This is a genomic window from Paenibacillus sp. CCS19, assembly GCF_033239625.1.
Taxonomy (GTDB): Bacteria; Bacillota; Bacilli; order Paenibacillales; family Paenibacillaceae; genus Paenibacillus_T.
This window is the reverse complement of record NZ_BTCK01000019.1, coordinates 57,672-113,967: the sequence shown is the minus strand read 5'-3', so window position 1 is coordinate 113,967 and position 56,296 is coordinate 57,672. Positions and strand designations below refer to the sequence as shown.

37 protein-coding genes (1 of these 37 running past the window's edge) are annotated in these 56,296 nt (G+C 51.7%); 30 read left to right on the top strand and 7 right to left on the bottom strand.

The features are described from left to right. On the top strand, positions 1–1,409 hold a 1,409-nt coding region (locus tag SBI19_RS14980; protein WP_317969518.1), incomplete at its 5' end, for a PDZ domain-containing protein. A 186-nt stretch (positions 1,410–1,595) separates the two neighbouring features. Further along, complete coding sequence (locus SBI19_RS14975) at positions 1,596–2,621, top strand: peptidoglycan-binding domain-containing protein (RefSeq protein WP_317969516.1); 1,026 nt, start codon at positions 1,596–1,598, stop codon at positions 2,619–2,621. A gap of 68 nt (positions 2,622–2,689) precedes the next feature. Here SBI19_RS14975 and SBI19_RS14970 read toward each other — a convergent pair whose 3' ends face one another. Continuing rightward, complete coding sequence (locus SBI19_RS14970) at positions 2,690–3,598, bottom strand: ArsR/SmtB family transcription factor (RefSeq protein ID WP_317969514.1); 909 nt, start codon at positions 3,596–3,598, stop codon at positions 2,690–2,692. A gap of 284 nt (positions 3,599–3,882) precedes the next feature. On the opposite strand from SBI19_RS14970, the gene SBI19_RS14965 reads away from it, so the two are divergent. The 9 genes from SBI19_RS14965 to SBI19_RS14925 all read left to right on the top strand — a co-directional run bounded on the left by SBI19_RS14965 (position 3,883) and on the right by SBI19_RS14925 (position 14,866). Beyond that, positions 3,883–6,435: an alpha-L-arabinofuranosidase C-terminal domain-containing protein gene (locus SBI19_RS14965; RefSeq protein ID WP_317969513.1), complete on the top strand. Its 2,553-nt coding sequence runs from the start codon at positions 3,883–3,885 to the stop codon at positions 6,433–6,435. A 300-nt stretch (positions 6,436–6,735) separates the two neighbouring features. After that, positions 6,736–7,725, top strand: a complete 990-nt coding sequence (locus tag SBI19_RS14960; RefSeq protein WP_317969511.1) for a lantibiotic dehydratase C-terminal domain-containing protein — start codon at positions 6,736–6,738, stop codon at positions 7,723–7,725. Positions 7,726–7,923: 198 nt separating this feature from the next. Next, positions 7,924–8,838 carry a polyprenyl synthetase family protein gene (locus SBI19_RS14955; protein WP_317969509.1) on the top strand — a complete coding sequence of 305 codons (915 nt, stop codon included), beginning with the start codon at positions 7,924–7,926 and terminating at the stop codon, positions 8,836–8,838. A gap of 217 nt (positions 8,839–9,055) precedes the next feature. Next, complete coding sequence (comX, locus tag SBI19_RS14950) at positions 9,056–9,238, top strand: competence pheromone ComX (RefSeq protein ID WP_317969507.1); 183 nt, start codon at positions 9,056–9,058, stop codon at positions 9,236–9,238. Between the two features lie 72 nt (positions 9,239–9,310). Beyond that, the gene (locus tag SBI19_RS14945; protein WP_317969505.1) at positions 9,311–11,668 is read left to right on the top strand and encodes an ATP-binding protein; all 2,358 of its coding nucleotides are present in this window, start codon (positions 9,311–9,313) and stop codon (positions 11,666–11,668) included. Then, on the top strand, positions 11,665–12,330 hold the full coding sequence (locus tag SBI19_RS14940) for a response regulator transcription factor (protein WP_317969503.1): 666 nt from the start codon (positions 11,665–11,667) through the stop codon (positions 12,328–12,330). The genes SBI19_RS14945 and SBI19_RS14940 overlap by 4 nt, the downstream gene beginning before the upstream one ends. A 226-nt stretch (positions 12,331–12,556) precedes the next feature. After that, entirely contained in the window at positions 12,557–13,306 is a 750-nt protein-coding gene (locus tag SBI19_RS14935) for an ABC transporter ATP-binding protein (RefSeq protein ID WP_317969501.1), read from the top strand. After that, positions 13,306–14,049, top strand: a complete 744-nt coding sequence (locus tag SBI19_RS14930; protein WP_317969499.1) for an ABC transporter permease — start codon at positions 13,306–13,308, stop codon at positions 14,047–14,049. Before SBI19_RS14935 ends, SBI19_RS14930 begins: the two co-directional genes overlap by 1 nt. 244 nt (positions 14,050–14,293) lie before the next feature. Then, positions 14,294–14,866 carry a ribonuclease H-like YkuK family protein gene (locus SBI19_RS14925; RefSeq protein ID WP_317969497.1) on the top strand — a complete coding sequence of 191 codons (573 nt, stop codon included), beginning with the start codon at positions 14,294–14,296 and terminating at the stop codon, positions 14,864–14,866. 43 nt (positions 14,867–14,909) lie between these two features. Here the strand turns inward: SBI19_RS14925 and SBI19_RS14920 are convergent, their stop codons facing one another. Continuing rightward, complete coding sequence (locus tag SBI19_RS14920; RefSeq protein WP_317969495.1) at positions 14,910–15,581, bottom strand: 3'-5' exonuclease; 672 nt, start codon at positions 15,579–15,581, stop codon at positions 14,910–14,912. Between the two features lie 276 nt (positions 15,582–15,857). Between SBI19_RS14920 and SBI19_RS14915 the strand changes: the two genes are divergently transcribed. From SBI19_RS14915 to mmsB, 16 genes are all read left to right on the top strand, one after another. After that, positions 15,858–16,361 carry a YfbM family protein gene (locus SBI19_RS14915; protein ID WP_317969493.1) on the top strand — a complete coding sequence of 168 codons (504 nt, stop codon included), beginning with the start codon at positions 15,858–15,860 and terminating at the stop codon, positions 16,359–16,361. A 184-nt stretch (positions 16,362–16,545) separates the two neighbouring features. Then, positions 16,546–17,562 carry a DUF4097 family beta strand repeat-containing protein gene (locus SBI19_RS14910; RefSeq protein ID WP_317969491.1) on the top strand — a complete coding sequence of 339 codons (1,017 nt, stop codon included), beginning with the start codon at positions 16,546–16,548 and terminating at the stop codon, positions 17,560–17,562. 197 nt (positions 17,563–17,759) lie between these two features. Continuing rightward, complete coding sequence (locus tag SBI19_RS14905; RefSeq protein ID WP_317969489.1) at positions 17,760–19,562, top strand: sensor histidine kinase; 1,803 nt, start codon at positions 17,760–17,762, stop codon at positions 19,560–19,562. Further along, positions 19,559–21,208 (top strand): response regulator, encoded by a 1,650-nt coding sequence (locus SBI19_RS14900; RefSeq protein WP_317969487.1) that lies wholly within the window; start codon positions 19,559–19,561, stop codon positions 21,206–21,208. Before SBI19_RS14905 ends, SBI19_RS14900 begins: the two co-directional genes overlap by 4 nt. 124 nt (positions 21,209–21,332) lie before the next feature. Then, positions 21,333–23,072, top strand: coding sequence for a type 2 periplasmic-binding domain-containing protein (locus tag SBI19_RS14895; protein WP_317969485.1), 1,740 nt, complete (start codon positions 21,333–21,335; stop codon positions 23,070–23,072). 1,179 nt (positions 23,073–24,251) lie between these two features. After that, positions 24,252–25,145 carry an ABC transporter permease gene (locus SBI19_RS14890; protein WP_317969483.1) on the top strand — a complete coding sequence of 298 codons (894 nt, stop codon included), beginning with the start codon at positions 24,252–24,254 and terminating at the stop codon, positions 25,143–25,145. A gap of 23 nt (positions 25,146–25,168) precedes the next feature. Continuing rightward, entirely contained in the window at positions 25,169–26,047 is an 879-nt protein-coding gene (locus SBI19_RS14885; RefSeq protein ID WP_317969481.1) for a carbohydrate ABC transporter permease, read from the top strand. A 29-nt stretch (positions 26,048–26,076) separates the two neighbouring features. After that, positions 26,077–27,138 (top strand): glycoside hydrolase family 53 protein, encoded by a 1,062-nt coding sequence (locus SBI19_RS14880; RefSeq protein WP_317969479.1) that lies wholly within the window; start codon positions 26,077–26,079, stop codon positions 27,136–27,138. 203 nt (positions 27,139–27,341) lie between these two features. Next, positions 27,342–28,625, top strand: a complete 1,284-nt coding sequence (locus tag SBI19_RS14875) for a galactokinase (protein WP_483312294.1) — start codon at positions 27,342–27,344, stop codon at positions 28,623–28,625. A gap of 145 nt (positions 28,626–28,770) precedes the next feature. Beyond that, positions 28,771–29,778 carry a substrate-binding domain-containing protein gene (locus SBI19_RS14870; protein WP_317969477.1) on the top strand — a complete coding sequence of 336 codons (1,008 nt, stop codon included), beginning with the start codon at positions 28,771–28,773 and terminating at the stop codon, positions 29,776–29,778. A 24-nt stretch (positions 29,779–29,802) separates the two neighbouring features. After that, positions 29,803–31,698, top strand: a complete 1,896-nt coding sequence (locus SBI19_RS14865; RefSeq protein WP_317969475.1) for a cache domain-containing sensor histidine kinase — start codon at positions 29,803–29,805, stop codon at positions 31,696–31,698. 78 nt (positions 31,699–31,776) lie between these two features. After that, positions 31,777–32,988: a response regulator gene (locus SBI19_RS14860; protein ID WP_317969473.1), complete on the top strand. Its 1,212-nt coding sequence runs from the start codon at positions 31,777–31,779 to the stop codon at positions 32,986–32,988. Positions 32,989–33,464: 476 nt separating this feature from the next. Beyond that, the gene (locus tag SBI19_RS14855) at positions 33,465–34,064 is read left to right on the top strand and encodes a LysE family translocator (protein ID WP_483312295.1); all 600 of its coding nucleotides are present in this window, start codon (positions 33,465–33,467) and stop codon (positions 34,062–34,064) included. A 389-nt stretch (positions 34,065–34,453) separates the two neighbouring features. Then, positions 34,454–35,530 carry a multiple monosaccharide ABC transporter substrate-binding protein gene (gene chvE / locus SBI19_RS14850; RefSeq protein ID WP_317969471.1) on the top strand — a complete coding sequence of 359 codons (1,077 nt, stop codon included), beginning with the start codon at positions 34,454–34,456 and terminating at the stop codon, positions 35,528–35,530. 114 nt (positions 35,531–35,644) lie between these two features. After that, a complete protein-coding gene (mmsA, locus tag SBI19_RS14845) occupies positions 35,645–37,174 on the top strand; it encodes a multiple monosaccharide ABC transporter ATP-binding protein (protein ID WP_317969469.1) in 1,530 nt (509 codons plus the stop codon). A 6-nt stretch (positions 37,175–37,180) separates the two neighbouring features. Next, on the top strand, positions 37,181–38,341 hold the full coding sequence (mmsB, locus tag SBI19_RS14840; protein WP_317969467.1) for a multiple monosaccharide ABC transporter permease: 1,161 nt from the start codon (positions 37,181–37,183) through the stop codon (positions 38,339–38,341). Between the two features lie 70 nt (positions 38,342–38,411). On the opposite strand, the gene SBI19_RS14835 is transcribed toward mmsB, so the two are convergent. Then, positions 38,412–39,383: a spermine/spermidine synthase domain-containing protein gene (locus tag SBI19_RS14835; protein ID WP_317969466.1), complete on the bottom strand. Its 972-nt coding sequence runs from the start codon at positions 39,381–39,383 to the stop codon at positions 38,412–38,414. Between the two features lie 280 nt (positions 39,384–39,663). Between SBI19_RS14835 and efeO the strand changes: the two genes are divergently transcribed. The 3 genes from efeO (at position 39,664) to SBI19_RS14820 (ending at position 43,778) form a co-directional block, all read left to right on the top strand. Continuing rightward, positions 39,664–40,536: an iron uptake system protein EfeO gene (gene efeO, locus SBI19_RS14830; protein ID WP_317969465.1), complete on the top strand. Its 873-nt coding sequence runs from the start codon at positions 39,664–39,666 to the stop codon at positions 40,534–40,536. 8 nt (positions 40,537–40,544) lie between these two features. Beyond that, the gene (gene efeB, locus SBI19_RS14825) at positions 40,545–41,840 is read left to right on the top strand and encodes an iron uptake transporter deferrochelatase/peroxidase subunit (protein ID WP_317969464.1); all 1,296 of its coding nucleotides are present in this window, start codon (positions 40,545–40,547) and stop codon (positions 41,838–41,840) included. Positions 41,841–41,963: 123 nt separating this feature from the next. Beyond that, complete coding sequence (locus tag SBI19_RS14820; RefSeq protein ID WP_317969463.1) at positions 41,964–43,778, top strand: FTR1 family protein; 1,815 nt, start codon at positions 41,964–41,966, stop codon at positions 43,776–43,778. Between the two features lie 134 nt (positions 43,779–43,912). On the opposite strand, the gene SBI19_RS14815 is transcribed toward SBI19_RS14820, so the two are convergent. The 4 genes in view from SBI19_RS14815 to SBI19_RS14800 are tightly spaced (at most 17 nt apart) and all read right to left on the bottom strand, a layout consistent with a single transcriptional unit that may run on beyond the window. Then, positions 43,913–50,035, bottom strand: a complete 6,123-nt coding sequence (locus tag SBI19_RS14815) for a non-ribosomal peptide synthetase (protein ID WP_317969461.1) — start codon at positions 50,033–50,035, stop codon at positions 43,913–43,915. After that, positions 49,995–55,427, bottom strand: coding sequence for an SDR family NAD(P)-dependent oxidoreductase (locus SBI19_RS14810; RefSeq protein ID WP_317969460.1), 5,433 nt, complete (start codon positions 55,425–55,427; stop codon positions 49,995–49,997). The genes SBI19_RS14815 and SBI19_RS14810 overlap by 41 nt, the downstream gene beginning before the upstream one ends. 17 nt (positions 55,428–55,444) lie before the next feature. Then, positions 55,445–55,726: an acyl carrier protein gene (locus SBI19_RS14805; protein ID WP_317969458.1), complete on the bottom strand. Its 282-nt coding sequence runs from the start codon at positions 55,724–55,726 to the stop codon at positions 55,445–55,447. Further along, positions 55,723–56,296, bottom strand: partial view of an acyl-CoA dehydrogenase family protein gene (locus SBI19_RS14800; RefSeq protein ID WP_317969456.1) — the 3' end only. The gene runs 1,178 nt beyond the window's last position; only the last 574 of its 1,752 coding nucleotides appear in the window; the start codon falls outside the window, past its right edge; the stop codon is at positions 55,723–55,725. Before SBI19_RS14800 ends, SBI19_RS14805 begins: the two co-directional genes overlap by 4 nt.

Sequence of the window (56,296 nt, the reverse complement as noted above, 5' to 3'; positions counted from 1 at the left end):
GGGGTGGGGCTGGATACATGCATCGTACGTCGAGAATATTGTACTTATCGGGCGCGATTCTGTGCCTCTTAACGATAGCAGCTGCTGAGTTGATCTGGATTCCGGACCCGCTGCGCTGGCCGGGGGGCAGGACATGGCTGGAGACGATTGATACGCTTCTCTACGAGCCGTCGCTTATTGCGCTCTGCTGGCTTGTCGGAGCAGGCGTTGGCATTGCTTTGTCGGAGCACCGTTCCATTGTTCGGACGGTTATCCGATTGCTTATTATAATAGTTGGCGCACTTACCTGTTTCTTCTCATGGACTGAACCCCGCAGCATTGTGGAATGGGCGCTGCTGCTTGCGATCGGCTGGCTTCTGGTCATGATTGACTTGGTTCTATCAGAGCGGGCATATCGGCGAAGGAATCGAATGAATCGCCTGCCGATTCGGAGTATGACGGTTATTATTGTACAGCTGCTGCTGATCGCCGTACTTGCAACACCGATTCGATACAATGTAACCTATCCTGGTTTAACGATGGATATGAACCATTATGCGAAGGTTGAGGGCGGAGCCGCTCGTAGCGAGCTGACTGGCGTACTCGTATTCGATCGACGAGCGGTAGCGCTTGATTGGGTGCTGTCGCATTGGTTGTCCACTTATGAGCTAAGTCCGATTCCGCCGAACCAGCCGCCATTGCGGGAAGCGTATGCCGAGGTTGTTGCAATGAAATCGGAGGCGGAAACGACCGCTGCTGCTGTTGCCTTTGGGAAGCTGGGTATTGGCAAAGGTGCGGTAGCTGAAGGTGTAATCATTACCGCGGTAGCCAAGGATGCACCTGCGGAAGGTACTTTGAAGGCTGGTGATCGAATTGTACGCGTGGCGGAGCAAGAGACTCGCGATATATTGGTATTGTCACAGGTAATGGCGGATATCAAGGCTGGCAGCAGCGTACAAGTGGATTATGTGCGAGGCGGAGAGACACAATCAGCGCTAGTGCGAACCGGAGAAGCGGCGGATTCAGATCATAGCGAGAAGAGGCGGGCTGTGTTCGGTATATCTGTACAAACGGCCTATCAGTATGACTTGCCTCGCATGGTTCAGTATGATCGACCATACGCACATATTGGTGGCCCATCACACGGCGCAATGCTTACGCTGACGATTATGGATCAACTGACGCCAGGCGGTGTGACACATGGCTGGCGGGTAGCAGGAACGGGAACCATAGAGCCGGATGGCACTGTCGGTCCTGTAGGTGGCGTTATGCAAAAGGCATTCGCAGTTCATCGAACGGATGCGGAAGTGTTCTTCGTACCTGCGAGTGAAGCGGATGAAGCAAGGCGCGGTGCACCTGCGATGCGGATTGTACCCGTTTCAACGATCGATGATATTCTTAACTGGCTGCGTACGAATAAGAAGGAATAGAAGCTTTCCCGAACGGCTGCGAGGCCTGTCGGGAAAGCTTTTTTAGTATCTACAGCAGCGGTATGAATTGGTTAATATTACAATGCCTTGGATTAGAGGAGTGGGAGATAGTAAGTAGCGGCAATAACAAGAACTAGTTTAAGGAAGGTGCCAGATTAGATGAACCATCGTCAAGCAGGGGGAACTATGAAACTGGGCAAGTATGTTACAGTAATTTTCTTGTCGGCCATGCTGATCTTCAGCTTGCCGAGCACCATGCATGCCGTTGGTAAGGGGGCCAAAGGACCCGATGTGTATGTCATTCAAGGCATGCTGAAATCGCTCGGCAGCTATTCGGGGCCGATTAATGGCAAGTACAATGAAGCAACCGTTCGTGGGGTCAAATACTATCAGAAGAAACACGGCTTGCCTGTTACGGGCTCTGTAGATGCGAAGACGCTGCAGTCGATCAGCTACTCGTATTCTCAAGTGAAGTCCAAGGCGAAAGGATTTACGTCCCGCGCTAAAGGGACTAGCGGTGCCAAAGGCATTGGCAGCGGAGGTAGCAGAGGCGGCGTAGGCGCGAAAGGCATTGGCGGCGGAAGCGGCCAAGGAGGAGCGGGCGGCCAAGGCATTGGCGGCGGAAGTGGCCGAGGAGGAGCAGGAGGCAAGGGCTTTGTCGGCGGAGCCGGCCAAGGAGAAGAAGGAGGCAAGGGCTTTGGCGGCGGAGCCGGCCAAGGAGAAGAAGGCGGCAAGGGCTTTGGCGGCGGAGCCGGCCAAGGAGAAGAAGGTGGCAAGGGCTTTGGCGGCGGAGCCGGCCAGAAAGAAGAAGGCGGCAAGGGCTTTGGCGGCGGAGCCGGCCAAGGAGAAGAAGGAGGCAAGGGCTTTGGCGGCGGAGCCGGCCAGAAAGAAGAAGGCGGCAAGGGCTTTAGCGGCGAGGCCGGCCAGAAAGAAGAAGGAGGCAAGGGCTTTGGCGGCGAGGCCGGCCAGAAAGAGGAAGGCGGCAAAGGGTTCGGAGGTGGTCAAGGCCAAGGTACAGAGGAGCAAGGTCAGCAACCGGCTCCGGCTCCAGCTCCAGCACCACAGCCGGCACCAGCCCCTACACCAGCACCAGCACCAGCACCTGCACCTGCACCAGCGCCACAACCAGCACCGGAGCCGGCTCCAATCCAGCCGAAATCCGGTGGCTATCAAGGCGGACAACAGAAGCCAGAAGGCGGCAACTCGTATTAATAGCAGAGCAGTACAACAAACAACGTGGCCCCGAATTGGGAGCCACGTTGTTTGTTGTTGGAATGACTCTATGTGCGATAGTAAAGCTTGAAGGCAATGTCTTGATAATAGTTGCCGAAGCCGGAGCCATAGATCGTAAGCCCGCCGACATTGACGGCATCCTCTTCGACCGCGAGTCGGAACTTCCACTGAAGGCTGCGAATGGCTATATCATCAATCGTTACATCTGAGACTTTCAGACCATCGATGAACGTGCCCGCATGCGTAATTTTGATCCGAACGAGCAGGCCGTATTGATTGATATGGAGTCCCCACCACTCTGGCGTATAGCGTCCGCGCGTGCCGCCGAAATCGCCAGGGCTCGTCCACATCCCAATCTTAACATCATTCAAGTAGAACGAAATATCTGAGGGCCAATTGTCGTTTGTCAGCGGCGCCTCCGAAGCAAGCTCCATCGAAATGTCGAGCTCCTCGGGAATTTCGTTATCCATGAGATAGTTTGGAACCTTATACTCAATGAAACCTTGAGAGAACCATAGAATCTTGGCGTCTACGCGTTCCGCATTCAAGAAGTAGCGCGGTTCGTCAAAGCTGCCGCCAACAAGTCCTTGCTTCGTTGCAAGGCCGCAGGTCGGTTTAACATCGAAATCGGTGTAATGTCCAACCATGACGGAAGACGTATGCTGATTCATCCGGGCGCTGCCTTTAATCGGGAACGCGATATCGATTCGGTCTGTGCTAAGCGAGCACAGCTTCTGTCCGCCGCCTTTGCCGGGAATCATCTCGATATGAATAATGCCGGCTTTCTCGAGCTTCTTCACGTGCATCGTAATGATCGAATTGCTGAGGCTGACCGCAGCGGCCAGATCCTTCATGATCATAGGCTGCTGTGTGAGCAGTTCGATAATTTTGATGCGCACGGGACTCGATAAGGCTTCGAATACGGGCAGATTATCTTCGGATATGATGATCTCCATCTTGGGATAATACCTCATTTACATTAATGTTAATGACTTTATTAAAATGATACATGGAAAAAGCGTGTTTGACAAGGAAACAGTTCAGGAAAGGAATCTTTTTACAGTTATTGTTATGCCCTTCGTTTGACATTTCTAAACCATTCCTTTACGATATGAAATGACAATAAAATTGTGAATCATTTAATATTTTTATTAACACTAAGTCGGGTTTATAAGAAATCGATCAACTTAACACGAACATTTTCAGGCGAGCATGAATAACTTTCGGGGGGAAGGCATGAATGGTTGCGAATAATGGAAAATGGATCAAATTAACGGGTGCAATCGCGACAGTGGCGCTCGGAGCGGGATTGGCGATTTATTATGGTGGGGGAGATAACGGGAAGGAAGAGGCCGGTCCTGCCTCTCAGACGGATCAGACTGCTGAGCAGCAGACAGCGCCAGAGACGGCTAGCGAACCGTTCCAGCTTACAATTGATGAGAGTAAACCAGGTATCTCGATCAGCCCGACATTATATGGAGCATTCTTCGAAGATATTAACCATGCGGGTGACGGTGGATTGTATGCCGAAATGCTGATGAACCGATCATTCGAGAATGCTGCCCTCTCTACGGAGAACTGGAGTTTGTACAAGAGCGGCGATGGCGAGGGTTTTATTGAGATAACGAAAGACAATCTAATGAACAAAGCACAGCAGCAGGCGCTTGCCGTTACAGTCGAGAGCAACGCGAATAACGGCTGGGTCGGCGCAGAGAATGGCGGCTTCTGGGGCTTGTCTGTTACGAAAGGCAAGACCTACAAAGTATCGTTTTATGCCAAGGCAAGCAGTGATTTCAACGGCAAGCTGCGCGTAAGCCTAGAGGATGCTGGACGTACGGTTACATATGCAGAGCAGATGACAGAAGCTTTGACGAATGACTGGAAGCTTTATACGCTGGCGTTGACGTCTGACACGGATGATACGGGCGCCAAATTCGTTATCTCGGCGAACGAGACGGGAACTTTCGCGCTGGATGTCGTCTCGATGTTCCCAGAGACATGGAACAATCGGGAGAACGGTCTTCGCGTGGATCTTGCGCAGATGGTGGCGGATATGAAGCCGTCTTTCCTTCGTTTCCCGGGCGGCTGTTTCATTGAAGGTGCGACGCAGGAAGACGCCTATTATTGGAAGGAAACGGTTGGGCCTATCGCTGAACGTCCAGGACATAACAACCTATGGGGCTATAGGACGACGGACGGGCTTGGCTTTCACGAGTTTCTGCAATGGTCCGAGGATATGGGCGCAGAACCTCTCTACGTAACGAACGTCGGCATTTCCCACGACGGAGACCCGTTCACGAACGTTTCAACTACGCCGATCGAAGAGCTGGGGACTTGGATTCAGGATGCGCTTGATGCAATCGAATATGCGAACGGTTCTGTAACGAGCAAATGGGGCGCAGTACGTGCGGCGAACGGCCACCCGGAGCCATTCAACTTGAAATATATCGAGGTTGGCAACGAGAACAACTTCCAAATGAGCGAGTATGTACAGCGCTATCCGCTGTTTTACAGAGCGATCAAGGAGAAATACCCGAACATCACCGTTATCTCGAATGCAGATAATGCCGGCGAGAAGATCGAAATGGTCGATGAGCACTATTACTTTGCACCGCAATGGTTCATGAACAACGCGGACAAGTATGACAGTTACGATCGCAGCGGTCCCGACATCTATGTAGGGGAATATGCGGTTACGATCGATGCAGGCAACGGCAACATGGCTGCGGCGCTAGGCGAAGCGGCATTCATGACCGGGATGGAACGCAATTCGGATATTGTCAAAATGGCTTCGTACGCGCCGCTGTTCGTCAACGTGAACGATCGTAGATGGAATCCGGATGCTATCGTGTTCGACCATGCATCGAGTTACGGCACACCTTCTTACTATGTACAAATGCTGTTCGGTCAGAACAAGGGCGATACACTCGTACCGGGTACACTGACGGGCGGTCCGAAGACTGAACTAGCGTCAATCAATGGCGGCGTAGGGGTCGGATCGTGGGCTACTCAAGTAGAATATGATGATATTAAAGTAACATCAACGGACGGCAGCAAGGTGCTGCTGGAGGATTCGTTCGATAAGGATTCGGGTACTTGGCAGACGATGAACGGCGAATGGGCGGTTCAGGATGGCAGCTACGTACAATCATCGGATCAGACGGATGTACGTGCGACGACAGGGGATGTCGATTGGTCTAATTACACCATGACGATGCGTGCACGCAAGACCGGTGGTGCAGAAGGCATGCTTATCATGTTCGCTGTGAAAGACAGCGACAACTATTATTGGTGGAATCTCGGCGGATGGGGCAATACGAAATCCGCAATCGAGAAAGCGCAGAGCGGCTCCAAATCCGTTGTGGGCGAAGAATGGCCGCTGCGGATTAATGATGGTCAATGGTACAACATACGAGTTGAAGTGGCAGGACGTGCGATTCGTTGTTACTTGGACGATCAGCTAATTCATGAAGTGACCGAAGAACCAGATGCAGGTCCAATCTTCCATGTGACAGGAATCGACCAAGAAACCGGCGATACGATTATCAAGCTTGTCAACACATCGGACAAGCAGCAAGCGTTGAATATTAACGTTGCGGGCACGCAAAAACCGATTGCGGAATCTGCTGACGTGATCACTCTCCAAGCAGACTCGCTTGATGCGGAGAATTCGCTGATGGAACCTACGCTTATTGCGCCAGTATCTTCTGTTATTGATAATGCCGGAGAATCTTTTGATTATGCGCTGGAGCCTTATTCTATCACTGTTATTAGGCTTCATCCGAAGAAATAATAGAATCGTTTCATTAGGGACAAGCGCCTTATTCCGCATTTTTGGGATACGGCGCTTGTTTATTATCTACAGGATATGATTCCTTAGTCGTACAATAACGCATGAATATTGTCGGGGAATAGTAAGGCTGAGCGCAACACAATTGTGGTAATTGCGGTCCCGATATTCGGTTAGAAATGCTAGAAAATCTATTATGATAGAAACAGTTAAAGCGAAGGAAAGAACTAGGAATTGTTTATAATGACTCACCAATAAATAAGCTGCTGATTAGGCAGGCTGAGAGAGAAGAGGGATGGAAGAATGACGAACAGCCGATATGACGGCTGGAGGGCGCTGCATCTTTTTTGCCGCGGCACCAAGCTTCAGGAACATTTACTGCTAGACAAATTATTGCTGCTCGTCATGCGCTTGCACGAGAAGGGCGAGGTGCTAAGCTGGTTTTATTCGCGATATTCTGGCGGCGGCGCCCATCTGCGACTCCGGCTGTTCCGTCCGACAGAGCTGGCCATGAAGAGGCTCAGAGCCGCAGGGGAGCGGCTGCTGCTTAGCCTGCCTGATCGTCAGTTTGATGATGAACTAGAGGATCTGGACGTTCTTGACGCAAACCCATTCATGCTGCGTGAAGCGACCGTCGCACTGGAATTCGACAACACACGTACGGTTGAGTTCGAATATGAACCGGAATTCGCGCGTTACGGCGGAGTTGCGGCAATGCCGATCAGTGAAAGGCTGTTCCAACGGTCCAGCGAGACATCGGCCGTCTTAATCAGCCAGACGCTGGGAAGCCGTTCGCTTCGAATGGTATCAGCCGTCAGCCTCATGATCATTACGGCATCACGCTTCGGCGTATTGAAAGACGAACTGCCGTCCTTCTTCGCTGCCTATGCTGATTACTGGAGCGTTTTCCTGAATGCGAAGGATGCGAAGATTGAGTATGATACGCAAGCAGCGGAAGAAGCTCGCGCGTTGTCTGCACGACTAACGTCGCAGTCCTTAGTCGGCAAGGAGCTTCCGCAGGACGATGTGTTGGCTGCTTGGTCACTCATGGTAGCGGATGCACACGCGAACCTGGAGGAGCTTGCGAATGCGGGATTGCTGCTCGTCCCATATTCGGGTCAGCCGGTTGTGAAGCAGGAGGACCTGCTTGAGGCGATGCGCTCTATCGCTTGGTCCCATATACATATGATGAACAATCGACTAGGCATGACGCCTTCTTATGAATACTATTTGGCAAGAGTCGCACAGCGGTTGTGCGAGTTGTCGAATATGATGGTGGATAAGACATCCTAGCAAACGAGCCATGCTCATTAATAAAATCGTTACAGAAAGCCCCCTTCGGTTTAGGCCGAAGGGGGCTTTCTGTAGTTCTGCTGCAGCATGTGCAGATGCGACCTATAGAGGGTTTTGCAAAATAATCGCGAAATAAGTATTTAACATCATTGAGCGTACCCTATGAAAGTTGATTATAGAGGAGGTTAGTCCTTACTAATGTCGACGGTGTTACAATCAGCTGTGGCGCTGATGCACGGGAGTGTGGCAAGGGTATTTCACGACGAGGAGCTGAGAGCGCTTGTCGATCAGTTTATCGAATATAAGCAGACAGAAGGCGGGATATTCAAGAAAATTGCGTCGCTTCACTGTACCATGTTCGGCGGAGATGACGAGCTTGCGGCCGCCGCGGCTGCTGCAGTAGAGCTTATGATTTTGTCGCTCGATATTTACGATGATCTGCAGGATCAGGACAACGACCAGGTGCCATGGTCGGCCATGTCGCCGGCGCTAGCTTTGAATGCGGCAATTGGGCTGCAGGCCCTATCCATTGATCTGTTAATGGAGCTTCCGATCGCAGCAGACCGCAAAATAGCGGCAGTGAACATTTTGAACAAAGGGATTCTAGGGGCAGTCAATGGTCAGCATGCGGATCTCATGAATGATGCAACGACAGAAGATGAATGTCTACTTATGATTGAGAACAAATCAGGCGCGCTCGTCGCAGCCGCTTGCCTGGTGGGCACAGCGCTGGTAACGGATGAACATCACGAATTAATAGGACAATATGGCCGAGCTATGGGCGTTTCAGCACAAATATACAATGACGTAGAAGGGATTCAGCGTTGGAGTACACGCAATGATCTGATTGCACGTAAGCAGACGCTGCCGGTTCAATTCGTGCTGGAGCAGCAGACAGAAGAGGCGGCGGCGGTTCGCAGCTACTATGATGGCAATCTATCAAGAGATGAATTGCTCATGAATAAGAATGCGATTATGGACTATATTCAGAGCTGCGGTTGCATCGAATATGCTCTTATTATCGGCAGGCTGAAGCAATATGAGGCGATGAATGCAATCGATGAGCTGCCAGTAGAGGAGCAATGGAGAGAACAATTGCGTGCTTTCTTATAGAAGTAGTTCAAAAAATACGCTTTTGATCACGACTGTGGATCGTTGAAAACAGGCAGCAAGTGCCGTAAGACGCATGGCTGCATCCAAATGTTTGACAGCACGCAATGCGGATGTGGTTTCTTGCAGTATGGATTACGATGCATGGTTGTCCATATCATGTTATATTTAAGGCAAACTATTATTCATTTTACAATTCAATAGAAAAGGTGGGCTATCCATGTTAAAGAATGCAATCGCTCAACTGAAGCAAAACCAAGAAATGATGAGTCAATTCCTCCAAGGCCGCGTTGCACTTGCTGGTGTAAGCGCAGCAGAACAGCAAGCGATGATGGACATCATGAAGGGCCAACAAACGGCTAAAGAGCAAGTTCGCAACAGTGTGTGGTGGACGGGAGCCTAATCGAATAGCAATAACGAGCCGGCAGCGTGACTTCCACGTGCCGGCTAAGCTTGTTTAAGGAGTAATATTTCTATGACGAACAGAAATAACAGATCATGGATTGTTTTGTTCATTATGCTTATATTAGCCGGCTGGTTTACGATCTTGCAGTTTACCGTTCCATACATAGGAATTAATTCAAAGCTATCGAATGGTAAATGGCTTGTTACTTATATAGATACAGAATCATGGGGAGCAAAGGCGGGCATTCAGGTAGATGATATTATATCTCAGGTCGACAATCTGCCTCCTAATGATGAGAGTTTAACGAAGTTCTATGGTATCGCAAGTGCAAGAAGCGTCGAGGTTATCCGCAATGGTCATCGAATACAATTTGATTTTACTGATTTCCGCAAACAGCCTGTGTCGTTCAATCAGACCGTCATTCCGATGGCGTCTTTTATTTTGTTGTTCACATTTTCTTCGTTTATCGTCTATAAGAAGCCTGCCGATCGTTCGGCTTTTTTATTAATATTATTTCTAATGTCAGTCGCGATCGGTTATCTAGCGGCTGGCGGCAGTGCGAGGTTGGATTTATTCTCAGGATTCATTATGAGGCTGATGTTAACCTTTGCTCCCGTATTTTTTCTTCATTTCTTACATGATTATTTTAGTAAGCTGGGCATTCAAGTCATCCATCAGGGGGCTATTTTCGCCAGCTATGTACTGGTCTCCGTCTGGAATCTATTTATATTCATCCAGGTATATGGTGTATTCTCGTTCCTGCAGGCGCCAGGCAGTGCTTCGAGAGTGGCGCTGGCCATCTTCATAGCGGGGATGATAATCGCATTACTTGTCCAAGTTCGAATGTATATTCGTTACCGTAATACAACGCAACAAGCGCTGCTGAAGTACATGATGCTTGGCAACATTGGATCCTTTCTACCATTGATACTTTTTGTAGGACTGCCATTTCTATTGAATAGCGACAATGTTATTAATGCAGGTGTTGCGAGTTCCTTCTTGCTGCTGCTGCCATTGACCTACTTGTACTTGGTTGCCTCCAATCAATTGCTCGATATCGAGTTTATCGTAAGCCGACTGCGGTATTTCTGTTTGATCGCTCTGCTGCCGACACTTCTTATTTCAATTGGAATAGGTCTTGCCTTCGCCGATCGAGGCGTCCATACGTTGCAATGGCTGCAGGTGATCTTGGTCGTTTATGTATCCACTGTGTTGACGCTTTATTTTAAAGAAGTGCTCGATCGCAAGTTCCGCAACAAGGTTATTAAAGGTGCGCATCAGTTCGAGAAAAGTTTGGAGAGCTTCTCTCATCGCGTATCCAGTGTGATGAAGGTATGCGACCTGGAGCAGTGTCTAATGGATGAACTGTTCAGCTTGCTGCCGATTCAATCGGTTGGTTTTATCGATCGTGATCTGGATGGCAATGCTATCGCATTGAAGCGCTGTCGAGGCGAGATCCCATTCGAGATGCTGCTGCCGGATCTGCAAAGCGGGTTATTGCAGTTAAGCCCGGGTGATAGTATGAAGACGAAGTACGGCAGCTGCTATTTGATCGGACAGGGCCGCGGCACGCAGCATTTTGTATGGATCAGCGATAAAGAGAATCATATGGAGTATAACCATGACGAGAAGGTATGGCTCCGTACGATTATTACGTATGCCGGCTTCGTGCATCAGAATCTGCAGCTGATCGAAGGCTTGGTACAAGATCTTGATTCGAAGAAAGGCGAGAAGACACCGCCATGGGTACTCCGGCTGCTGTTCCGTCTGTCTGAGAATGAGCGTCGCAAGCTGGCAAGCGACCTGCATGATTCCGCTCTGCAGGATCAACTGCTCTGGTATCGGAAGCTAGAGGCGATTACGAATGATGAAACGATGCTGCCCGCAGCTACAAGGGTAAGTCTAGAAGACATCCGCGAAGGTCTGCTTGATGTCATTCACCAGATCCGTGAAACTTGCAACGAGCTTAGGCCGCCTTTCCTGAAGGAGATGGGAGCCATTGAAGCGATCGAGAATTTATGTACGCATGCGCAACTGAATGCGAACTATACGATTACATTCAAGCACCAAGATATCCGTATGGAAATGGACGATGAATACGTTCTGACGTTATACCGGATTACGCAAGAGCTGCTGCGTAACGGAATGAAGCATTCCAAAGCAACGCATGTTGAGTTATTCTTACATTACGAGCATCAGTTTATTCGTTATCGTTACAGGGATAATGGGATTGGCATGGAGTTGGACAGGCTGCAATCGTCCTTCCAGCATATGGGGTTATCGGGCATACGCGAGCGGGTATCGGGTCTTGAAGGGGAGACCTATTACCGCACTGCGCCAGGCGAAGGGTTGGAGGTCGAGATCATCCTTCCGCTCCCAGATGAAGAAAGCTGCGATTATCAGACTGGTAAGGAGGAATCAGCATGATTCGCGTACTGTTGGTTGACGATCATCCTTCCGTTGGCGAAGGTACGAAACATATGATTGAGCAGGACCCTGACATACAAGTTACCATCGTATTCTCAGGTATAGAAGCATTGGAACGCATTGAGAAGAACACATTCGATGTCATGCTGTTCGACTTGAATATGCCGGTTATTAGCGGACTTGAGCTGACCAAGCGGGTGATTACATCGGATCCCGATGCAGTTGTGCTTATCTACACCGGTTATGATCTGGCTACTCATTACAATATGCTGCTTGATGCAGGGGTCTCTGGCTTTATTAGCAAAGCATCGACGCGCGAGCAGCTTATTACGGCAATCCGGTGTGCCCTGCGCGGTGAGGCGGTTGTACCTGTCCAGCTGCTCAAGCAGTTGAGACGCAGTGAGGTGCGGTTCCAGCAATCGGATGGGAAAGTCGTCGAAGAGGTATCGATTAACGAAAAGGAACAGCTTATTTTGCGCGAAGTGGCAACAGGCAGCAGCAATAAGGAAATTGCGGGTAAGCTGTTTATGAGCCAACGTACCGTTGAATACAATCTGACGCGAATATTCGAGAAGCTGAATGTTCGATCTCGTTCGGAAGCCATTGTCGAAGCCGGTCGGTTAGGATTAATTAATGAACGCGATGTCACCTATAATGTTTAAATGAATGAAGCGCCTATTGTTCCGAAACGCTACTCGGATGATAGGCGCTTCTATATTTTAGGCAGGCAAACAATGGGATAATTATGCGGACGGACTGCGGTCAAACGCAATGTTTATGCGCGGAAATGCATGGCTGATTTCGGTGAATATTCATCCAAGGTGGTTTAACATGTACATAAGGAAGGTGGTGCTCTCATCAGGTTACCTTGAGGAGTGGAGGGATTTAGTGAATACACAACAATACATCATAGATGCCAAAGGCATCGTGAAAACATATGGATTGATTCCGGTTATTCGCGGCGTAACGCTGCAGGTCAATCGCGGCGAGATATTCGGACTGGTTGGGCCAAGCGGTTCCGGCAAATCGACATTACTCGAGCTGCTTATGGGCATTAGACAAGCTGATGAGGGCGACATTCAAATGCTCGGGATGGACATGAAGAAAGACGCAAGGAAGCTGCATCATCGGATCGGATTCCAGCTGCAAGCGACTGTACTCTTCGAACGGATCAAAGTAATGGAAGCTCTCCAGCTGTTTCGTTCTTATTACAAGAAGAGAAGAGATCTGAACGAAATTATTACGATGTTGAAGCTCAAGCCGTTTCTCAACCAATACGTGCGTCATTTATCGGAAAGCATTCAACAGCGTGTCGCTCTTGCGATCGCGCTCGTCAATGACCCGGACATCGTATTTCTGGACGAGCCCAGTGCAGGGATGGATGATCCGAGAGCAATCGATGATATGTGGTCGATTATTGCTAAGCTGCAGGATGAGGGCAAGACATTCGTGATGACGACGCAATCATTGGACGAAGCATTGGAGCACTGCGATCGGCTCGCCTTCTTAATGAATGGAACGCTGTCGATGTGCATTACTTCGCAGGAGCTGATGCACAAGCTGCCCGCCGGTACTCGTACGTTGAACGAAATGTATGCACATCTTGCTGTTCATAGGAGGAAAGGAGAGTCGGCCTAATGCACTCCATGTATATGCACACAAAGATGGAGCTTAGGCTGCTGTCTCGTGATATTATCGGATTGTTCTTCGTCTTTATCATGCCAGCATTATGCTTCTATTTCTTCGGTAAGCTGTTCGAGACGCAGCATGCGGAAGATATACAATACTTCAATCAGTACATCCCGGGCATGATCGGTATCGTCTTATTCACAGCAGGTTTCTTCATCGTTGGCCTGCAGGCGGTCATTGATCGTGAGAAAGGCGTATATAAACGCTTATTGGGAACGCCGGTCAGCTCGGTACTTATTATCCAGGCAGTGGTGATTAAAGGGCTGTTGGCGGTTGTTATAGGGGCTCTGGAGATATTACTGATTGGGCGTTTAGGACTCGGTGCTCCAATTAACCTGAATATCATGCAGTTTCTGTTATCGATGCTGCTGGCAGCCTCAGCATTCATTGCTGTTGGTTTTATTGTCGCAAGATATTTCCAACGGTTTCATAGTGCGCTGGCAATCGGCTTTGTCGTGTTATATCCGATGCTGTTCCTGTCAGGCGCGACAATCCCGCTTGAATCGCTTCCAAGCAGTTTGAAGGCCGCCTCTGTCTTTATTCCGCTCCGTTACGCGGTGCATTTGCTTCAGAATGGCTGGTCAGGCAAGCTGTTTACTTACTCAAGCGTATGGGATGCCGTCGTATTAGGCTCTATCCTTGTACTGGGCATTATTCTTGGACGCAACTTCTACAGGTGGGACAAAGCATAGCGATGTCGGGTTGACAAGAAGCAAGGCTCATCGCTACGCTATAGATAGATGCAGCAATGAACACAACCATTATCGTAATCACAAGTCGCCGTACATTAGACACTTGCCGCTTATTGCGCCGAGATGTCTTGACGGCGGCTTTTTATTTAATCCGTTATTCTAAAATTCCGAACATTGACCACGGTGAACTCTAGATAAGGAATGTGACAGAAGTAATCCGTGCGAATAGGTGGCGACAACGATAATGGGGAAGAAGAGCGTACCTTACAATGATGAGATGTTATTTCAGAATTTGACGGAATCCCGAATGACGCTGGATGATGTGTACGCTCGCATGACTCGGTTCGTTTCCTCGGATGTGAGAGCGTCGTATCAATTCGTCATCGGGACAGACAGCCAAGTGTTCGGGACATATACGAAGTTTGTAACAGGAGTCATCATTCGAAGAGTCGGAAGAGGCGTCTGGGCGTGCTACCGGCAGTCTGTGGTGAAGCGGCCGTTGTTGTCGTTAAAAGAAAAGCTGTCGTTCGAAACGACGTTGTCACAGGAAACGGGATATTTGTTCGGAGGGACGGTGTTTCCTGCTATTGAAGGGCTGCTGCTGCCCTATGTGTATCAAGGAGCTGCAATTGAAGCGTTCATCGATATTGACGCAGGTACAGAGCCACTAAGAAATCCGACATGCGTGTATGTAGAGGAAATGGTGAACCGGGTGAAGGCGATGGGCATCTATACGCCGCGTACAAAGCCAGATTCGTTCGGAGCATCGGCGTATGCGAACCGCTATACGAAGCGTCCTGTTCGACTTGTAATGTAAGGGATGTAAGGGATGAATGAGGCGAAGCCCCTCTAGGGGGCTTCTACTTAGGATTACTGAATAAGGAGGCAAGGTGGCGGAACGGGTTGTTGTCGTCGTCATCCTCTTCCGTGCTGGAGTAGACAAGCTTCGTCTCGTACAGCGGATCATCGGATGCGTTATTGTGCTCTAATGTAATTTGGTTGAACATACGGACGAACAACCGAGCCGTATTGGCTGCGTCATCAAGCGCACGGTGCTGTGCGCCGTCGAAAGCAAGGCCAGCCGTTTCAAGCGCTTTGGCAAGGCCGATTCTGCGACTAGCATCATTGCCCTGCAGCTTCGTATAGAACAACTGCAGATCATTCATGTTGCTCAGCCATTTGAGATCCAGCTTCAAGTCGCGGCATTGACGGACAAAGTGCTGTTTGTCATCGGGGCCCCACGAGCATAAGTAGTACGTATCGTTGCCGATCCATTGCAGGAATAATTCGATTGCGTCACGGAAGTTAGGTGCGCTATCTACTTGCTCTTGCGTTATTCCGGTAAATTCGGTTGTATGAGCGGTGATCACTTTGTTGCGTTCCGGTTTAACATAGGTTTGGAACCGATCGATTTCTATCGGACCTTGTTCGCCGTCCGTTAGCTTAACAGCGCCGATCTCGATAATATCGGCCGTATACTGCTGCTTGCGGAGTACGGTAAATTCTAGATCGTATACGATATAAGTACGCATACCGTCACACTCCTTTCTGTCATCAAACGCTGCCACACTTTCGATTGGCCTCGATTGAAGTATTCTCATTGTAACATGGCGGATTAACCGAAGGGAGATGGTAAATCACGTGAATAACTGGGACGATAGATACAATTCAACGGGGGTGGAGGACGCTTCTTGCCGCAGCTGGTATGGAAGAGATAACTGGCGCTGAAATAGATGGACAAAGCACTCGGTTGGAATTATATTGCTTTTGAGTATGAATCATGCACTTGCATATAGGAGGAACTAACGATGAGTATGGTAGGCAATTTGAAACGGATTTCCCCAGTCTTATTGAATGACTTGCTGCAAGGTGAGGTTGAAGTGGAAGACGTGTTATATAACGATGCGGATGAGGATAACTCGTTATATTTGGACAAGTCCTGGCATGCGATTCATTATCTGCTGAACGGCGCGGCATGGGAAGGTGAAGAGCCGCTTGTCCATACGGTGCTTGGTGGAACCGCAATCGGTGAGGCGGACGAGGAAGAGATGGAGAGCGGGGAATATAACCCGATTCGTTATTTGACACCTGAATGGGTGAAGCAGATTAGCGATGCGCTGCAGGCGATCACGGAGGCGGAGCTGCACAGCCGTTACAATCCTGAACATATGAAGGAGATGGATATTTATCCTTCGATCGACTGGCAGGATGAAGGCGAGCTCGAATATGTGATGGATTATTATCGAGAGCTGCTCGCTTATTATCAGGAAGCTGCAGCGAATCAAGAAGCGATGTTGTTGTATATTACGTAACAATTTGCGTATCGATGAGCGGAATATGTTTTGTCAACAGAGCGAATAACAGCCGTATTCCGTCTGCAGACGGAGTTAAAACCAATCCCGAGTCGATTGTTCCGGGTGCTTCGAGGATGATAGTCTGTTTATAACAGCTTATATGACTGATCGAGAAGATGACGGATATAAAGGAGCGGGACAGATGTCTGCAACGGAGCAATGGGGAGAGCACAAGCAAGCACCGAATAAGCCGGCGAAGAGCGGCCGATCGTTTTTATTTTGGCGCAAGGAACGGGTCGATCACTATGCGATGCCTGAAGCAGAAGGCATTCGAAGCGTCTTCGTATCGGTCGAATCAGCGAATATTAACGTCTATCGCGCAGTCAGCGGCAGCAGCATCGGCATTCGCTTGACGGGATGGGCCAGACAGCATTCAGCAGATGAGTTCGGCATCGAGACGAGACGAGAAGGCGATCGACTTCATATTGGCATTCGAGAACCGCATAGGCTGGATCACTTAATGAATTGGGGACAGTTTGAATTGGGGATGGAGATCGAACTGCCAGCTAAGGATTGGGAGCTCCTTCGTCTGACAACGGGCAGCGGCAACTTGAGCGTATCGCGGCTTGCCGCACAGTCAGCTGTGATCGAATCCGGCAGCGGCAATGTGCTGGCAATGGATATGAAAGTGGAGCAGACGCTCCGTCTGCATACGGGATCCGGCGACGCGAGAGCTGAGCGGGTTGAAGCTGGTGAATCGACGATCCATACGAACAGCGGTAATCTTACGGTTGCAGACATGAAGAATGAACAGCGATTGGATCTTAATACAAGCTCGGGCAATATCACTTCCTCGCGGTTCGAAGCAGGTTTCTCAAGTGTCTATTCCGGCAGCGGCAATATTGTGCTGAAGGACGGCGGCGCTTCTGTTAAGGCGGAATCTGGTTCCGGAAACATTCGAATGGAGCGACTGTTGATAACGGGAGACAGCGAATTGTGGACGGGCAGCGGCAATATTGATGTTCATTTAACATCCGGCAATACGGATCTAGCGGTTACATGCGGAACTGGATCTGGCAACGGGCATATTAGCACTCATGACTTTTCAGTGACTGAGCGAACGGATGACTCCTCGCGTATCGCAGGACAATTCGGTGACGGTACCATTAAGATGCAAATCCGTACGGGCTCCGGCAATTTTGCGCTTCATAGAAGTTAATTATCGCTCGTAAAATCAACCCTCTGGGGCTTCTGCCGACAGAGGGTTTCTCACGTTCTGAATTCAATCATAGGGAGCAAGCGCGAGAAATCGCTTTCCGTCTGCACGGTTGTCCACTACAATGATGTTACAGATTGTCATCTTCATCATAATACGGTCTGTCATTGCTACGACCAACCTGCTGCCGGAGGCCACAGATGCCCAAATACAATTTATTCTCCAAAATCGTAGTGCTTATCGTTGTCATGCTGCTTCCGATTATCGGCCTTTATTTCTATTCAAACAAGACGAGCACCGATGTTTTGCGCACAGAGCTTAGCAATTCGACTGAGAATCAGCTGGTATTCTTCCAGAATCAGGTCGATACCAATGTCGAGAATTTATCGCTATGGCCGAACCTGCTTATTCAAGATCCGGATATCGCCAGCTTCCAGGAAATTTTCCTGACCAGCGATTATTTCAATCTGGATACGATTTCGCTTGTAAAGCGGATACAGACGAAGCTCGGGATACAAGAAAGCTCATCCAACTGGAAGAGCAGGCTTTACATTTATTCGCCTACGCTGCATCGGGTCGTTTCGGTGAACGACGCGAAAAGTTACGATGAAGCAGATCTGAAGAAGCGCATTAAGTGGGGCTGGCAGGTGAAGAAGCTCGCGGAAGGCTCCTTCCAATTCAGCTGGTTCACCGCATCCTCTTATTCCAAATATACCGATCCTGCTAGCGCGAATACGATCATAGAAGTTCGTTTCGACAGCAGCAGCATTCAAGATATGCTGGATAAGTTCAAAGGCTCAGGCAGCAGCGACCCGTTCTACTATAACAGTGAGCTCGGACTTATTTATAATCGTTCCTCCGATCAACAGCTGGCGCAGCAGCTTGTCAATCAACTGCAGTTTCAGGAAGGCGAGTCCACCTCCAAGCTTGGCAGTCATACGGTTGAACTGAATGGTCAGGACTATCTCGTCAATATGGCGCTGTCGGAGACGACAGGCTGGTATTTGATCGATTATACGCCGCTTGCGGATATTTTGAAGCCGATCAATCAATCGAACCGATTGTTCTACTTCTCGGTCGGCTGCCTGCTGCTCATGAGCTGTCTTGCCGCTTACTTGCTGTACGGTCAAGTACAGGTGCCGGTGAAGAAGTTGATCGTCAGCTTCCATAAGCTTCGCAGCGGCGATTATTCGGTACGGCTCGATGCGAAAGGCAAAGGGGCAAGCGAGTTCAAGTTTTTGTTCACGCGCTTCAATCTCATGGTTGCGCAAATTCAGGAGTTGTTCGAGAAAGTATACGTCGAGCAGATCCGTGTGCGTGAAGCAAAGCTGAAGCAGCTGCAATCGCAGATTAACCCGCACTTCTTCTACAACTGTTTCTCATTCATCTCGAGCATGGCGAAGCTTCAGGACTATCGAGCCGTGGTGGCGATGAGTCAAAATCTTGCCGCTTATTACCGATATACGACGCGACAGGAGCGCGATGTGGTCCCGTTTGCGGAAGAGCTCGATTTTGTCCACCATTATCTCGATATTCAGAAGCTTCGCATGAAACGGCTCGAAGTAACGATTCAAATTCCGGATGAGATGTTAGATGCAGGCATGCCGCCGCTTGTTCTGCAGCCGCTGGTGGAGAACGCCGTAATTCATGGGATCGAGTCGAGTGCAGAATCGGGCAGCATCATCATTACGGGCGAATCGAGCGGCGGCAGCTATAAGCTGACCGTCGAAGACGATGGCACCGGAATGGATGCAGAGAGTATTCTTGTTCTGCAATACAAGCTGTCGAAACCGATGGAAGAAGAGATGGGCTGCGGATTATGGAATGTGCATCAACGCATGCAGCTGCAATTCGGCGAATCGGCAGGCCTGACGCTTGGAACGTCGGCAATGGGCGGCTTCAAAGTTGTGCTGCATTGGACTGATGCGGCAAGAGCCGCGGTAATCGAGGAAGAATCGAATCAGCTAGATAAACCATCATTGGAGCAGGGGGCAGGACAATGATTGACATATTGCTTGTAGACGATGAGTCATACGTAACGGAAAGCTTGGCGCGAACGATTCCGTGGCACGATCTAGGCGTTACCAATGTGTATCAGGCAGAATCGGCCAAGGAAGCGCTGGAGCTGCTGGAGGAGCAGGAAATTGATATCGTCGTCAGCGATATTCGAATGCCGGGAATGGATGGGCTAGAGCTCATTGCTGTCATCGGAGAGCGTTGGCCGAACGTGCGCTGTATGCTGCTGACGGGTCATTCCGACTTTGATTATGCGAAACGCGCCTTGCAGTTGAAAGCTGCGGATTATATTCTGAAGCCGGTCAACGATGACGAATTCGTCGTCAGCATCTCCAATGCCGTTGAGAAGCTGCATGAGGAATGGAAGGAAGCGGACAAGTACAATCAACTCATGTATGACCGCAAGTCGGACTATACGGTGCTCCGCAACCATCTTCTGCATGATTTGCTGCTGGGACGTCAATTGAACGGCGCATTGGTGCAAAATAAGCTGCAGCAGTATGAAATTTCGCTCTCTGTCGATGAGCCTGCAGTGTTAATGTTGATTCAATTCAGCAGCCCTTTCGACGATTCCGACGCGCAGTCCGCGTCTCTGATGGAGTATGCAGTCGGGAATATTGCCGAGGAAATATTCGGCGGAAGCTTCCGTGTCTGGTGCGGTAAGACGCCGCACGACTGCCTTGTATTGCTCGCTCAGATGAAGGATAGCGGCAGGAAGCGATATAGCACCGTGGAGCAGCCGGGACCGGCAGTGCGCGAGCAGTTGTCAGAGGCGGCGGTTCGATTCCAAGAGCAGACGAGCAAGTTTCTGCGCTCGGAGACGTCATGTTTCATCACGGGGTGGTTCCCGTTTCCTGAAGGTGTGGCGGATGGCTATCGGAGTGCGTTAAGCGCATTTTTCCTCAATGAGCAAGGAACAGAGCCAAGCCAATCGATTCAATTCCTCGAGGAGATGGTCGATCGGTCTCTGCCCGCGAAGTCGCTGGAGCAGCTGCATAAACCTCCGACTTTGCTGCATTTGCTCGAATCGAAGCAGTGGAGCGCCGCTCGCGATAAAATTCATGAAGTATTCGACCTGCTGGGACGGACGACGCGTGCAAGAGAGCATCTATACGAGGTATTCCTCTATGTATCGAATGCTTTCATGTACAGCGCGCATAAGCGGGGGCAGTTCATGACCGACATCGATCATTCCGCGTTCGACATGCTGCTCGATCGTTCGGGCATTCATTCGCAGGACAAGTTGCGCGGCTGGGCGGTCAGCATGCTAGGCAAGCTCGAATCGGAGCTCTCCTCGACTGAATCGTCGACGCGGACGCATCTAGTGAAGCAGGTACAAGAAATCGTGGAACAGACACTCGGACAGGATACATCGGTCAAGACGATCGCGGACAAGGTCTATTTGCACCCCGTTTATTTGTCCAAAATCTATAAGGCTGATACGGGCGAAAGCTTAAGCGACTACATCATTCGGATGCGGATGGAACGGGCGCATTATATGCTCAAGAAGACGAATAAGAAGATCTATGAGATTACCGCTGAGCTCGGCTATCAGAATCCGCAATACTTCAGCAAAATGTTCAAGAAGTACTACGGCATGACGCCGCAGGAATTCCGCGACACCGCGGACTAAGCTCTTGGAACCCGAAATGGATCAAATGGTTGTCAAAGGTGCAGAAATGTTCGATTTATGACATAGGCCGCTTGGCACCCCCACTCTATAATGAAAACGTAAACATATGATAAGGGGGAACAACATGAGAGCCAAATTTAGAACAACGCTATTGTTGACGCTTTCTCTGTTTCTGATTATTGCACTCGCAGCATGCGGCGGCAGCAAGGATGACAAGTCGACATCCGACGACTCCGGCAAGACGGAAACGAGCGCGACGGATAAGGCTGATACGAGTGCAGATACCGGCAGCAAGGAAGAGACAAGTCCGTACAAGGATAAATACGATCCACCGGTAACGATTACGACGGTATGGGGCGTCGACCCTGCACTGAAGTTCAAGAACGGCGAGACGATCGAGAACAACGTCGCAACGAAATGGGCGAAGGATACGCTCGGCATCGACATCAAATCGCTCTGGTCGGTAACGAATACGAACAACGCATACTCCACGAAGCTGCGCCTGGCGTTGACGTCCGGTCAAGAGCTTCCAGATGTGCTCGTTGTTGGTAACGAAGATCCGCAGCTCATTCAAGACTTGATCGATTCCGGTGCATTCCAAGACGCCGGCGCACTGTTCGACAAATATGCGAACGATACTTGGAAATCGGCAATGGCGCTTGATCCGAACAACTGGAACACGTATGTGCGTGACGGCGTTCGCATGGCGATTCCGATTCTCGATTATGCATACAACAACGACTATCTGCTCTGGATCCGCCAAGACTGGCTGGATAAGCTGAACCTGCAAGCGCCTAAGACGATTGATGAGCTTGAAACTGTCATGGAAGCATTCAAGAACAACAATCCAAGCGGTCTGGCTCCAGACAAAGTCGTTCCACTCAGCATCGGCTTCAAATCGTCGATGAACACATGGATGGGCGATCCATCCTGGATCTTCGGCGCATACGGCACGATTCCGCAACAATGGAACGTAGGCGCAGACGGCAAGCTGGAGTACGGCTCCGTGAACGCAGGCATGAAACAAGGTCTGCAGAAGCTGAACGAATGGTATAACAAAGGCTTCATTCCGAAAGAAGCAGCGCTGTGGGATGAGAACAAAACGTCCGAGCCAGCAGTTGCAGGCACGGCAGGCATTATCCCTGGCCCTTACTGGATGAGCGGCTGGCCGCTGCAAGATACGGTGAAGAATGATCCGGCTGCAGTATGGAAGCCAATCGCACTGCCAACGGGTCCAGACGGCAAAGCAGGCCGCCATGGTACAGCATTCAACAACGGCGTAATCTTGATCAACAAAGACATGAAGAACCCTGAAGCGTTCTTCACGTATGAGAACTACATGTTCTCCAACTTGGCTGATCCACAGCCAGGCGGTCCATTCGAGAACGGTCTGTTCAAAGGCTATGACTATGAGCTCGACGCTAACGGCCAAGCTGTATACGGCGACGACAATGTGCCAGGCGGCGTTGTAAACGCAGTTCGTTACCTGCTCGTTCGTGACGGCGCACGTATTCCGGACGCACAGATGAAAGCACTGCTCAATCTGGCGGACGGCAAAGAGCCAACGACGCGCATGGAGAAAGACCTGAAGAACAACTTCGGCAAAGAAACACCTGCTGCGGCAGTTGCGCTCATGGCTCAGAAGGATGCCGGCTTCATGAATATGTACACGGGTCCTTCGACGGAGACGATGAAGACGAAATTCGACTACCTGAAGAAGATCGAAGCGCAAACGTTCAACGAAATCATCTACGGCGAGAAATCCGCAGATGAATTCGACAAGTTCGTAGCGACGTGGAAAAGCTCCGGCGGCGACCAAATTACGACGGAAGTCAACACTTGGTACGACGGTATCAACAAATAACATACGCTCGGCATCGATCCGATCCGTATGAGAAATGTCCCACATCACTCCGGTGAATGTGGGACATTTTTTTGTATCGGCACACACAAACCTAATGCATTGCATAAGAGGACGTGGCTCTCAGCAGGCAGCAGCTCTTACGCGTCTTATCTCACCGCACCTATACGCTATGATGCACAATTGTAAGCTCTGCTCCTCGGGGTCACGTGATTCCCGGCACTCAAGTAAGCGATCGTGTCTATGTGCTCCTCACCGCACGCTAACGAACCGAGTAGACACTATTTGCAGATATACAACACTCCTCAATTCTAAGGAACTCAGATGTTCTTATATGGCGAATTTACTCATCTTAGGACCGAAAGTTGGTCAAATAGCGCCATTAGCGTTCGTTACTACTAAAATCGAGCTAATCATCCACTAATAGCATCTTTGTAGATCGTTACAAGAATCGCTCGAACGAAAGCTGTGCCCTGCAAGGGCACGCGACCCCCGGCACGCAGTCTACACAACCGCACAACAGTCATGCCGATAGCCCATTCCGGGGTCCCGGGGTTGGAAACCCCGGGGGTCCTCCCTAGCAGGGAGGGAGGACAATAAAGCTCGAACAAAAGCTGTGCCCTACAAGGGCACGCGACCCCAAAGCACGCAGTCTACACAACCGCACCACAGTCGTGCCGCCAGCCCATTCCGGGGTCCCGGGGTTGGAAACCTCGGGGGTCCTTCCTTACTAGGAGGGAGGACTATAACGCTCGAACAAAAGCTGTGCCCTACAAGGGCACGCGACCCCAAAGCACGTAGTCAACACAACCGCACCACAGTGCTGCCGACGGCCCATTCCGGGGTCCCGGGGTTGGAAACCCCGGGGGTCCTCCCTAGCAGGGAGGATTTAGGTGGGTAGAAAATTTGGTTTTAATTTTTTAAAAATAATAATTCAATTAAGGAAAAACATGGGGTTTCAAGAGGCGGAGCCCCTGTGAATTATAGGTATTTATATCAACGGGGTCCAAGGGGCAGAGCCCCTAGAATCCTCCTAATAGGGAGGACTTAGACGGGTCCAACACATTGGTTGCATTTGTGCCATTTATGTTGGTTTTGATGTCTACTAAGCCTCTTAGCCGGCTTGCTATAATTTCAACAGAGACGTTTACATTGGAGACTCGAGTCAGGGGGAACGAGCGAATGACACATCTAAAGAAATACTGGCCGCTGCACTTGATGGTATTGCCATCGCTGTTATTTCTAATCGCTTTCAACTATTTGCCTATGGCAGGCATCGTAATGGCTTTCCAGGATTTCAAGCCTAGGCTTGGGATCGGAGGGTCGAAGTGGGTAGGGTTTGATAACTTCCGGCTGCTGTTCGATCGCGAGGACAGCATTCAAGTTATATGGAACACATTGATCATTGCGGTTCTGAAGATGATATTCAATCTGATTGCACCATTCACGTTTGCGATCTTCCTCAATGAGGTACGCAAAGAGTTGTTCAAACGTTATGTGCAAACGATGGTATACCTGCCGCATTTCTTGTCGTGGGTACTCCTCGGAGGCATCTTGATCGACGTATTATCGCAAGACGGCGGATTCATTAATCGGATCATCGAGTCGTTAGGTTTCGATTCCATTCCATTCCTTATGAATGGCGACTGGTTCCGCGTCACGGTAGTTATTTCCGATGTATGGAAGGAATTCGGCTATGGCGCGATCGTCTTCCTGGCCGCGTTGTCGAACATTAACCCAGCGCTGTACGAAGCCGCTGAAGTAGACGGCGCAAGCCGATTCAAACAAACGATGCATATTACAATTCCGTCGATGCTCCCGATTACGATCGTCGTAGGAACATTGGCGCTCGGCAACGTGCTGAACGCAGGCTTCGACCAAATTTTCAACCTATACAATGGTATGGTTTACAACAAGGGCGACATTCTCGATACGTTCGTCTACCGGACAGGTATTCTTGCCGGCAACATGGGCTTCGCAACAGCCATTGGATTGTTTAAATCTGTGATCAGTATGATACTCATTTTCGTGTCTTACCGGGCAGCGTACAAATGGGCTAACTATCGGATCTTCTAATAGCGCGAGAAGGAGAGAGAGACATGTATCATAAAACAGTCCCATACCGGGTATTCACGGTATTCAACACCATCGGTCTTCTATTTCTTTCGATTGCATGCGTGCTGCCTCTTATCCACGTTCTGGCCGTATCGTTCAGTGCGAAGTCGGCTGCCGATGCGAATCTCGTCAATCTATGGCCGGTTCACTTCACGACAGAAGCGTATCACAAAACGATGGATAACCCGCTGTTCCTGCACTCGATCTGGGTATCGGTTAAGCGGACGGTGCTTGGCACCGCATTGACGTTGTTCCTTGCGTTCATGGCAGCATACCCGCTCTCGAAGGAGAATAGCGATTTCAGAGGCCGTTCGGTCTACGCATGGTTCTTCATCTTCGCGATGGTATTCAGCGGCGGTCTCGTGCCATTCTACTACGTCATTCAGCAGCTGCATCTGATGGGGACGTTCTGGGCACTCATCCTGCCAGGCGCGGTCAATATTTACTTGACGATCCTGATGATGAACTTCTTCCGCAGCGTACCGAAGGAATTGACGGAAGCCGCAATGATTGATGGCGCAGGACATTTCCGGACTTTGTTCAAAATTTACCTGCCTGTCTCGACGCCGGCGATCGCAACACTGGGCTTGTTCAGCATCGTGTTCCATTGGAACTCGTGGTTCGACGGGTTGCTGTATACGAAGGGCTCGGACCAATATCCGCTGGCAACATTCTTGCAGACGGTTATTATTCAACACGATTTCAGCTCCATGAGTCTTGATCCGGCGAGTATGGCGCTCATTTCACAGAAAACGGTTAACTCGGCGCAAATCTTCATCGGCGCACTTCCGGTGCTGCTCGTGTATCCGTTCTTGCAGAAGTTTTTCGTCAAAGGTCTCGTGCTTGGTTCGGTTAAAGAATAATTAGCAATGCGAAGGGGCGGTCTGTTCCAATGAGCAGCGTACGAATTCAAGGTATGGATGTATCGTTTCTAGATGAGATCGAGCAGGGCGGAGGCGCCTTCTATGAAGGCGACCTGCAGCGCGACTGTCTGCATATTATGGCGGCTAACGGCGTGAACTCCATTCGGCTGCGCATTTGGAATGACCCGCCGGGCGGCTTCTGCAACTTGGAGCGGACGCTTGTTATGGCGAAGCGGATCAAGGCGTTGGGGCTGCATTTTCTGCTCGATTTCCACTACTCGGACGTGTGGGCAGATCCGGCGCATCAGACGAAACCGAAGGCATGGGAGTCGCTAGATTTTGAAAGTCTTACGCAGGCGGTGTATGATTATACTCGACTCGTGTTGACCGAGCTTCAGGCACAGGGCACCATGCCCGATATGGTGCAGATCGGCAACGAGATTACGCCTGGCATGCTGTGGGGAGACGGCTGCGTCGATGGCGAGGCGAACGACAACGATGTGCAGTGGAAGAAGTTTGCAGCACTGGTGAAGGCGGGAATCGAGGCGGCGAAGGACGTCGGGCCGGAACTGAACATCATGGTTCATATCGACCGGGGCGGCGACAACGCGGCAAGCCGACGGTTCTATGATCGGTTCGAGAAGCTTGGCGTACAGTTCGACACGATCGGTTTGTCCTTCTATCCATGGTGGCACGGCACATTGGACGATCTGAAGAACAATCTGACGGATCTAGCGCTCCGTTATGATAAAGATATCGTCGTCGTAGAGACGGCCTACCCATGGACGATTGCGACTAATCGCGAGCTCTCTTTTATCGTCGATAAAGAGGAGCAGCTTCATGCGGGTTATCCAGCAAGCGTGCAGGGGCAATCCGATTACTTGCGCGATTTCATTAACGTGATTCAATCTACGCCGAACGGCCGCGGCGTCGGCTTCCATTATTGGGAGCCATGCTGGATTCCATCCAAGCCGGAATGGTCGGTTGGCCACGGCAATAACTGGTCGAATCTGACGCTGTTCGATTTCGAGGGACGCAAGCTGAAATCGCTGGAGACGCTGAAGGATCTGGAGAACGTTACGAACGGCTAACCGAACGGCAAACGACAAAAGCTTGCGAATCGCAGCAGGAAATGAACAGGTTGGCACGAATACAAGTACGCGAAGGCGCGTTCAAGCGGCGGTTCCTTTCCTCATCTGGCGGATGGCGGAGGGACAGTCGCTTTTTGTGTAAAAGAACAATGTAATTAACGCTATCACCCTTACGAACAATATGCTCAAGGAGATGAACCCATATGGCAACGACTCAAGTAATGAAAGAACGCCTTGCTTCACAAGAGGGTCAGCACATACTGGCGAATTTGTATGGCAAAGATATGCTAGCGATGCAGTCGGGGCGTTATAGCTCGCTGTTGACTCAATATGAAGAACGGTTCGGCGCTAATGATGTTCAATTGTTCAGCGCGCCGGGCCGCAGCGAAATCGGCGGCAATCATACCGACCACAACTACGGCAAAGTACTCGCAGCAAGCATTAACCTGGATACGATTGCCGCATCGGCGCCTGTATCCAATCGCCTTATTACGATCGTATCGGAAGGCTACCCAGGTCAGACGGTCGTCGATCTGGACGAACTGGGACCTATCGAGGGTGAAGGCGGCACAACGGCGCTCGTACGTGGCATTGCAGCAGGCTTCCTCGAGTTCGGCTACCACATCGGCGGCTTCAATGCATATGTATCGAGCAATGTACTGTCGGCATCGGGTCTCAGCTCATCGGCTTCATTCGAGATGCTCGTCTGTACGATTCTGAGCACGTACTATAACGATGGTGTGCTGGATGCGGTAATGATGTCGCGTATCGGCCAATTCTCGGAGAACCGCTACTGGAATAAACCGTCCGGCATGCTTGATCAGATGGCTTGCGCATACGGCGGTCTCATTACGATCGATTTCAAGAACCCTGCACAGCCCGTGATCGAACCAATCGATTACCCATTCCGGGACAAAGGTTATTCGCTTGTCATCGTCGCAACAGGCGGCAACCATGCCGATCTGACGGCTGACTATGCGGCAGTGCCGAACGAGATGTTCGAGGTGGCTCGCATTCTCGGCGGTAACGTGTGCCGCGACATTACGGCGGAACAGATTTATGAGAATCTGGGCAAGATCCGTGAGCAGGCAGGCGACCGCGCGGTGCTGCGGGCGCTGCATTTTCTAGAAGAGAATCGCCGGGTGGACGAGCAGGCGGCAGCGCTTCGCAATGACGAGATCGGTAAGTTCCTTGCTCTCATTACAGAGTCGGGCAACTCGTCGTGGAAGTGGCTTCAGAACTGTTACCGCGATTCGGATTCGCGCGAGCAGGGCATTACGATTGCGCTTGCATTGACGGAACAATATCTGCGTAAAATCGGCGACGGCGCTTGCCGGGTTCACGGCGGCGGCTTCGCGGGCGTCATTCTTGCGATCGTTCCAGATGATAAGGCGGACGAGTATGCCAAGTTCATCGGCGGAACGCTCGGCACGCAGACGTATACGATTAACGTTCGTCAGCAAGGTGCAATCTGCTTAGCGATCTAAGATGTACGTCTGAAGCGACGGTACAGGGCTCGTCTCTATGTCATGCAGAAGCATGATAGAGGCGGGTCTTTTTTTTCGTATCGTTTCGGCTATACTGTGTAAAGGTCTATTAGCCTATCCTGCATGATGAAAGGGGTTACATCGCTTGAAGAAGCTGATGTTTATCTACGGCTTACTGATCATGTCCTTTATTGTGTATGTGATCAATTATCAAACGAGCAAAAACGACGATAATCCGTGGGAGACGACTGGCGGCCTTAGGGGCAGCATCGATGAGAAGTACGTCATGGTGACGTTCCAATCGGGCATCGACTATTGGAAGGGCGTTCTCAAAGGGTTCGAGGATGCGGCGGAGGCGCTTAATGTGTCGGTCGAATATCGCGGGGCGACCAAATACGATCTGCAGGAGCAGATTACGGTGCTGGAGCAGGTTATTGCGAAGCGGCCTGCGGGCATTGCGTTGTCGGCGATCAATCCAGAGGCGCTTAATCCGACGATCAACAAAGCGATCGAGGAAGGTATTCCGGTCGTTTTGTTCGACTCCGGCACAACGGAGAGCAAAGCCTACTCGCTGCTTGCGACCGACAATTATCGTGCCGGCGTCATTGCCGCACGAACGATGGCCGACCTGACAGGCGGTCAAGGCGATGTTGCGATTCTATATCAGCCGCATCAGATGAACTTAGAGGAGCGGACAAGAGGGTTTAAAGAAACGATTCGCACCGAATTCCCCGGCATGGAGGTTGTCGAGGTTGTAGACGCGAAGGCGCAGCGGACGACATCGTACGATGCAACGATGCAGCTGGTAAGCAAATATCCGGATTTGCGCGGCATTTTCATAACGGAAGCTAACGGCGGCGTTGGCGTCGGGGACGCGATACAGTCGCTCGGCAACGAGAAGGTGAAGATCGTCAGCTTCGATACGGACAAAGGGACGCTGGACATGGTGAAGGACGGCCGAATCGACGCGACGATGGCGCAGGGAACGTGGAGCATGGGCTATTGGTCGTTGCAATTTTTATTCCATATGAAACATGAGCTCGTTCAAGCTGCTAATTGGCAGACGACGACGATGTCGCCGCTTCCGGTGCAGGTCGATACGGGCATTAATGTCGTGACGCAGCAGAATGTGGATGAGTACTATGCCAAATAAGCGACAGGAGTGGAGGGGGAATCCTTGGTAAAATGGAGCGGCTTCTCCTTGAACAATCAGCCGATTCGGTACAAGCTCATCATTCATTTTCTGCTGATCGGCATTTTGCCTGCGATTGGCCTTGGCGTCTTGATCGATTGGACGGCAAGCCGGATCATCGAGCGTCAGGTGAACGATTATACGATTCAAATGATCGGCAAAGTAAACGATTCGCTGGAGCACTACGTCGAGAATGCGCAAAATATGACCTATCTCATCAGCTTCGATCCGAACGTCAATAAGTTCATGGAGCATGGCACTTACGACGAGATGGCCATTCGTACGTTTATGATGGGATTCACGACGCTGCATACGGAAGTGGCCAGCATTGTGATAGCGAATAATAAAGGCGATTACATTAGCAACGAAATGTACATGCGCTCGACGAAAAGCCTCACGCAGGACGATTGGTACAAGCAGGCGGTGCAGAGCAAAGGGATATTCCGCATTATCGGGCATCCATCGGGGCGTAATCTGGCCTCCCATGTCGATTATAAAGACAGCGATGTCGTATCCTTCGTCCGAGCCGTTGTCGATCCGCTCACGCAGGATGTGAAGGGCGTTATTATGATCGATCTGAAGCTGCGCGTGTTCGCAGAGACGGTGAAGGATGTACGGCTCGGCAAGTCCGGTTATCTAATGATTGTCGACGATAGCGGCGATACCATCTACGCACCTGATCATCCGCTGCTGCAGAAGCTGCCGGCACGTCCGTTATTGGAGGGAGTTGTGCCTGCAACCTCGGGCACCTACTCGGCCGAAGTGGATAATCGAAGCTTGCAGTTTATTTATCGGACCTCGCCTTTCACGAACTGGATGACGGTTGGGGTGTTCCCGAGCAACGAGCCGGTGTCCGAGATGCGGGAGATTCGATTCTATGTCGTAAGCTTCGCGTTTCTTGTATGTTTGCTCGGCATAACGGCCTCGTATTATTTGTCCCATTCCATGTCGAGACCGATTGGACAGCTGATGTCTTTCATGCAAAAAGCAGAGTCCGGCGATCTCACGATCCGTTATTGGGGGGATCGTCAAGATGAAGTCGGTAAGCTGGGGAGGAGCTTCAACACCATGCTTGCTCAAATCAATCGGCTTATCACCTTAACCGAGGTGCAGGAGCGGCAAAAACGCGAAGCGGAGCTTCGCAGTCTGCAGGCGCATATTAAGCCGCATTTTCTATACAATACGCTTGATACGATTCAATGGATGGCGCGGCGGCGCAATGCCGACGACGTTGCGGAAGTTGTAGGCTCGCTCTCGAAGCTGTTCCGAATCGGACTTAACCGTGGCAGTGATATGATACCGCTGGCGGAGGAGTTCGAGCATATCAGCAGCTATATGAACATTCAGCAAACGCGTTACAGCGGCAAAATCAGCTTCAAGCTGTCGCTTGACCCTGCTGTCGGACAGCTGTATGTGCTGAAGCTGATGCTGCAGCCGCTCGTGGAGAATGCGATCTATCATGGTGTTAAGGAGCGCCGTGGTCCTGGTGTCATCGATGTGTCGGCTGCGGAAGAGGATGGTGCGGTGGTGCTGCGTGTCGCAGATGATGGCGCTGGCATTCCGCCGGACAAGCTGACCCGATTGCTGAGCAAGCTCGAAACGATTTCTTCGGTTGGCGGCTCGCCGGATGGAATCGGTGTTCAGCGGGATCCAGTCGGCAGCGAAGGCAGGCCTAGTGCGGATGTGCTGCTTGGCGGCTCATCGCAAGGCGGCGGCAGTTCGTCGGGCGGTGAAGGCGGAAGCGGCTATGGCATGATGAATGTGCAGGCTAGAGTAAGAATTGCTTTCGGAGATGACTATGGTGTGAAGATAGAAAGCCAAGTGGGCCAGGGAACGGTAGTGACGATCCGTCATCCGATTATTCGCTATTTGGACAAATAAGGTTTGTGGTTGCGCTAGTGCAATGTAGAGATACAGCGCTACAAGATGGAGATATAGCTTGGGGAGGAGTGTTACGATATGGACGCTACCATGTGGAAGGTGCTCATTGCCGACGATGAGGCCATTATCCGCTGGGGCATTCGGGACGCAGTGAAGTGGGAAGCGCTCGATATGGAGGTTGCAGCGGAAGCGGAGGACGGAGAAGAGGCGCTGGAGCTGGCCGTTCAGCTCGGCATCGATGTGCTGCTTGTCGACCTGAGCATGCCGATTATGAATGGCTTGACGCTTGTGAAACATATTCGAGAGCAGCTCCCGGAATGCCGAATCGTTATTATTACAGGGCACGACGAGTTTGCTTATGCGCAGGAAGCGATACGTCTGAGTGTCGATGATTATATCTTGAAGCCCACCAATCCAGAGCAGCTGACACAGGTGCTGACACGCATTCGCGACGATCTGGCGAACAGCCGGAAGCAGCAGCAGCATCTGGATCATGCATCGAAGCAGATTACGCGCAATTTTCCGCTATTGCGGGAGCGGTTCTGCTTGGAGTGGATCAAAGGGCAGTTGACGGAGGCGGAAGTGGAGGAGCAGCTGCGTTTTCTCATGCTGCCTGACGCTGCGCCTCAGCTCGTTGGCGTCATCCGCTGGCCGGAGACGATTACGGGCGCACCGCTGATGCCGGAGAAAGAGCGCCAGCTGTTCCGATTCGCGATCGAGAATATTGCTGCGGAGCTGTTGGAAGGCTATGACAAGGTGCTGTTCCGCGATGATGCGGGACTAACGGTTATGCTCATCTGGGGCGAGCCGCCGGACCGCGTGTTCCCGGAGATCGAGGAGGCGGTGCGATCGCATCTGAAGCTGCCTGTGCAGGTTCAGGCGGAGGCGTTCAATGGTCCGTTGGACAAGCTGGCCGAGACGTATGAGCTAGCCAAGTCGGCCGTATACCGCGATATGACGCTGTCGCCGCTCGTACGGCGTGCGAAGCAGTATTTGCTGGAGCACTACGGCGATACGGAGATGACGCTGGAGTCGATGGCGGAAGCGCTCGGGGCGTCGCCGGTGTATGTGAGCCGACTGCTGAAGCAGGAGCTGGGCATGACTTTCGTCGGGTATCTGACGCAGCTTCGGATGAAGAAAGCGGTGCAGCTGCTTAGCGGTACCGATCTCAGCATAAATGAGATTGCGGAGCGGGTTGGGTATGATACGCAGCATTATTTCAGTACGGCATTTAAGAAGGTGAATGGCGTGTCGCCGAACCAGTATCGGAAGGGCGGGGCGTTTGACTAGTTGGTTTAAAAGCTTACAGTGTGGAGCCGGTCACTGCGCAGGTGAAAGTTCTTTCGATCGTTGTTGTGTCCAGATTGTTCTGATTAGAGTAGATCAGACAAGGAAACAATCCGGACACAAAGGCGAACGCTGACGCTTCTACAGAATCTTTCACCTGCTCCGTTCCCTTAACGCACACTTTGGGTGCTCGGGGCAGACGTTCCTCCGCTCCGCGGAGGGGGAAACATTGGGTAGCTCGCTGTCCTTCGTCAGCTCGCTGAATAAATGATTTTCTAGCTCGCTGTTTATAAATTAGCTAGCTCGCTCTGTTGAAGATTTGGATCGAAACAGCTCTGTGCGAGCTGTTTCTTTGCTTTGATTTATACCTGTACCGCCCGCCGAGCGCTGGGAGCAAAGCGCGGTGAAGAAATTATAGTTTTAGTTAGTTGATTTGAGATATGTAGTCGTGCGAAGGGTGATTCGTTGTGGAGCTTGGTTTGTTGGTGAAGGGAATTGTGATCGGGTTTTCGATTGCGGCGCCGGTTGGGCCGATTGGGGTGCTGGTGATTCGGCGGACGTTGGCTCAGGGGCGAGTAAATGGCTTGCTGTCTGGATTGGGAGCAGCGAGCGCGGATGCGGTGTATGGGCTTGTTGCTGGACTCGGGTTATCGATTGTAATGAACTTCCTGCTTGGGCTGCAGTTCTGGCTTCACCTGGTAGGTGGATTGTTCTTGTGTTATCTAGGTGTTCGCACTTTCCGATCGATCGCTTCGGACACGCCAGCGAGTGCGCAAGGCCGCCATTTGTTCGGCGCTTATTCATCCGTCTTCCTGCTCACGTTGACAAACCCCATCACGATATTATCCTTCATCGGTATCTTCTCGGGTTTAGGCCCCGCGCAAACAAGTTCAGCGTCAGCGCTAACATTGGTAGTCGGCGTGTTCACAGGCTCAGCCTTATGGTGGCTCATCCTTAGTGCACTAGTCGGTCTGTTCAATAAACACCTCAACGTTCAGTCCTTAACTTGGATCAACCGTCTATCAGGTCTGATCATCCTTTCATTTGGTGCATACGCATTGCTTAGTTTATTAAGCTAATGCCTATAAGCGTAAAACCGTCCATATCTGAGGACGGTTTTTTTATTTCCCCTAAATAGCAGTATAGCGGATAACGCAGCAAGCAAATGATGCTGGAGAAACGAAGTGGTCGCCTTTGTCAACCGGATTGTTACCGATACAGCATTCACATAATCAAACAATCTGGGGACAACAGCGATCGGAAGAACATTCGCTTTCGCAGTGAGATTTAAGCGATGCAAAGGTTTGTTCCACTGTGAAAGCGTTTTAAATCAAAGTTCGTTTTTTATAAAAAGTGCTGATTTATTGTAAATACCTCTCCTGTAACCGCTTGCTATACTGCATATGCACCCGTTGATACGGGCCAAATCATCGAATTAATTTCATAGAGGTCGAGGGGGAAACGACGAATGAAAAAGATGTTGATATTAGTAATGGCGCTCTCCATGGTATTTATGCTGGCGGCATGCGGCAAGAGCTCAAGCTCGGATGGCGAGAACGGTACGGTAGGCGTATCGATGCCGACGAAATCGTCGGAGCGTTGGGTGAATGACGGCGCAAGCATGAAAGCGGAACTCGAGAAGCTTGGCTACGGCGCAGACCTGCAGTATGCGGAAGACGTTGTAGAGAACCAAGTATCGCAGATTGAGAACATGATCACGAAGGGCGTTAAAGCGCTCGTCGTTGCTCCAATCGATGGCGAATCGTTGACGGACGTACTGCAGAAAGCAGCAGACGCGAACATCCCGGTTATTTCGTACGACCGTCTCATCAAAAAAACAGAGAACATCACGTACTACGCAACATTCGATAACTTCAAGGTTGGCGTGCTGCAAGCTTCGTACATCGAAGAGAAGCTCGGCCTGAAAGACGGCAAAGGTCCTTTCAACATCGAGCTGTTCGCAGGTTCGCCTGACGATAACAACGCATACTTCTTCTTCGACGGCGCTATGTCGGTGCTGAAGCCCTACATCGACTCCGGCAAGCTGGTCGTGAAATCCGGTCAAACGAAAATGGAACAAGTTGCAACGCTTCGTTGGGACGGCGCAACAGCACAATCCCGTATGGACAACCTGCTCAGCGCGAACTATGCAAACGCTAACGTAGACGCAGTTCTGTCGCCATACGACGGCATCAGCATCGGCATTCTGTCCTCGCTCAAAGGCGTAGGTTACGGCACGGCTAGCAAGCCGCTTCCAATCATTACGGGTCAAGATGCGGAGCTGGCTTCGGTGAAATCGATCGTTGCAGGCGAGCAAACGCAAACGGTATTCAAAGATACGCGTGAACTGGCGAAGAAAGCGGCTCAAATGGCAGACGCAGTTGTAAAAGGCGAGAAAGTTGAAGTAAACGACGAGAAAACGTACGACAACGGCGTGAAGGTTGTCCCTTCGTTCCTGCTCGAGCCAGTATCGGTAGACGCAGCGAACTACAAGCAAGCGCTTGTCGACAGCGGCTTCTACACAGAAGATCAACTGTCCAAATAATCATTAAACACAAACGGCCGATGAAGAGGGCCATGCGCAGTATCGCCCTCTTCTAGGCTGTACGGTTCATTTTTCCTTATAATGCGTGACTGCTTATAGAAAGAAGGTGCGAACATGTCCCAATACATCTTAGAAATGCGCGGCATCACCAAGACGTTCCCGGGCGTGAAGGCGCTGGAGGACGTTAACCTGAAGGTCAAGGAAGGCGAGATCCACGCGCTGTGCGGCGAGAACGGAGCAGGGAAGTCGACACTGATGAAGGTGTTGAGCGGCGTATATGCACACGGCTCGTATACGGGCGATATTTTGTTCAAGGACAAGGTATGCGAGTTCCGCAACATCAAGGAAAGCGAAGAGCTCGGCATCGTTATTATTCACCAGGAGCTCGCGCTCATTCCGTACTTGTCGATTGCGGAAAATATTTTCCTCGGCAACGAGCGTTCCCGCGGAGGCATTATTAACTGGCACGAAACAACGCTGCGCACAAGAGAACTTCTGCAGCGAGTAGGATTGTACGAATCGCCGAACACGCTCATCAAAGATATCGGTGTCGGCAAGCAGCAGCTTGCAGAGATCGCCAAAGCGCTGGCCAAGCGCGTTAAGCTGCTCATTCTGGACGAACCGACCGCGGCGCTGAATGAGGATGACAGTGCCAATCTGCTGACGCTTATGCTCGAGCTGAAGAAGCAGGGTATCTCCTGCATCATCATCTCCCATAAACTCAATGAAATCGAGCGCGTAGCCGATTCCATCACGATTCTTCGCGACGGCAAGACGATCGAGACGTTGGACAAGAAGCTCGACGGCGTCGATGAAGACCGAATCATTAAAGGCATGGTCGGGCGCGATCTGACGCAGCGGTTCCCAGAGCGGGAGTCGAATATCGGCGACACCATTCTCGACGTGCAGAATTGGAACGTCCACCATCCGCAGCGCGAAGATCAGAAGGTCATCGACAATGTCAGCTTCCACATTCGCAAGGGTGAAGTAGTCGGCATTGCAGGTCTGATGGGTGCAGGTCGCACGGAGCTGGCGATGAGCTTGTTCGGGGGCGCGTACGGCAAGAAGATTAGCGGTACGGTGTTGAAGAACGGCAAGGAGATCAAATTCAAATCCGTCAGTGACGCGATTAACAAAGGTCTTGCTTATGTAACCGAGGACCGCAAGCATTATGGGCTTGTCCTCATCGACGATATTAAGCGGAACATCTCGCTGACGAGTCTGCCGAAGCTGTCGAAGCGCGGCGTCGTGAATCAGAACCGCGAGGTCGTTATCGCAGAAGATTTCCGGAAGAAAATGAACATCAAGTCAAGCGGCATTCACCAGAAGACCGGCAACTTGAGCGGCGGTAATCAGCAGAAGGTCGTTCTCAGCAAGTGGATTTTGTCCGAGCCGGACATTCTCATTCTCGACGAACCGACGCGCGGCATTGACGTTGGCGCCAAATACGAAATCTATACGATCATCAACCAGCTGGCGGCGGAAGGAAAAGGCGTTCTCGTTATTTCCTCCGAGCTTCCCGAAATTCTCGGCATGTGCGACCGCATCTACGTCATGAACGAAGGACGTATGACGGGCGAAGTGACCCGCGAGGAAGCGACGCAAGAGAAGCTGATGAAGCTGATGACGAAGAGCAGGGGGTAATACAACATGGGGACACTTCTTAACATGTTCAAGAACAATATGCGCCAATATAGCATGATTATCGCACTCGTCTTTATTACGGTACTGTTTCAGTTTCTGACCGACGGCATTCTGCTGAAGCCGCTGAACGTCACGAACTTGATTTTGCAAAATAGTTATATTCTCGTTCTGGCCATCGGCATGGTGCTCGTCATCATTACCGGTCACATCGATCTGTCAGTCGGCTCAGTCGCCGCCTTCATAGGTGCTCTAGCGGGCATCATGATGGTCGACATGAACATGCCGTTCTACCTGGCGATCATTCTCTCGCTTGCGCTCGGCGCGCTCGTCGGGGCATGGCAAGGCTTCTGGGTCGCCTATGTGAAGATACCGTCATTCATCGTAACGCTAGCGGGCATGCTCTTGTTCCGTGGTCTGACTATGATCGTGCTCGACGGTCAATCGATCGCACCATTCCCGAAAGCATTTCAGAAGATCAGCTCGGGCTTCCTGCCTGACTTCTCGGTAGGTTCGTTTAACTTCCTGACGATCATTATCGGTATCGTGCTGTCTCTCGTCTATATCGGCATTGAGGTATACAATCGCAGACTGCAGAAGCGTTATGGCTTCGATCCTGCGTCCGGTAAAGGCTTTATCGTGAAAATGGTTGTTATCGTTGCCGTTATCAACCTGTTCATGTATGTACTTGCTTCTTACAAAGGGATCCCGAACATTCTCATTATCCTGTTCGCACTAGTTGTGATTTACTCGTTCGTCATGAATCGTTCCATCATGGGCCGTCACATCTATGCGCTCGGCGGCAATGAGAAGGCAGCAAGTCTGTCCGGCGTGAAGACGAAGAAAGTTACGTTCTGGGTATTCGTCAACATGGGCGTTATGGCAGCGCTGTCGGGTCTCATCTTCGCAGCGCGTCTGAATGCGGCTACACCAAAAGCAGGCACCAACTTCGAGCTTGACGCAATCGCAGCAAGCTTCATCGGCGGCGCATCGGCTTCCGGCGGTATCGGTACGGTTATCGGCGCGATCATAGGCGGCCTTGTAATGGGCGTCATGAACAACGGCATGTCGCTTATCGGTCTGGGCATTGACTGGCAGCAGGGCATCAAAGGTCTCGTATTGCTCGCTGCAGTCGGCTTCGATATCTACAACAAGAATAAATCGTCCTAATGACATAACAAAGGGAGGTCCCGCCAGTTTAATTGGGGCCTCCCTTTTTGTTTTAAGAGCCGCAGCGTGATCAGTCCTCGAATTCGCGTTCCACAATTTCGATCAACAGCGTGTTGCGGTCCGTCTGCACTTCGTCTTCATCCCAGTCGACGCGCAGATAGCGGGGCAGGAGGAACATATCCTCGAGTCGATCCTCCGACAGATGCTTGACCGGGATAAGCGGTTCAATTGAATCTGGCGCGATTGGCTTCAAGGTGGCCAGACAGAAGCCCCAGTCGATCGCGAACTCGACGATATAATCCCAATGGTAGGGAATGACATGAAAGCCGGCCGTCTTAAGTGTAGCTTGTACCGCTGCAAGATATTCCGGCATGACGGAGACGACCGAGCAGGCAATGGCAACGGCACCTCCAGGGTTCAGTCTAGTCTTCAGGAGTCGATAGAATTCAACGGAGAACAGTTTGGTTAGATCAGGTGCCTTCGAGGATGGATCGGGCAGATCGATAATGACGACATCCCAGCGGTCATTGCAATTCTCGAGATATTCCCGTCCGTCTGCCAGAACGGTTTTGACGCGAGGATGATGCAGCGAACCGTTCGTGAAATTGACGAGTGGTTCAAACTCCCTGCCAAGCTGAACGATAATCGGATCGACGTCGACAGCCGTTATTGTCTCGACCTCTGCGTAGCGCAGCGCTTCACGTGCTGTGATGCCCGCGCCAGAGCCGATAATGAGAACAGACTCGCGATTAGCGGCTGCTGCCATCGGTACGTGAACGATAGCTTCGGCATATTGATTTTCCGCTAGATCGGTGCTCATCATCTCGCTGCCATCCGCGTACACGTAGTAGATGCCTTCGCTTTCGGCAACCGCAATTCGTTGGAAAGGCGATCGTTTACGCATGATAACCCGATAATCGCCATCGGGCTCTTCTTCCTCCATGATATAAGACTCGAGCCATTGCTTGCGCCAGTATAGGAGCCCCCATGCTCCCATAACAGCAAATACCCCGATTAAAAGGCCCGTGATAAACGCAAACACGAATGCCATCCCTCCTTGAATCAATCCTGTGCAGCGTACAAGCTCATTTCATACCGTATGCTGGACATAGCCCTTGCGTTTGGGGCCCCGCCTATTTGTGAACAAGTTATAACAGTTGTGAAAGGTTAGCGGTATCACCCTAAAAAAGGTTCTCTTATGCCAAAGGGCTTATTGACAATGATTATCACTGTCGATTATACTCCGTGATGTGATTCGTTAAACTGATCCATTTACGTTCCTTGTGAACGAATACATATATCCATTGAGGAGATGTCTTTTAATGAAAGCCAAGTTGATGTTTGCATCGCTCGCGCTCGCCATGTCCGTCGTATTCGCGGGCTGCTCGTCTGATGATTCGAAGGAGACGGATGCTGCGGTTAAGCCGGCAGATACGGAACAAGCTTCTACAGATTCTACCGATCTGAATACGAAGTTGAAAGACGTACTGGATCAATATCGTCAGTTCTCGATTGAACAAAGCGATTTATTGATCGTGGAGACGGAGAAATTCGTCGCTGCCGTGAAGGGCGGCGATCTGGAGCAGGCGAAGGCGCTGTACGCTCCGACGCGGATGTACTACGAACGTATTGAGCCGATCGCAGAGGCGCTCGGCAACTTCGACCCGGATATCGATGCGCGAGACGGCGATGTTGACGCGGCCGAGTGGCGCGGCTTCCACCGAATTGAGAAAGGGCTGTGGGAAGATAACAAGACAGCAGGCAGCGAAGAATTCGCCGATCGTCTGTTGAGCGACGTCAAGTCGCTGCGCGCACTCATGGAGACCGTTGAAGTTGACACGGCTATGCTGACGACCGGCGCCGTTGAGCTGCTGAACGAAGTGTCTTCATCCAAAGTAACAGGAGAAGAAGAGCGCTACTCGCGCACCGACTTGTATGACTTCGTTGCCAATGTTGAGGGAGCGAAGAAAATTTATGAGCTGCTGAAACCAGAGCTCGCGAGCCAGGATGCGGAGCTCGAGAAGTCGATCGGCGAGAAGTTCACAGCGCTTGAGACGCTTCTTGCGAAATATAAATCCGGTGACGGCTATGTGTCGTTCACGGAATTGAAGGAAGACGATACGCGTTCACTGAGCCAAGCGCTGGACGCGTTGGCAGAGCCATTGTCCCAAATGGGCAAAGCGCTGGGAGTTTAACAGGAGCCATGGCCGATAAACGCAATCAAGGAAACAGCAATCGTAGTGAAGGCAGCAGCATTAGCCGCCGCGATCTGCTGAAGATGGCTGGCATCGGCGGCGCGGGGCTTCTGCTCGGCGGCGCAGGTGTCGGCGTTTTGTTCAAATCCACGACGGACAGCAGTGCCTCGGCATCTACTTCGCCGTCAAACAACAGCTACCATGAAGCGATTCCGTTCTATGGGGAGCATCAAGCGGGCATCGCGACGCCGGCACAGGATTTTGTAGTTTTTGCATCATTTGATGTGACGGCATCCTCTGTTGACGAGGTTCGCAAGTTGTTCCAAGAATGGACGGCTGCCGCTGCAATCATTACGCAGGGCGGAATGATCGGCGAGGATAACGAGAACTTGAATGTTCCGCCCTCCGACACTGGCGAAGCGGCAGGATTGCAGCCATCGAAGACGACGCTGACGTTCGGCGTCGGGCCTTCGTTCTTCGATGGCCGCTTCGGTCTTGCAGGCCGCAAACCTGCGGAGCTGGCGGATCTTCCGGCCTTCAACGGCGATGCGCTGCGCCCGGAATGGATGGGAGGCGACATCGGCGTGCAGGCCTGCGCGAATGATATGCAGGTGGCGTTCCGCGCCATTCGCAACCTGGCCCGCATCGCGCGCGGGAAGGCGGCGCTACGCTGGACGCAGGAAGGTTTCCAGCGGACAGGCGGCGCTGATCCGAGCGGCGGAACAGCACGTAACCTGATGGGCTTCAAGGATGGAACGGGCAATCCGGATGTGACAGACGACGCGAAGATGAATGAGGTCGTCTGGACGCAGGCAGGCGACGGGCCGCAGTGGATGGCAGGCGGAAGCTACATGGTTGTTCGCCGTATCCGCATTCGCGTCGAGGTGTGGGATCGTTCAACGCTGGGCGATCAGGAAGTGACGTTCGGACGTCATCGCGCAAGCGGCGCGCCGCTTGGCAGCGAGAAAGAATTCGATAAGATCGACCTTGAGCGGAAGGATGAGAAGGGCAAGCCGATCATCCCGATTGGTGCGCATATCCGTGTTGCGAAGGAAAACGGGGTTGAAATTTTGCGCCGGTCATTTTCTTATTCGAGCGGTCTAGATACACGGACAGGTCAACTGGATGCAGGGCTTCTGTTCGTCGCATTCAATCGCAATGTAGCGAAGCAGTTCATCCCGATGCAGCGCACGCTAGCGGCAAGCGACCGTCTGAACGAGTATATCGAGCACAACGGCAGTGCGCTGTTTGCTTGCTTCCCAGGGGTCAAGGAAGGCGGCTATATCGGCGATACCTTGCTTTAGAAGTATCACGCATAAGGACTCATATAGATAGGAGTAGCAGTTGAACAGACCGATGCGGCTGGCGGAAGCTGAATCGGTCTGTTCAATTGCTTCCAAGCATGAAAGAGAGGACGCGGTGCTCGCATGTGGAGTAGATGGAGAAGCGTTATTATATCACTGGCGGCAGCGGTTCTTATTATCGCTTCTGTCAGCAGTGCAGAAACCGCATACGCGGCGGCGGCTGGCGAAGTACAGCAATTGGATGAGGCGCAATCAGAGACGCTCGGCAAGATACTTCCTCTTGTCGGCGGGGCGCTTGTCGATATCGGCCGGGACGACCACGAGGCTGCAGCAGAAGCCGTTGCCGAAGCAAGCAAGGAATGGCGGACTGTGAACGCCGGGAATTCTGATTTGGCTGTTAAGGTCGAAGAGGCATTCAGCGCCGCATCGCTTGCGGTTACAGATTCGAAGGCAGAACCCGCCGCCGCGAAGAAGGCGCTTGCCGCGTTAGCGAGTGCCGTCAATGCATTTAAGAAAGCAGCAGTGGCTGATGATACGTTATCTGGTCCTGATGCAGCAGCGGGGCTTGTACCGACGCTTCGCACGCTGCTCGGCCATATTCAAGCCGAGGAATGGTCGGCTGCGAATGCCGATTATCGGATTCTGGAGGGCGCATGGGCCAAATCCGAACAGTCGATTCGTGAAGATAATACGACGGTCTACGGCAACATTGAGACACAGATCAGCATGATTCGGATCAATCTAAGAGCAGAGCCGCCGCGTGCGGAGCAAGCGAATTCGGAGACGGAAACGCTCATTACATACTTGAACGATTATGCGGCAGGCAAGCTTGCAGCAGCCTCTGCTCCCGGCTCCGATCTGACAGTGACGGATCTAATCGCTGTACTGGATCAAGCGACCGCGCTCATCCAATCGGGCAGCGCGTCGGAAGCTGAAGCGAAGCTGCAATCGTTCATTACGATGTGGCCGAATGTCGAAGGGCAAGTATCCATACGCTCTTCCTCCGTCTATCGGAGCATTGAGAACGAGATGACCGAGGCGCCAAGTTATTTGGCAGCCAATCCGCCGCAGCTTGATAAGGCCGAGGCGCTCATCGCGGCGATGAAGAATGAACTTCAGCCTTTCGTCGCGGATGCGAAATATACCGCTTGGGATGCAGGTGCGATCTTGCTCCGGGAAGGCTTGGAAGCGATTCTCGTCCTTGCCGCTCTGCTAGCCTACTTGAAGAAGACGGGCAACGAGAACAAGCGGCGCTGGGTGTGGTCGGGCGTCTGGTCCGGCTTGCTTATCAGCGGTTTGATGGCGCTGGTGCTCACTTATGTCGTGACGAAGGCATCATCGGGCAGCACGCGCGAGATGATCGAGGGTTATGCCGGTCTTGCCTCGGTGCTCCTCATGCTTACGGTGGGCAGCTGGCTGCATGGCAAAACGAATCTGCAGACATGGAATCAATATATCGACCGGACGATGGGCGCTGCGCTTCGCCGCGGCAGTCTCTGGTCGTTATTCGCTGTATCCTGCCTTGCGATTGCGCGCGAAGGGGCGGAGACGACGATTTTCTATATCGGGATGGCGCCATCCATCGCACCCGGCCAGCTTGCGCTGGGCTTCGGCGTTACGTTCGCGCTGCTCGTCGCGCTTGGTTATGTCATCATTACGTTCAGTGTGAAGCTGCCGATACGGTTGTTCTTCATGACCGCTTCCGTGCTGATCTATTACCTCGTGTTCCGCTTCTTAGGCGAAAGTGTCCATTCGCTGCAAGTAGCCGGTACGCTGCCGTCTCACCACGTTGCATCGGTGCCTTCGGTCGACTGGCTCGGCATCTACCCGACATGGGAGACGACCGTGCCGCAGCTTGCGGTGCTTGCGTATATTGCGGGGCAAGTGATCGTCGTCCGCAAGCGTGCCACGCGCATGACGGATGTTGTGACACGATGAATCATCGCAGACCTTAATAAGCGCTGCCTCTATAAGCAAGTGCAAACAAGCTATCTCGCAAGCCAGCATAAGCTGACTGCGGGATAGCTTGTTTTGGTTTCAGGCGAACAGGGCGTGCTCATCCAGGAGACGAGTTACGATCTCGAGAATAGAGAAGGTCTCATGTTCGTATGGTTCGCGTTTCGTCTCAAACGCAATAAGAGTTCGTTAATCGTCGAATCGGGCGATTCAATTATGCCGCTAATGAGCTTATTGAACTTCAGCTTGATATCGCCGATGACGGCTGCATCGTAGGCGCTGCTGTCATACTCGATCTGGAAAGCCATCTGTTCGCCCGGCGTTACTTCCAATGCCAGCGAATAATTCAACTGAACATAAGAGAACGCGCTTTCTAATTCGAGGCCAGCTCCCAGCTGGTTGCTCCGGTCGATCGGATAGTTCTCGAATACAACGATGGAGTCGAACAGTTCGGTTCCTCTTGGCACCTCGCTCCATTGCTGAATAAGGAAGAGAGGCGTCGATTCGAAGCTTCTCGCTTCCGCCTGTTGCTTCTGGAGCTGGTCCAGCCAAGCGCCTGCGGAGAGCTCCGGCTCGATTACGGTTCGCACTGGCAAGGTGTTAATGAACAATCCTGCCGTCTGTTCAATGCCGGCGATTTCGGAAGGCCTTCCCGCCGTTGTCGCCCCGAATACGATATCCTTATTGCCGCTATAATAATGCAGCAGCAAGGCCCACAGCGATTGAATGATTAAGTTGACGGTGACGCGAAGCTGCATGGACGTTCTTCTTAGTCTATCGGTCTGCTCTCGATCAAGGGACCATTCCTCTTCCAGCCACACGGCTTGCAGCTTATCGTTTGCCGAACGCTTCTCCAGTGCGACAGGCTTCTGGAAGCCTTGGAGATATTGCTGCCAGAACGTCTTGGCTTCATCCGTCCGAAGATTAGAGATCCACTGGATATACTGCTTGTACGAAGGGGCTGCATGGTTCTCGACTGGCTTGCCGCAACAGAGCGATTCATAGGCGTTGAAGGACTGTTTAAGTAAGATGGCAAGCGACCAGCCGTCCAACAGGATATGGTGATGCGTCCACGTGAAATGGAAGCGGTCGTCGCTCAGCTTAATGAGGTTAAACCTCATGGAGGACGGTTCCGCAAGTTCAAACGGCGTCCGGCGGTCTTCCGCCAGCAGTTCGTTCAGCTTCTCTTGTATCGCTGCTGCAGGGTAGTCGCTCCAATCCCGATATGTCCACCCCGTCAGTCGGTTCCCTGCTGTACACACGACTTGAAGCGGTTCTTCCACTCCATTCCACACGAATGCCGTTCTTAGCAGCGCATGACGGTGCTGCAAGATGGTCCAGGCTGTTTCCAGCGTATTCGGATCCAGCGCTCCTCTAATTACGCAATTGAATTGAGCAATGTACGGCGGGCTGGCACTCGTATGCAGAAGGGAATGAAAGAGCATTCCCGATTGCATTGGGGACAGCCTATAGATTTCCTCTACGTTGTCGTATCGTTCGATGATTTGTGCCAACTGGGTCGAGTCCAGCGTCGCAAGCGGGAAATCGCTGGGGACAAGCGCTTCGGCAGCATAAGCTTGACCAGTCGCAGCTGTCGCAATTAATACGTCCTCATATTGCCGAGCGAAGCTCGCGATCGTTTCTTCCATATGAAGATTAGAACTGTAGGTGAAATTGATCTGCAATTGGCCTTTGATTACGGCGCAATCTAGCGCAACCAAGTGACTTCTAACGGACGCCGGGTCTCTCGGCAAGCCGGCATTCAACTGGCTGACAGCGAACAATTGCGGAGTCGTCGAATACGCATCCAGTTGACCGAGATAATTGAAGCATAACGGCGCATTCGGCATCGATTTTAAGGAAGACACATGAGGATCGGATGAAAGATAGGATAACAGTCCATATCCGATGCCGTTGTTCGGCACTTGCCTTAATTTCAATTTCGCATGTTTGATCGATTGAACGAGAGAAGCGTCCCCCCGATTATCCAATACAACAGGGTACATGCTCGTAAACCAGCCCACCGTACGGCTAATGTTGACATTGTCGAACAACTCTTCTCTTCCATGCGATTCCAGATCGATGAGGAGTTGATTGCTCCCTGACCAACTGATGTAAGCATTAAGGAGCGCCCCAAGCAATAGTTCGTTGATCGATGCGTGATACGACTTCGGAGCTAGCGTCAGCAATTGCCTAGTTACTGCTTCTGTTAACGAGATTTGTATCCGGCGCGCACTGCTTTCCAGATTAGCACCGGCCTCGTTATCGACGGGGAAATAGGATGCTGCGGTTGTCAATTCCGATCGCCAATAGTCCCATTCCTTCCGCACTGACTCGCCTTGCGCGTAGGTAGACAATTGTTCGGACCATTGTTTGAATGACGTCGTTCTCGGTGGAAGCGCTGCATGATCTCCGTTCTCCAGCTGCTGGCAGACCGATTGCAGATCGTCAAGAAGAATACGCCAAGAAACGCCATCGACCAGCAGGTGATGAATGACGATCAGCAGGCAGCTTGGATGAATGGCATTCCCTTGGAAATAGGCTGCCAAGATCGTATTGCCTTGGAGCAGATCCATGGACTGCTGCAGTCTAATAGTGGTCTCATCGATATAGTGATGGATGAGAGGTTTGTCACCGCTAGGCAATTCGAATGCTTGCAATTGAATCGGCACATAATCGTTGCTCTGGTGCTGGATCCATTGTCCCTCGATTCTCTTAAAGCTCATGCGCAGCGCATCATGATGCTCGCATAGAAGATTAATCGCTTTCTCCAACGCAGCCGGATTCACATGCTCGTTCATATAGAGGAGGGCTGTCTGATTATAATGACCGGGCTGCGGATAATGCTGCTCTAGAAACCAATGCTGAATGGGCGTAAGCGGCAGAGGGCCTTCGGCAGGAGCGTCCTGAATTTGTTCCGAAGGCTGAACGATTTCTGCCACTCTGGCGAGCTCTGCAATCGTCTGATGCTGGAAAATATGCTTCGGGCTGATTTTGATTCCACGCTGGCCTGCCAGCATGATCATCTGCAGCCCTGTGATCGAATCGCCGCCGAGCTCGAAGAAATTGTCGCGGCTGCGAACGGCGGAGCATTGCAGCAAAGCGCTCCAAATGGCAGCAAGCTCGATTTCGACGGCGGATGACGGAGTCTCTTCCTCCAAAGGCGAAGTCGATTCCGTCGCATGATCAAGCTGGGCGAGCAAAGCGCGGTCTATTTTGCCGTTAGGCGTCAAGGGCAGCTCCTCGAGCTGTATGAACTGAGAAGGAATGCTGTAAGCAGGCAGTTTAAGAGACATGAAAGATTGTAAGTCTGCTCGGTTTACGTCTAGTTCATCGGAGGAGATGAAGTAGGCTGCCAGCCTTGTGCCGCCGGAATCGGATTGTTTCACGACGACAATGCATTCCCGAATCGCAGGATGACGCGCAAGCACGGATTCGACTTCTTCCATCTCGATTCGAAAGCCTCTGATCTTGACCTGCTTATCCCGGCGCCCCAGAAATTCAAGATTGCCGTCGGGCATTAGACGTACGAGATCCCCTGTACGATACATGCGCTGATTAGAGCCTGGATACCAAGGATTCGCGATGAACTTCTCCTTGGTCAGCTCCTTCTGATTCCAATAACCGTCCGCAATGCTGTACCCGCCGATATACAGCTCGCCAGGCACGCCTAACGGGACAAGCTGCTGCTGTTCGTCCATCACGTAGGATGCTCTTCGACACATCGCCTTGCCGATGGGAATAGGCTTGTCCGCTTCCCACTCCGTGCCGTGAACGATCTCGAATAGATGCGAGGTGATGATCGTCTCGGTCGGCCCATAGACGTTGAATAATCGGGTGGCACCTGCCTCTAAACTGTTCCAGGCGTGAAGATGCTGCGGGAGCATCGCTTCACCGCCTACGATAAACAGCCGCAGAGCGGATGGAAGGCGGATCTGATTTCGATGCCATTCATCCACCAGTCGATACCAATAGGCTGTTGGCAGATTGGACACGCTGATCTGCTCGGCTTCAGCCCTTTCATGGAATTGCGATGGACTCCATAGCTCTTCATCTCTCAGAACAAGCTTGGCTCCATGGAGGAGCGGCACGAGAATTTGTTCGATGGAGGTGTCGAAGTTAAAGGACGAGAATTGCAGCACACAGTCGTTAGCCGTGATGCCATAGCTTTCGGCGGCGGCTAGAATATGATGAAGGAGCTGGTTGTGTTTGACCACAACGCCTTTCGGCCGTCCTGTCGATCCGGATGTATATAAGAGATAAGCATCCGTAGTTTCCGGTATGGAGGACAGTGCGATCCTATCATTTGCCACAGGATCAGTCGTCTGGATTCGCATAAGCGGAATATTCCAATTGAAGGTGATCGTTGTGGAATGGATGATTCGCTTAATTCCGCTGTCCTGCACGATATAAGCTAACCGTTCTTCGGGATAGCTCTTATCCAGCGGGACGTATACGGCGCCTGCCTTCCAGATGCCGAGTGCGCCGATAACCGTATCAATCGAACGTTCGGCGAATAGGCCGACAGGCGTGCCCACCTGAACATCGGCTGCCAGCAGCTGATGAGCAAGCTGGGATGAACGGAGATCGAGCTGTCTATACGTCATGCTGTCCTGCCCGCATGCAACGGCAATCTTGTCAGGGGTCGCAGCGGCAGCCCTATCGAAATAGTCGATCAAGGTACCGCCCGCAGGCTGATAAGCCAGCTTGTCGTTGTCCGCGAGCAGGAGCTGTTCCTCTTCGGGCGTAATTAAGCGTAGACGGTCAATGGGAGCATCCGGATGAAGAAGCGCCGATTCGACGAGCGTTACGAAGTTTTGCGACATCCGGTTCATTTTGTCCGCTGAGAAGAGGTCTGTGTTATAAAGAAAAACGCCTTGCAAGTAACCGCCGTCTTTGATGATGGACAATGAAAGATCGAATTGCCCTTCCTGCTGAGGCAGAGGGTAAGGCTTGATTGTTAAGCTGCCAAGCTGCATAACGGTATCCGGATCGCCGATCATAAACTTGGAGAATTGTTGGTTCTCCAGTCTTGGCGCCCGCTGATAGGCGAACATCGATTGGAAGATCGGAGTGCGCGACGAGTTGCGATGTACCCCGACCTCATCGACGACAACTGCGAACGGAACGTCTTGATGCTGCATCGCTTGAAGCATCGTTTCTTTGACCTGATCGATCAAGGCTCGAACCGTCGTATGCCCGTCACAAGCGGCACGAACGGCAATCGGGTTCGAGAAGTAGCCGACGACATCCTCGTAAGCTGTCAATTGACGGCCTGCGGTCGGTATCCCAACGACAATATCGTTCTGCGACGTATATCGAAATAACAAGATATTATAAATGGCAAGCAGAACCGTGAATGACGTTACGCCGAATTGCCCTGCGGCCTCATCGATTCGCATAACGATCTTAGGATCGATCAGGAATCGAATGGAGTTGCCGTTGAACGTTTGTTTATGCGGTCTAGCATAATCGGTTGGCAGCTCAAGAAGCGGAAGCTCGCCTCCAAGAGCAGCTTTCCAGTAAGCAAGCTTAGATTCGCTTTCTGGGCCGTTCAACAGCTTGGACTGTTGTTGCATGAAGCTTTCGAAGGTGGCGCCAAGTTTAGGAAGCTGGCTTGGTGTACCGTGAAGGATGCTCGTATATAGAGCGGCTAATTCGTCAACAAGAATGGACAGCGACCAATAATCGCTCACAATATGATGAACGACCAATAGGACAATCGTTTCCCGTTCATTCTCGTACAGATGAAATCTCGCCGGCGATTGCTTCTCCAGCTGGAAGGGCACCTTGGCATGCTGCGCAACAAGCTCATAGATCTCCGAATCGGACAACTGGCTTACATGATGCAGATGCACAGGAAGCTCCAAGGTATGATGAACGACCTGCATCGGCTGCCCATCATGACCGGTTTCGAAGGTCGTTCTCAGCGCCTCGTGCCTGCGGGAGAGCTGTTGGATCGCCTCATTCAGCACATCGTAACGAAGAGGGGAGACGATTCTCCCCGAGAACAGGATATGATAAGCATGGCTATCGGGCTCGAGATGATAAACGAACCACATGGAGCTTTGTCCCTTGGATAGTGGAAAAGCTTTCTTGCTTTTGCTTTTCGTTTCAAGGATTTTACGCAGCATTTCACGTTTCTGTTCAGCTGTCTGCGGTGCATCTTGACGCATATCCTTCATGGGGCGATTCCTTTCATTCGTGATATCGTTGTAATAGCCGTTCGATTTCCTCATCGGTAAGGTCGTCCAATTGCTCCAGCAATTGCTCGGCATCGATGCTCTCTTCGACGGGCTGATCCGGCTTGGCGGCTTCGGGCGAGAAGTCCTGCTGCGCAGCCGCCGCGACTTCCTGCAGCTGCTGCTGTTGAACGATTGCGCCCAGCTTGGCTATTGAAGGTCCTTGCAGCAAGGAAACGAGAGGCAGTTGGATCCGGAAAGCAGAATCGATCTTCCGCTTGAGCTCCATGGTAAGCAGAGAATCAAAGCCCAGGGACAACAAAGAGATGTGCGGATCCACACGATCCTTCTGAATACGAAGCGTATTCGCCACCGCCTGCAATAAATACGATTCGATGTCGGCCGTTTGATTGTCGCTATCGGCAATTGCAATCGAAGCCCTGCTCTCTTCCGGTTGAATGGTCTCTTCTGCATAACGAACAGCGCTGACTTGAGGGTGCGGATATGCAGCGATCCGTTTCAACATGCGCAAGCCATCCTCGGGCTGAAGCAGCTTGAGCGCTCCGAATTGATGGCTGTCTTGCTGTTTATAACTGGACGCCATTCCTACCTCCGCCCATGGTCCCCAGTTGATAGAGGTTGCCTTCATGCCGAGCGATTGCCGATAATGGGCGAATGCATCCAAGAAGGCATTGCCGGAAGCATAAGCGGATAACATCGGCGAGCCGATAATCGTGGACGCCGATGAGAATAGAATAAAGGCGTCAAGCGGCTCGTCCTCCAGCAGTCTATGAAGATTGACGGTGCCTTCGATCTTCGGTGCAATAATGGAATGCCAAGTTTGCTCGTCCGTCAGGGCAATCGATTGCCCTTGCGCTATGCCTGCCAGATGATAGACCTGTCTGATGGAAGGGTAGTTCAGTTCCTTGAGACGTTCCTTTAATCGAAGCAGCGAATCTAGATTCGTCACATCAGCCGAACCGACCCATACGTTGGCTCCGAGCGCTTCGATGCGTTCGATTGCTTGTATGATCGGAAATACCGGATCCGCTTCCGGAATTCGGGACCACTCATCCCGATCGGGAAGTTGTCTTCTGCCGATAAGCGCAAGGTGCTTCGAACCTTGCTTCGCAGCCCACGTCGCCAGTGCAAGTCCGATACCGCCTAGACCGCCAGTAATAAGCCAAGTTCCCGTATCCGGCGCTATCGACTCGGCTTGCAATTGATCGTTCCTCGCTTCCGTAATCGGAAGCAGCTCTCTCTCATACCGGGCGCCATTGCGATAAGCAGCAAACGTACCGGCTATCGAGACGGATAGTGCCTTGGCCGCTTGGCTGGTTGCCTGCTCGACCGTCAAAGCCTTCGCGATGTCAATGATTCCGCCGAACAGCTCCGGCATCTCGACTTCGAGCGATCTGGCATAACCCCAGTAAGGGGATTGATAAGGATCAAGCTCTTCGCCGTTCTCTACGCACACGCCGCCGCTAGTTAAGATCCACAGCTGGAGCGGGTGACGGGAGCGGATGTCGATCAAATGCTGGGTTAGATGCACGGCACGGTAAAGCTTCTTGTTATAAATAGATGCCGCATCATCTGGTTCCGACGGTTGGAACAGAATGGCACGCGTTGGCCGGATACCTGTCTGCTCCGCGAACTGCATCAATTCATGCATCTGCTCGCGTGAAGCGATGTCCATCTCAATCAGGTTCGGTTCTAGCACCTGATACTCTGTTCCGGGGCGTACGATGATGCTGTCGCTCGCCTCTGCATATCGTTGCAAAGCTGCTGCCAATGCGGTGCCAAATGCGACTTGATCGGTAAATATAAGGTTCATGCCGGTGAGGCGGGCAGACGCTAGCCCATCACCGCCCGAACGGAGAACGAAGCGCGGCTCATACAGCAAGCTGTCGGCCTTGGTTTCAGGCATGATCTGGAAACAGACGCCTTCAAGCATGACGAGAACTTGACCATTGTCGTCGCATATTGTAATGTCACCGATCAATTGGTCCCCGCGCGTCTCGTTCGCTCTCTTGCGTGCGACGCACCAGACTTGATCCGGCAATTTCTCGTACATGCGAACCTCGTCGATGCCGGTCGGCATATAGACGCCGGATGCTTCGGAGCGTTCGGTCGCAAGCAGCGAATGCCCGCAAGCATCAAGAAGAGCAGGATGAAGCAAATAGGGATTCCTCTCATCGATTAAGGATGCCGCTAGTTCGATCTTGGCAACAATTTCGCTGCCGCCTGGTGCGGTCCATACCTGCTTAACGTTCTGGAAGGTTTCACCGTAGAAGAAGCCATACTTGAATAAGGATTGGTAGAATTGCTGACCGGATATCGGCTCGGAACAACGTTGGAGCAAGTCTGGAATATCCAGCGAAGGCTGCAGCAAGTCCGAGCCGGCAATCCGAGCCGTACCGCTTGCGTGCGCCAGCCATTCCGTGGTTCCTTGTTCGACTCGTGCGCTATGGATAGCGAATTCCACGAACGACTCTTCTGCTTTCAGTGAGAGATGAAGCTCGTACTCATGTTCCGGTTCCAGGAATAGCGCATGGGTCGTCTTCAGCTCGGACAGGACCAGGGCGCTGCTTCCGAAGCTCTGATGCAGAGCGCTCACGATCATCTCTACATATGCCGCACCCGGCAGCACGACAGCGTTCTGTATCACGTGATCGTTGATCCACGGGAACCGCCGCTCGCTGATGACGCTCTTCCATAGGTCGATCCGAAGAGGAGCGGGAAGGTTTTCTTGGCTGCCTAGCAGCCCGTTGGCATTGGCAGCGTATCCGGTTCTGCTTGCATGCAAGGAATGCCGATTGTTCGGCTCCAGCCAGTAACGCTCATGCTGCCAAGGGTAGCTAGGCAGCGAACACCATTTCCCTCCTTCGTGTATGGAATGCCAGTCGATGTCAATGCCTTGACAATAGAGTTGGCTGACAAGACGATTCAGCAGTTTGCGGTCATCTTCCGATTTGTTAAGCGTGTAGAAGGATTCTGCAGCTTTGCTGCGGGATTCGATGATTTGCTTAATCGGCTTAATCAGCACGGGATGAGGGGAGATCTCGATGATTATCCGGTCCCCCGCATGCAGCGCCTCATGGACCGCAGCTTCGAACAAGACGGGACTGCACATTTGGTGTGCCCAGTAATGAGGTGCAAAAGATCGGTCGTCGGAACGTTTGCCGGTAAGCGTCGAGTAGACGGGTATTGCAGGAGGCATTACGGCAATGCCGTTAATCTCGCTCTGCAGCTTATCTGCGTAGGTTAATAGCTGCCTGCTATGAAAAGCATAATTGACAGGCAGATACGTACAAGCAATCGAATGGTTATGCAGTTCGTTCTCGAATGCTCGAAGCTCGGTGTCGCTGCCGCACACGACAGTGGATTGAGGGCCGTTTACTGCCGCTATATCAACGGCGAGATTGGAAGTCGATAGAATTTGGGCGATTTCTCGCTCCGATGCCAGCACCGCAAGCATTCGCCCTCGTCCTGTAACTTCTTGCATATTGAGACTGCGATAATAGATGACCTTGAGCGCATCCGTCAGACTTAATGCCCCTGATAAGTAAGCGGCAGTCACTTCGCCAAGGCTGTGGCCGATAAGGCTGTTAGGACGAATGCCGAGCGCGAGCAGCTTGGCGGCGATGCCGACTTGAAGGGCGAATAGAGCGGGCTGCGCAATCGAAGTTTCGTTCATTCGGCTGTCAGCTTCATCTCGCTGCCATTCTTCCAGCAGCGAGATGCCCGATAGAGATTGGAAGACGTCGTTGCATTCGACTACGGCTTTTCGGAAAACCGGGTCACTGTTGAGCAAGTCCCGAGCCATTCCCCACCATTGCGGGCCTTGCCCCGAGAACACATAGCAGATGCGCTTTGCGGCGTAGCCTGCTTTGCCGGTGCAGATATCTACTGCGGCTGGTTTGCCATCGAGATAACCATTGAGCTGGACTATCAATTCCGCGATATCCTGGAATACGAAACAGATTCGATACGGATGATGCGTTCGTCTGACCGAAGCAGAATAGCAGAGATCGAGTATCGCTGCCGACTGATCCGATTGAATCCGTTCGAGGTAAGCCTGTACCAGCTTGCGTAGCGAGCTTTCCGATCTGGCAGAGAGCGGAAGGAGATGAGACATCGCGTCTATCGGACGTTGACCAGGCTCCAAGCGCTCGTCACCTGCAGGTGCTTCTTCTAGAACGACGTGGGCGTTCGTGCCTCCGAATCCGAAAGCGCTGACGCCAGCCAGTCTGGTACGGCTGCTTGTCCAATCGCGCCGTTCGGTTGCGACTTGAAGCGGTAGCGAATCGAAAGGTATATAAGGGTTCGGCTTATCGAAATGAAGGCTGGGAACGATCTGTTTGTGCTGCAGCATAAGCGCTGTTTTGATGAAGCCGGCTATCCCTGCGGCTGACTCCAGATGCCCGATATTCGATTTGACGGAGCCAACCAGGCAAGGTTCCTCCGGATTGCGCCCTTCCGCCAATACGGTTCCGAGCGCATTCGCCTCGATCGGATCGCCAAGCAGCGTTCCGGTACCGTGCAGCTCCACGTATTGAATGTCGCCGGGCTTGACGCCCGCATTCTGATACGCCTCTGCGAGCACTTTCTCCTGCGAGAATCGATTCGGCGCCATTATGCCGTTCGTGCGGCCGTCCTGGTTGACTGCGCTCCCTCGAATAACGGCAATGATCGGGTCTCCGTCCCGCTCGGCATCGCTTAACCGTTTCAATACGACGACGCCAACCCCCTCTCCTCGCGAGAAGCCGTTGGCTGCTGCGTCGAAAGTTCGAATGTTTCCATCGGCGGACAACACCCCGGCTTTGCTGAAGAAGACATGGCCGGCAGGAGATAGGATGATATTCACGCCGCATGCAATGGCGAGCGGCGAGGAGTCGCCCGATCGAAGGCTTTGGCAGGCCTCATGAATCGCAACCAGGGAGGAGGAGCAGGCTGTATCGATGCTAAGGCTAGGTCCTCTGAAATCGAAGAAGTAAGAAATTCGATTGGCCGTTATGGCCAATTGGCTGCCGGGACCGGTGAAGGCGTCAATATCATCGATATGCTGAATTTGCATATTGCCGTAATCTGCATTCATCGCACCGACGAATACGCCGACTTTGCGTCCCTCCAAGCTTGCTGGACGTATGCCGGCATGCTCGAGCGCTTCCCAACAAGTCTCCAAGAGAAGCCGCTGCTGCGGATCCATCTTGGCAGCTTCCCTTGGCGAGATACCGAAAAATAGCGCATCGAATTCGCGTACGTTATGCAGGAACGAGCCATGCTTTGACACTTTATAATCCAAATAATCGAAGTCATCCGGATTCCAGCGCTCGACCGGAATCGGCTCGATCATGTTCATTTGATTGGTTAGCAGATGCCAATATTGTTCCGGGTTGTCTGCTCCCGGTAGGCGGCAAGACATGCCGATCAGCGCGATAGGTTCCATAATTCCTCCCCCAGAAACTATTCGTTAGTTGCGAGAAGCCTTTGCGATAAATGTTCGGTCACGGCGTGAATGGTTGGATAATCCCAGAGCAAGGTCGCTTGTATTGGAATGCCGAGCCAGTCCTCCAAATCGCCAACAAAGGTGATGACATGCATAGAGTCGATCCCGAAGTTGGTGAAAGGATCGTTCGGATTGATTTCGTCCTCATCCAGATTCGTAATCTGGGCGATCTGGGTTGTAATCCAGCTCGTTATCTCTTCGCTCGTTAAGCTGAGGCGGCTCATAGACGGATTCGTCATGCGTAAGTAACTCCTTCCGATTTGAGAGATTTGGCAAATTGAATAGGCACGATTCCGAATGACTGTTCATCTAGCAGCCTTCGTTCCAGCTGCTGTGCAATAAGGTCGATGGACTGCGAACAGATGAGGGTTTCATTGAACAACAGCTTGCGAAGCGCCTTCTCCAGCCACAATCCTTGTTCGAAGAAAGCGTCGATGCGGTCCCGGTTGAAGTGCCACATGTAGAAGCAAGTCGCTGCGGTGTGCAAAGTAAAATAACGTTTGGCGTAATGCAGCTGTTTAGCGGATTTATCCTTCAACTGCCGAGCTTCGTCATTGAAATCGGTTTGAAGCGCTTGATATTGCTTCTGCAGCTCCCGAAGCAAGCTATTGAGCTCAGCTGATCGATCATGCTCGGTTTCAATTGTTGGAAGCGAAGCTAAGGTGGTCTCGATGAATTGAAGTGCATAGTTGAAGCCGTGGCTGTGAAGCTCGATGCGATCGGGGTTGATGAATTCCGTAATGGGTTCGTCCAGCGTGAAAATCTGGCTCATTACGCGCTGTACATGCGGTTGATCGAGCGGCCTGTCT

Bases quoted from the DNA above. Each gene is read 5' to 3' on its own strand.
- SBI19_RS14875 (WP_483312294.1), top strand. From the start codon at position 27,342: ATGGCAACGACTCAAGTAATGAAAGAACGCCTTGCTTCACAAGAGGGT.
- SBI19_RS14880 (WP_317969479.1), top strand. From the start codon at position 26,077: ATGAGCAGCGTACGAATTCAAGGTATGGATGTATCGTTTCTAGATGAG.
- chvE (WP_317969471.1), top strand. From the start codon at position 34,454: ATGAAAAAGATGTTGATATTAGTAATGGCGCTCTCCATGGTATTTATG.
- SBI19_RS14975 (WP_317969516.1), top strand. From the start codon at position 1,596: ATGAAACTGGGCAAGTATGTTACAGTAATTTTCTTGTCGGCCATGCTG.
- SBI19_RS14885 (WP_317969481.1), top strand. From the start codon at position 25,169: ATGTATCATAAAACAGTCCCATACCGGGTATTCACGGTATTCAACACC.
- SBI19_RS14945 (WP_317969505.1), top strand. From the start codon at position 9,311: ATGACGAACAGAAATAACAGATCATGGATTGTTTTGTTCATTATGCTT.
- SBI19_RS14940 (WP_317969503.1), top strand. From the start codon at position 11,665: ATGATTCGCGTACTGTTGGTTGACGATCATCCTTCCGTTGGCGAAGGT.
- efeO (WP_317969465.1), top strand. From the start codon at position 39,664: ATGAAAGCCAAGTTGATGTTTGCATCGCTCGCGCTCGCCATGTCCGTC.
- SBI19_RS14900 (WP_317969487.1), top strand. From the start codon at position 19,559: ATGATTGACATATTGCTTGTAGACGATGAGTCATACGTAACGGAAAGC.
- SBI19_RS14815 (WP_317969461.1), bottom strand. From the start codon at position 50,035: ATGAGGAAATCGAACGGCTATTACAACGATATCACGAATGAAAGGAAT.
- SBI19_RS14920 (WP_317969495.1), bottom strand. From the start codon at position 15,581: ATGCGTACTTATATCGTATACGATCTAGAATTTACCGTACTCCGCAAG.
- mmsB (WP_317969467.1), top strand. From the start codon at position 37,181: ATGGGGACACTTCTTAACATGTTCAAGAACAATATGCGCCAATATAGC.
- efeB (WP_317969464.1), top strand. From the start codon at position 40,545: ATGGCCGATAAACGCAATCAAGGAAACAGCAATCGTAGTGAAGGCAGC.
- SBI19_RS14925 (WP_317969497.1), top strand. From the start codon at position 14,294: ATGGGGAAGAAGAGCGTACCTTACAATGATGAGATGTTATTTCAGAAT.
- SBI19_RS14955 (WP_317969509.1), top strand. From the start codon at position 7,924: ATGTCGACGGTGTTACAATCAGCTGTGGCGCTGATGCACGGGAGTGTG.
- comX (WP_317969507.1), top strand. From the start codon at position 9,056: ATGTTAAAGAATGCAATCGCTCAACTGAAGCAAAACCAAGAAATGATG.
- SBI19_RS14860 (WP_317969473.1), top strand. From the start codon at position 31,777: ATGGACGCTACCATGTGGAAGGTGCTCATTGCCGACGATGAGGCCATT.
- SBI19_RS14915 (WP_317969493.1), top strand. From the start codon at position 15,858: ATGAGTATGGTAGGCAATTTGAAACGGATTTCCCCAGTCTTATTGAAT.
- SBI19_RS14960 (WP_317969511.1), top strand. From the start codon at position 6,736: ATGACGAACAGCCGATATGACGGCTGGAGGGCGCTGCATCTTTTTTGC.
- SBI19_RS14930 (WP_317969499.1), top strand. From the start codon at position 13,306: ATGCACTCCATGTATATGCACACAAAGATGGAGCTTAGGCTGCTGTCT.
- SBI19_RS14905 (WP_317969489.1), top strand. From the start codon at position 17,760: ATGCCCAAATACAATTTATTCTCCAAAATCGTAGTGCTTATCGTTGTC.
- mmsA (WP_317969469.1), top strand. From the start codon at position 35,645: ATGTCCCAATACATCTTAGAAATGCGCGGCATCACCAAGACGTTCCCG.
- SBI19_RS14895 (WP_317969485.1), top strand. From the start codon at position 21,333: ATGAGAGCCAAATTTAGAACAACGCTATTGTTGACGCTTTCTCTGTTT.
- SBI19_RS14910 (WP_317969491.1), top strand. From the start codon at position 16,546: ATGTCTGCAACGGAGCAATGGGGAGAGCACAAGCAAGCACCGAATAAG.
- SBI19_RS14810 (WP_317969460.1), bottom strand. From the start codon at position 55,427: ATGGAACCTATCGCGCTGATCGGCATGTCTTGCCGCCTACCGGGAGCA.
- SBI19_RS14890 (WP_317969483.1), top strand. From the start codon at position 24,252: ATGACACATCTAAAGAAATACTGGCCGCTGCACTTGATGGTATTGCCA.
- SBI19_RS14970 (WP_317969514.1), bottom strand. From the start codon at position 3,598: ATGGAGATCATCATATCCGAAGATAATCTGCCCGTATTCGAAGCCTTA.
- SBI19_RS14965 (WP_317969513.1), top strand. From the start codon at position 3,883: ATGGTTGCGAATAATGGAAAATGGATCAAATTAACGGGTGCAATCGCG.
- SBI19_RS14820 (WP_317969463.1), top strand. From the start codon at position 41,964: ATGTGGAGTAGATGGAGAAGCGTTATTATATCACTGGCGGCAGCGGTT.
- SBI19_RS14805 (WP_317969458.1), bottom strand. From the start codon at position 55,726: ATGACGAATCCGTCTATGAGCCGCCTCAGCTTAACGAGCGAAGAGATA.